This window comes from Pseudofrankia coriaricola (assembly GCF_001854805.1).
Classification (GTDB): Bacteria; Actinomycetota; Actinomycetes; order Frankiales; family Frankiaceae; genus Pseudofrankia.
Map to the genome: position 1 here is coordinate 115344 of NZ_MBLO01000259.1, position 57671 is coordinate 173014.

At 71.0% G+C, this 57671-nt stretch carries 49 protein-coding genes (2 of these 49 cut by a window edge); 24 read left to right on the forward strand and 25 right to left on the reverse strand.

Annotation, left to right across the window (positions count from 1 at the left end):
* The 5 genes from BCD48_RS38605 to BCD48_RS38620 form a co-directional block, all read left to right on the forward strand.
* A protein-coding gene (locus tag BCD48_RS38605; RefSeq protein ID WP_071053335.1) for a DUF362 domain-containing protein crosses the window boundary here: on the forward strand, nt 1-1251 show its 3' portion. Its footprint begins 252 nt before the window's first position; only the last 1251 of its 1503 coding nucleotides appear in the window; its start codon lies beyond the left edge, outside the window; it ends in the stop codon at nt 1249-1251.
* Between the two features lie 47 nt (nt 1252-1298).
* Nucleotides 1299-2654 carry a phenylacetate--CoA ligase family protein gene (locus tag BCD48_RS38610; protein WP_198543578.1) on the forward strand — a complete coding sequence of 452 codons (1356 nt, stop codon included), beginning with the start codon at nt 1299-1301 and terminating at the stop codon, nt 2652-2654.
* A gap of 44 nt (nt 2655-2698) precedes the next feature.
* Nucleotides 2699-3715, forward strand: coding sequence for a glycosyltransferase (locus BCD48_RS38615; RefSeq protein ID WP_071053337.1), 1017 nt, complete (start codon nt 2699-2701; stop codon nt 3713-3715).
* Between the two features lie 120 nt (nt 3716-3835).
* Nucleotides 3836-4006, forward strand: coding sequence for a hypothetical protein (locus tag BCD48_RS51745; protein ID WP_157910616.1), 171 nt, complete (start codon nt 3836-3838; stop codon nt 4004-4006).
* A complete protein-coding gene (locus BCD48_RS38620) occupies nt 4003-5142 on the forward strand; it encodes a glycosyltransferase (RefSeq protein ID WP_071053338.1) in 1140 nt (379 codons plus the stop codon). The genes BCD48_RS51745 and BCD48_RS38620 overlap by 4 nt, the downstream gene beginning before the upstream one ends.
* On the opposite strand, the gene BCD48_RS38625 is transcribed toward BCD48_RS38620, so the two are convergent.
* Nucleotides 5132-7234 (reverse strand): asparagine synthase-related protein, encoded by a 2103-nt coding sequence (locus BCD48_RS38625; RefSeq protein ID WP_083419843.1) that lies wholly within the window; start codon nt 7232-7234, stop codon nt 5132-5134. The genes BCD48_RS38620 and BCD48_RS38625 overlap by 11 nt on opposite strands.
* Before the next feature lie 313 nt (nt 7235-7547).
* Between BCD48_RS38625 and BCD48_RS38630 the strand changes: the two genes are divergently transcribed.
* Complete coding sequence (locus BCD48_RS38630) at nt 7548-8567, forward strand: glycosyltransferase family protein (protein WP_083419844.1); 1020 nt, start codon at nt 7548-7550, stop codon at nt 8565-8567.
* 124 nt (nt 8568-8691) lie between these two features.
* Here the strand turns inward: BCD48_RS38630 and BCD48_RS38635 are convergent, their stop codons facing one another.
* The 4 genes from BCD48_RS38635 to BCD48_RS38650 all read right to left on the reverse strand — a co-directional run bounded on the left by BCD48_RS38635 (nt 8692) and on the right by BCD48_RS38650 (nt 13686).
* Nucleotides 8692-10143: a DUF8712 domain-containing protein gene (locus tag BCD48_RS38635; RefSeq protein ID WP_131804193.1), complete on the reverse strand. Its 1452-nt coding sequence runs from the start codon at nt 10141-10143 to the stop codon at nt 8692-8694.
* A gap of 122 nt (nt 10144-10265) precedes the next feature.
* Nucleotides 10266-11360 carry a CgeB family protein gene (locus BCD48_RS38640; RefSeq protein WP_083419845.1) on the reverse strand — a complete coding sequence of 365 codons (1095 nt, stop codon included), beginning with the start codon at nt 11358-11360 and terminating at the stop codon, nt 10266-10268.
* Entirely contained in the window at nt 11357-12733 is a 1377-nt protein-coding gene (locus BCD48_RS38645; RefSeq protein ID WP_071053341.1) for an oligosaccharide flippase family protein, read from the reverse strand. The genes BCD48_RS38640 and BCD48_RS38645 overlap by 4 nt, the downstream gene beginning before the upstream one ends.
* Complete coding sequence (locus tag BCD48_RS38650; RefSeq protein ID WP_083419846.1) at nt 12730-13686, reverse strand: FkbM family methyltransferase; 957 nt, start codon at nt 13684-13686, stop codon at nt 12730-12732. Before BCD48_RS38650 ends, BCD48_RS38645 begins: the two co-directional genes overlap by 4 nt.
* 329 nt (nt 13687-14015) lie before the next feature.
* Here BCD48_RS38650 and BCD48_RS38655 point away from each other — a divergent pair, with 329 nt between their 5' ends.
* From BCD48_RS38655 to BCD48_RS38665, 3 genes are all read left to right on the forward strand, one after another.
* Nucleotides 14016-15299 (forward strand): glycosyltransferase family 4 protein, encoded by a 1284-nt coding sequence (locus BCD48_RS38655; protein ID WP_071053343.1) that lies wholly within the window; start codon nt 14016-14018, stop codon nt 15297-15299.
* Between the two features lie 270 nt (nt 15300-15569).
* Entirely contained in the window at nt 15570-16640 is a 1071-nt protein-coding gene (locus BCD48_RS38660) for a UDP-glucuronic acid decarboxylase family protein (RefSeq protein WP_083419847.1), read from the forward strand.
* A gap of 43 nt (nt 16641-16683) precedes the next feature.
* Entirely contained in the window at nt 16684-18177 is a 1494-nt protein-coding gene (locus BCD48_RS38665; protein WP_083419848.1) for a UDP-glucose dehydrogenase family protein, read from the forward strand.
* Between the two features lie 228 nt (nt 18178-18405).
* On the opposite strand, the gene BCD48_RS38670 is transcribed toward BCD48_RS38665, so the two are convergent.
* The 3 genes from BCD48_RS38670 to BCD48_RS38680 form a co-directional block, all read right to left on the reverse strand.
* The gene (locus tag BCD48_RS38670; RefSeq protein ID WP_071053344.1) at nt 18406-20190 is read right to left on the reverse strand and encodes a polysaccharide deacetylase family protein; all 1785 of its coding nucleotides are present in this window, start codon (nt 20188-20190) and stop codon (nt 18406-18408) included.
* Between the two features lie 1114 nt (nt 20191-21304).
* On the reverse strand, nt 21305-22252 hold the full coding sequence (locus BCD48_RS38675; RefSeq protein ID WP_241842324.1) for a TylF/MycF family methyltransferase: 948 nt from the start codon (nt 22250-22252) through the stop codon (nt 21305-21307).
* A 174-nt stretch (nt 22253-22426) separates the two neighbouring features.
* Nucleotides 22427-23224, reverse strand: a complete 798-nt coding sequence (locus BCD48_RS38680) for an FkbM family methyltransferase (protein WP_071053345.1) — start codon at nt 23222-23224, stop codon at nt 22427-22429.
* 495 nt (nt 23225-23719) lie between these two features.
* On the opposite strand from BCD48_RS38680, the gene BCD48_RS38685 reads away from it, so the two are divergent.
* Genes BCD48_RS38685 through BCD48_RS38695 form a run of 3 tightly spaced genes read left to right on the forward strand, consistent with a single transcriptional unit; the run spans nt 23720 to nt 25100 of the window.
* Nucleotides 23720-24184, forward strand: coding sequence for a VOC family protein (locus tag BCD48_RS38685; RefSeq protein ID WP_071053346.1), 465 nt, complete (start codon nt 23720-23722; stop codon nt 24182-24184).
* Nucleotides 24181-24555 (forward strand): ArsR/SmtB family transcription factor, encoded by a 375-nt coding sequence (locus tag BCD48_RS38690; RefSeq protein ID WP_071053347.1) that lies wholly within the window; start codon nt 24181-24183, stop codon nt 24553-24555. The genes BCD48_RS38685 and BCD48_RS38690 overlap by 4 nt, the downstream gene beginning before the upstream one ends.
* Complete coding sequence (locus BCD48_RS38695; RefSeq protein WP_071053348.1) at nt 24552-25100, forward strand: SRPBCC domain-containing protein; 549 nt, start codon at nt 24552-24554, stop codon at nt 25098-25100. The genes BCD48_RS38690 and BCD48_RS38695 overlap by 4 nt, the downstream gene beginning before the upstream one ends.
* Nucleotides 25101-25359: 259 nt before the next feature.
* Here the strand turns inward: BCD48_RS38695 and BCD48_RS38700 are convergent, their stop codons facing one another.
* From BCD48_RS38700 to BCD48_RS38720, 5 genes are all read right to left on the reverse strand, one after another.
* The gene (locus tag BCD48_RS38700) at nt 25360-26772 is read right to left on the reverse strand and encodes an OsmC family protein (protein ID WP_241842325.1); all 1413 of its coding nucleotides are present in this window, start codon (nt 26770-26772) and stop codon (nt 25360-25362) included.
* Nucleotides 26773-26857: 85 nt separating this feature from the next.
* A complete protein-coding gene (locus BCD48_RS38705) occupies nt 26858-27481 on the reverse strand; it encodes an HdeD family acid-resistance protein (RefSeq protein WP_071053349.1) in 624 nt (207 codons plus the stop codon).
* A 147-nt stretch (nt 27482-27628) separates the two neighbouring features.
* Nucleotides 27629-29263 (reverse strand): ABC transporter permease, encoded by a 1635-nt coding sequence (locus tag BCD48_RS38710; RefSeq protein WP_071053350.1) that lies wholly within the window; start codon nt 29261-29263, stop codon nt 27629-27631.
* Nucleotides 29260-30300: an ABC transporter ATP-binding protein gene (locus tag BCD48_RS38715; protein ID WP_083419851.1), complete on the reverse strand. Its 1041-nt coding sequence runs from the start codon at nt 30298-30300 to the stop codon at nt 29260-29262. Before BCD48_RS38715 ends, BCD48_RS38710 begins: the two co-directional genes overlap by 4 nt.
* Nucleotides 30297-30989 carry a TetR/AcrR family transcriptional regulator gene (locus BCD48_RS38720; RefSeq protein WP_071053351.1) on the reverse strand — a complete coding sequence of 231 codons (693 nt, stop codon included), beginning with the start codon at nt 30987-30989 and terminating at the stop codon, nt 30297-30299. The genes BCD48_RS38715 and BCD48_RS38720 overlap by 4 nt, the downstream gene beginning before the upstream one ends.
* A gap of 363 nt (nt 30990-31352) precedes the next feature.
* Here BCD48_RS38720 and BCD48_RS38725 point away from each other — a divergent pair, with 363 nt between their 5' ends.
* Together BCD48_RS38725 and BCD48_RS38730 are read left to right on the forward strand one after the other, a co-directional pair.
* Nucleotides 31353-32021 (forward strand): alpha/beta fold hydrolase, encoded by a 669-nt coding sequence (locus BCD48_RS38725; protein ID WP_071053352.1) that lies wholly within the window; start codon nt 31353-31355, stop codon nt 32019-32021.
* Between the two features lie 516 nt (nt 32022-32537).
* Nucleotides 32538-34196, forward strand: coding sequence for a serine/threonine-protein kinase (locus BCD48_RS38730; RefSeq protein ID WP_071053353.1), 1659 nt, complete (start codon nt 32538-32540; stop codon nt 34194-34196).
* A gap of 134 nt (nt 34197-34330) precedes the next feature.
* Here BCD48_RS38730 and BCD48_RS38735 read toward each other — a convergent pair whose 3' ends face one another.
* Nucleotides 34331-35110 carry a hypothetical protein gene (locus tag BCD48_RS38735; protein WP_083419886.1) on the reverse strand — a complete coding sequence of 260 codons (780 nt, stop codon included), beginning with the start codon at nt 35108-35110 and terminating at the stop codon, nt 34331-34333.
* A gap of 380 nt (nt 35111-35490) precedes the next feature.
* Here BCD48_RS38735 and BCD48_RS38740 point away from each other — a divergent pair, with 380 nt between their 5' ends.
* The 5 genes from BCD48_RS38740 to BCD48_RS38760 all read left to right on the forward strand — a co-directional run bounded on the left by BCD48_RS38740 (nt 35491) and on the right by BCD48_RS38760 (nt 40612).
* The gene (locus tag BCD48_RS38740; RefSeq protein ID WP_157910617.1) at nt 35491-36156 is read left to right on the forward strand and encodes a TnsA-like heteromeric transposase endonuclease subunit; all 666 of its coding nucleotides are present in this window, start codon (nt 35491-35493) and stop codon (nt 36154-36156) included.
* Between the two features lie 979 nt (nt 36157-37135).
* A complete protein-coding gene (locus BCD48_RS54495) occupies nt 37136-37732 on the forward strand; it encodes a hypothetical protein (protein WP_071053355.1) in 597 nt (198 codons plus the stop codon).
* Nucleotides 37733-37734: 2 nt separating this feature from the next.
* Nucleotides 37735-38379, forward strand: a complete 645-nt coding sequence (locus BCD48_RS38750) for a TniQ family protein (RefSeq protein ID WP_071053356.1) — start codon at nt 37735-37737, stop codon at nt 38377-38379.
* Between the two features lie 66 nt (nt 38380-38445).
* Nucleotides 38446-40059, forward strand: coding sequence for an IS1634 family transposase (locus BCD48_RS38755; protein ID WP_071053446.1), 1614 nt, complete (start codon nt 38446-38448; stop codon nt 40057-40059).
* A gap of 46 nt (nt 40060-40105) precedes the next feature.
* Nucleotides 40106-40612 (forward strand): hypothetical protein, encoded by a 507-nt coding sequence (locus BCD48_RS38760; RefSeq protein WP_131804194.1) that lies wholly within the window; start codon nt 40106-40108, stop codon nt 40610-40612.
* A gap of 342 nt (nt 40613-40954) precedes the next feature.
* Here the strand turns inward: BCD48_RS38760 and BCD48_RS38765 are convergent, their stop codons facing one another.
* The 6 genes from BCD48_RS38765 to BCD48_RS38790 all read right to left on the reverse strand — a co-directional run bounded on the left by BCD48_RS38765 (nt 40955) and on the right by BCD48_RS38790 (nt 47646).
* Nucleotides 40955-42328, reverse strand: a complete 1374-nt coding sequence (locus BCD48_RS38765; RefSeq protein ID WP_131804195.1) for a hypothetical protein — start codon at nt 42326-42328, stop codon at nt 40955-40957.
* Nucleotides 42329-42339: 11 nt separating this feature from the next.
* Nucleotides 42340-42990, reverse strand: a complete 651-nt coding sequence (locus BCD48_RS38770; protein WP_071053359.1) for a SigE family RNA polymerase sigma factor — start codon at nt 42988-42990, stop codon at nt 42340-42342.
* Nucleotides 42991-43070: 80 nt separating this feature from the next.
* Complete coding sequence (locus BCD48_RS38775) at nt 43071-43724, reverse strand: hypothetical protein (RefSeq protein WP_071053360.1); 654 nt, start codon at nt 43722-43724, stop codon at nt 43071-43073.
* A 552-nt stretch (nt 43725-44276) separates the two neighbouring features.
* A complete protein-coding gene (locus BCD48_RS38780) occupies nt 44277-44666 on the reverse strand; it encodes a YybH family protein (protein ID WP_157910618.1) in 390 nt (129 codons plus the stop codon).
* 229 nt (nt 44667-44895) lie between these two features.
* Nucleotides 44896-45894, reverse strand: coding sequence for an ROK family protein (locus BCD48_RS38785; protein ID WP_071053362.1), 999 nt, complete (start codon nt 45892-45894; stop codon nt 44896-44898).
* A gap of 573 nt (nt 45895-46467) precedes the next feature.
* Nucleotides 46468-47646, reverse strand: coding sequence for a lipase family protein (locus BCD48_RS38790; RefSeq protein ID WP_071053363.1), 1179 nt, complete (start codon nt 47644-47646; stop codon nt 46468-46470).
* Between the two features lie 473 nt (nt 47647-48119).
* Between BCD48_RS38790 and BCD48_RS38795 the strand changes: the two genes are divergently transcribed.
* Complete coding sequence (locus BCD48_RS38795; protein ID WP_083419854.1) at nt 48120-48929, forward strand: DedA family protein; 810 nt, start codon at nt 48120-48122, stop codon at nt 48927-48929.
* A gap of 177 nt (nt 48930-49106) precedes the next feature.
* Here BCD48_RS38795 and BCD48_RS38800 read toward each other — a convergent pair whose 3' ends face one another.
* Nucleotides 49107-49445 carry a P-II family nitrogen regulator gene (locus tag BCD48_RS38800; RefSeq protein WP_071053364.1) on the reverse strand — a complete coding sequence of 113 codons (339 nt, stop codon included), beginning with the start codon at nt 49443-49445 and terminating at the stop codon, nt 49107-49109.
* A 110-nt stretch (nt 49446-49555) separates the two neighbouring features.
* Here BCD48_RS38800 and BCD48_RS38805 point away from each other — a divergent pair, with 110 nt between their 5' ends.
* Both BCD48_RS38805 and BCD48_RS52720 read left to right on the forward strand, forming a co-directional pair.
* On the forward strand, nt 49556-50098 hold the full coding sequence (locus BCD48_RS38805; protein ID WP_071053365.1) for a YbhB/YbcL family Raf kinase inhibitor-like protein: 543 nt from the start codon (nt 49556-49558) through the stop codon (nt 50096-50098).
* Between the two features lie 240 nt (nt 50099-50338).
* Entirely contained in the window at nt 50339-50470 is a 132-nt protein-coding gene (locus tag BCD48_RS52720) for a DLW-39 family protein (RefSeq protein WP_241842326.1), read from the forward strand.
* Between the two features lie 305 nt (nt 50471-50775).
* Here BCD48_RS52720 and BCD48_RS38810 read toward each other — a convergent pair whose 3' ends face one another.
* The 4 genes from BCD48_RS38810 to BCD48_RS38825 all read right to left on the reverse strand — a co-directional run bounded on the left by BCD48_RS38810 (nt 50776) and on the right by BCD48_RS38825 (nt 55214).
* Nucleotides 50776-51621: an ABC transporter permease gene (locus BCD48_RS38810; RefSeq protein ID WP_071053366.1), complete on the reverse strand. Its 846-nt coding sequence runs from the start codon at nt 51619-51621 to the stop codon at nt 50776-50778.
* Nucleotides 51622-51689: 68 nt separating this feature from the next.
* Nucleotides 51690-52622 carry an ABC transporter permease gene (locus BCD48_RS38815; RefSeq protein WP_083419856.1) on the reverse strand — a complete coding sequence of 311 codons (933 nt, stop codon included), beginning with the start codon at nt 52620-52622 and terminating at the stop codon, nt 51690-51692.
* Nucleotides 52619-53869 (reverse strand): ABC transporter substrate-binding protein, encoded by a 1251-nt coding sequence (locus BCD48_RS38820; protein ID WP_071053367.1) that lies wholly within the window; start codon nt 53867-53869, stop codon nt 52619-52621. Before BCD48_RS38820 ends, BCD48_RS38815 begins: the two co-directional genes overlap by 4 nt.
* Before the next feature lie 67 nt (nt 53870-53936).
* A complete protein-coding gene (locus tag BCD48_RS38825) occupies nt 53937-55214 on the reverse strand; it encodes an ABC transporter ATP-binding protein (RefSeq protein ID WP_083419857.1) in 1278 nt (425 codons plus the stop codon).
* Between the two features lie 887 nt (nt 55215-56101).
* On the opposite strand from BCD48_RS38825, the gene BCD48_RS38830 reads away from it, so the two are divergent.
* On the forward strand, nt 56102-56899 hold the full coding sequence (locus BCD48_RS38830) for a maleylpyruvate isomerase N-terminal domain-containing protein (RefSeq protein ID WP_241842327.1): 798 nt from the start codon (nt 56102-56104) through the stop codon (nt 56897-56899).
* A 533-nt stretch (nt 56900-57432) separates the two neighbouring features.
* Nucleotides 57433-57671 carry the start of a ParA family protein gene (locus BCD48_RS38835; protein WP_071053450.1) on the forward strand. It continues 889 nt past the right edge of the window, so only the first 239 of its 1128 coding nucleotides appear in the window; the start codon lies at nt 57433-57435; its stop codon lies off the right edge, out of view.

The following is a 57671-nucleotide window of genomic DNA, read 5'->3' on the forward strand; positions in this document are numbered from 1 at the left end:
GTGGTGCTCAAGCCGAACCTCGTCCGGGAACGCCACCCCCGGGACCCGGACGGCTGGCGCTGGGTGCTCACCCACGGGTCGGTCATCCGAGCCGCGGCGGACTTCGCCTTCGCCGCGGTCGGGCCGTCGGGCCGGGTGGTTGTCGCCGACGCTCCGCAGACGGACTCCTCGTTCGCGGCGATCGTGCGGGTGCTCGGGCTCGACCGTCTCTGCGCGTTCTACGCGGGCCAGGGTCTGACCCTGGGACTCGTTGACCTCCGCCAGGAGGAGTGGACAACCGTCGATGACGTTGTCGTCGACCGCCGCCGGCTGGCCGGTGACCCCGGTGGCGCCATCGCCTACGACCTCGGCGACGCCAGCGAGTTCGTCGGCCATAGCGGCTCCGGGCGGTACTACGGGGCCGACTACGACAGCCGGGTGGTCAACGCTCATCACAGTGGCGGGCGGCATGAGTACCTGCTGTCGGGGACCGTCATGAACGCCGACCTGGTGGTGAACCTGCCGAAGCTGAAGAGTCACAAGAAGGCGGGCGTCACGCTGGGTCTAAAGAACCTCGTCGGCATCAACGCGGACAAGAACTGGCTGCCGCACCACACCGAAGGGTCGCCGCGCGACGGTGGGGACGAGCACCCCAGTCCTGGCGCGCTGCACCGGCTGGAACGGACCGCGGTGGCGGGGCTGCGACGCGCGGCGACCATGTCGCCTCGGCTGGGTGGCGAGCTGATGCGACTGGCCCGCCACGGCGGCACCCACGTCTTCGGCGACGGTGACTCCGTGATCCGCAGCGGCAACTGGTGGGGCAACGACACCGTCTGGCGAATGTGCCTGGATCTGAACAAGATCCTGGCTTACGGACGCCCCGACGGCACGCTGGCCGCCAGGCCAGAACCCGGCCGCCGGCATGTCGTCCTCGTCGATGGCGTGCTGGCCGGGCAACGCGGCGGTCCGATGAACCCCGACCCGCTGCCCGCGCGGCTGCTGACGTTCGGCGCGACACCGGCCGCGGTCGATGCGGCAACCGCCTACCTGTTCGGTTTCGACCCCGACCGCATACCGGTCATCCACCAGGCATTCCGTTGCGCGCGGCTGCCGCTCGCACACGGATCCTGGCGCGACATCGAGCTCCGCGGTGATGACGACGCCTGGCACGGGCGGCTCGGCGCGATCGCCCCTGACGCCGTGCTGCGCGCCGAGCCACACTTCGCCTGGCGGGGCCAGATCGAGCTCACCAGGCCGGCGGTCCCCCGATGAGGCACGCCGGGCTTTTTCGGACCCGAGGCGCCGCGGCGGCGTTCGCCATGGCGGCCCAGAGCCCCCTCGTCGTCGCCCACCTGCGCGGGCTCGCGGAGCTCGCGACCCTCGAACCAGCGGACGTCGCGGCCTGGCAGGCGGCCCGGCTGGACCGATTCCGGCGCCGGTGGCTGTCCGCCGTGCCGCACTACCGCCGCAGCCCGGAGTACCTGCGGGGAGAGCTCAGCGAGCTACCGGTCCTGACCAAGGAGACGGTGCGCCAGGCGGCGGATTCGTTCACCCATCCGTTCGTGCCGGCCAGGAAGGTGACCACCGGCGGCACCGGCGGGCGTCCCCTTGATCTGCGTATCTCCCACCCCTCGTTCTTCACGGAATGGGCGCACATCGCGCACGTCTGGGCACGGGCCGGGGTACGGCTGACCGACCCGAAGATCACTTTTCGAGGCGGGAGCCTTGGCGAGGGCTTCGCGGGGCGGCCCATCCTGTTCCAGCGGACCTACAACCAGCTGCTGGTCTCGCCGTTCCACCTGTCCGACCGCACCTTCGACGAGCTGGCGCTGATGATGCGCGACTTCCGCCCGGTGGCGATCTGGGGGTACCCGTCCGCCATCACGCCGTTCGCCCGGTGGGTGGCGCGCACCGGGCCACATGCCGGCCTGGGCGGGGTCCGCGGCGTGCTGCTGGCAAGCGAGGGCGCGTTCGACTGGCAGCTGCGGCTGTTCGAGGAGGTCTTCGAGGCACCGGTGATCCGCTGGTACGGGCAGAGCGAGAAGGTGGTCTTCGCCGGCGAGTGCGCCCAGCACCGGTCCGTGTACCACGTCATGCCGACCTACGGGATCGCCGAGGTCGTCGAAGGACGGATCATCGGCACCGGCCTGACCAACGCCGCGATGCCGCTGGTCCGATACGACACCGAGGACGCCGCCGCACCGCTCGAACCGACCGTCAACCGGTGTGCCTGCGGCTCGCCGTTCCCCGCCCTGCGGGACATCCGCGGCCGGTGGGACCAGTCCTTGGTCTACGGAGTGGACGACGAGCCGATCTCCACCGCGGCCCTCAACTTTCACGACAACGCGTTCGCCAGATTCGACCGTATCCAGTTCCGCCAGGAGCACCGTGGCAAGGTCGAGCTGCGGGTGACGGCGACGCGGCGCCCGGCTCCGCATGATCTCGAACTCGCCCGACAGCTCCTGCAGGACCGGGTGGGTGACCGCCTTGCGGTGTCCGTGTCGGTCGTCGAGACCGCCGACCTCGTGACCCAGCGAGGCAAGGCCCTGGTCGTCGATCAGCGCTATCGACCGACGGAGACCACGGCAAACACTCCCACTCGAAGAGGAAAGCCGTCGTTGTCGACCAGTGGTATGGGCCGGCGGCCTGGGTTTCGCCAATCCACAGAGCGATGAAGCGACGCTAGATCGGAGAGCGGTATGTTGGCCACAAGGAGCGAATGGTGAACCCGCGACCCATTCGCGACAAAGTCCGCGACAAAGTCATCGTCGACTGCGCCGGAGCCCGCATGGGCGGAGCCCTGCGCCTTCTCGGCGAGCTGGACGACTATCTCGCTCGCCGCCCGTCCCCTGGTGTCCGCGTCGTCGGGCGCGGGCACCAGCTTTCGCCAGCCTGGCTGGCCCGACGGGAACGTATCGGACGTCACCAGCGAGCGATCGCTCTGAACAATGTCAGCTTCGTCGTGACTCGCGGCGAACGGTGGGCGCTTCTCCGCAGCGCGCTGCACTTCCTCTCGGCCGACGAAGAGAGACAGTTTCATTTCCCCCGCAGGTTCGCACACTCGATCCCAGTAGTCCGAGCATGCGCCCAGCGCGCCGACGTTCTGGTCGTGCCCAGCACAGAGATGGCCGACCGAGTCACCTCGATCTATCCACATCTCTCGTCCCGGATCGTAGTTCGCATGCATCCGCTCTCACCGCCGTCCCCAAGGCCGCCCGAGGCACGAGACCGGTGTCAGATACTCTGCCCGGTGTTCTTCTCCTCCTCCTACAAACCCATGGGGCATTTGCTACGGCTGGTCGACCAGGCGGCTAGCGCGATCTCCACGGACCTGGCCGAGAGTATTGAGATCATCATTACCGCGAGCAAGCGGGAGGCTGAAGCAGAGGACCTGCTCGGCTCGAAGCACCTGCGGTTCGTCGGCCGGCTTACCCCTCAGCAGCTCGCGCACTTCCAACACGGGTGCCGAGCCATCATTTACCCGACCCGGACAGAATCCTTCGGCTATCCGCTGGCGGAGGCACGGCTCGCGCGCGTTCCTGTCATCGCACTCGACAGCCAGCGCGCCCGAGAGGTCGCCGGGCCCGCGCTGGTCCCTTACCAACGCGACGACTCCACCTTGATTGCCGAGGCAATGCATGATGCCCTGCGCACGGTACCGAGCGGGGAGCGGCACAATCCCTTTGACCCAGATGACTACTTCGACTGGCTCCTGAATAAAACGGATATCGGATGACGACATTCGTCGGCCGACGCCAACAAGGAAGACAAAGTGGACCCCAGTCCCCACCCGGGACCAGGAGCGGTCTATCGACCAGGTTCAGGATCAAACCGAACCTGGTGGGAGGGAAATCCAATGACCTACCACTGGCACGGGACAGATCCAGCGGAGCCGCACAGCGCCGAGCCGCACAGCGGGGAATGGTTCGATGAGGTCGACCGCCGTTTCGCCACCGCTGCCGGGCGGCGCGGCTCCTTCCTGCTCGTCACCGCCCAGGTGCCGCTAGGCACGGGCGCCCGCCGGTGATCCGGCTTGGCGTCCTCGCGACGCACGTCATCCAGTACCAGGCGCCGCTTTACCGCGAGCTCGCCCGCCGCAACCGCGTGGACCTCGAGGTCGCGTTCCTCACCGACGCTGGCGCACGGGTCTACCTGGACCCCGGATTCGGCCGCGAGCTGCGGTGGGACGTCGACCTGCTGTCCGGCTACCCCAACCGGGTGCTCGGGGTCGGCGCCTCACCGGCGCGGCACCCGGCCGGCCTGACCCGGCTCGCGGCCTGGGTGCGGGCCCAGGACGCGCTCGTGGTACACGGCTACGACTCGCCGTGGATGCTCGCCGCCATCGCGCTGGCGCGCGGCATCGGGCGGCCATACCTGCTGCGCTGCGAATCCTGGCGGCGCGGCGGTCAGCCCCGCTGGCGCGTCGTGCGCGACCCGCTGGCCCGCGCGGTGGTGAGCCGCTGCGCGGCCGGCCTCGCCATCGGCGCGCACAACGACGCGTTCTACGCGGCCTTCGGTGCGCCGCGGGCGGTGTTCGCCCCGTACTCCGTCGACAACGACCACTTCCGAACCGGCGCGGACGCCGCCCGCCCCCGCCGCGCGGAGCGGCTGGCCGAGCTCGGCCTGCCTGCCGACCGCCCGGTCGTGCTCTACTCGGCCAAGCTCATCCCGCGCAAGCGGCCGCTCGATCTGGTCGAGGCGGTGCGCCGGCTGGACGGACGGGTGGCCCTGCTCGTGGTCGGTGACGGCCCGCTGCTCGAGCAGACCCGGCGGCGGTGCGCCGGCCTCGCGGCGGCCTGTGTCGGCTTCGTGAACCAGGCCGAGCTGCCGTCGTACTACGGGCTCGCCGACGTCCTCGCGCTGCCGAGCGAGCACGAGACCTGGGGGCTGGTGGTGAACGAGGCGATGGCCGCCGGAGCGCTGCCGGTGGTGAGCGAGGCGGTGGGCGCCGCCCCGGACCTGGTCGAAGGGCTCGGCCATGTCTTCCCGATCGGCGATGTCGACCGGCTCGCCGACTGCCTGGCGGCGGCGGCCGACACGGTCGAGGACCCGGAGGCCGGTCCGAGGCTGCGGATGAGGGTGCGCGAACGGGTGGACCGGTACTCGCTCGCCGCGACGGCGGACGGCTACGAGCGCGCGGTCGAGCTGGCTGTCAGCCGCTGACGCCGGTGACCTCGCTCGCTGGGCCACGATGCCCCGGGGCGCCGGCCCCGCCGTCACTCGTGGAACCGGCGGGGCCGGCCGGCACCGGATCGCCGGCGGCCTCCGCCGGTCCCGCGGCCGCCGGCTCCGCCTGGGCCGTCGCCCCCGCGGGCTTCCCCGAATCCGCGGCCACACCCTCCCGCTGGGCCGCACGGCCCGGGCCGGCCTGGACGGGTATCCGGAGCGCGTCGGCCGGCCGGACCGGCTGTGCCGCGACCGACTCCAGCCAGCCGTTCAGCGCGGCCAGCGCCCACACATGCGACCAGCGCGCCGCCGCCCGGTCCGCGGCGTCGAGCACGTCATGGCCGGCCACCGAGTCGACGTACGCCCACACCGGCGCGCCCGGGTCGCGGACGGCCTCGACCAGCCCGCGTAGCGGGCCCGAGCACGTCCACGCCGCCATCGGCACGGAGAACCCCTGCTTGGGCTGGCTGGCGACGTCCGTGAGCACCGGGTCGGCGATCGCGGCGGCGAAGGCCGCCTTGCCGACCGGGCGGCGGTGCGCCGCCGCTGTCGCCGCGGTCAGGAAGGGCAGATCGACAAACGGCACCCGCACCTCGACGGAATGCGCCATCGAGAAGGCGTCGGTGTCCGGCAGCAGCGTGGCGCCGAGGTAGAGATCGAGCTCCGCCCGGGTGAGGGCCCAGGAGGACCGCAGCCCCACCAGCTCCTCGGGGCAGCGCAGGTAGCCGAGCCGGTCGGGCGGCGCCCCGGTCGCCGCGACCACCCGCGGCAGCGGCCAGACCGCGCGGGTGAGCAGGTCCAGCTCCCACGCCGAGCGCGGGCCGTCGGCCGCGAGCAGCGCGCGGCCCTTCGAGGAGTCCGACACCCGGCGGGCCGCGGCGTCCGCGAGTGCGTCCACCGCCGGCCGCAGCGGCGGGCGGCGTAGCCGGTCGAGGGCGCGCAGCGGCGCGAGCGCCCGCAGCAGCCGGAAGTGCCGGTACCCGCCCAGCGCCTCATCTCCGCCGAGGCCGGACAACGCGACCTTGAACCCGGCGTCCCGCACGGCCCGGCACACCACCCAGCTGTTCAGCCCATCGATGGTCGGACGCTGCATGTGCCGGAAGAAGCCGTCGAGGTCGGCGTCGGCCAGCCGGGGCTCGACGACACGGTGCCGGTGCCCGTAGGCGGCGGCCGTCGCCGCCGCGCGCGGCGCCTCGTCGACGCCCGGCATGCCCGGCTCGGCCGCGACGGTGAGGCAGGTCACCGTCGTGCCGAGCTCGCGCACCGCCCAGGCAAGCGCGGTGGAGTCCGTCCCGGCGGACAGCAGCAGCGAGGTCGGGACGTCCGCTCCGAGGTGCGCGGCGACCGTCTCGAGCAGCGCCTCACGCAGCCGGGGTCCGCGCAGGCGCGGCGCGGGGGGCGCGGCGCCGAGAGCGTCGTCGTCCGCGCTGTCGGCGCCGATCTCGCCGCGGGTACACCCGCCATGTTCGTCGAAGGCGATCCACCAGCCGGCCGGAACGGCCTCGATGCCCTCGAACGGGCAGTCGTCGCCGCCGAGGGCGCCCAGATGCAGGAACCGGGCGACCGCCTCCGCGCGGACCGGTGGGATCGGGCCGAGGCCGACCAGCGGACGCAGCTCCGAGGCGAACGCGACCGTGCCGTCCGGGCAACGGCGCACGTACAGCGGCTTGATACCCAGTCGGTCCCGGCCCAGCAGAAGCCGCCGGCGGCGCAGGTCGACGGCCGCGAAGCCGAACATCCCGCGTAGCCGGCCGAGCGCGCCGACGCCGTGCCGCTCGAGCAGGGCCGGGATGACCCGCCCGTCGCTGCCGGGCACGCCGTCGACGCCGAGCCAGCGGGCCAGCTCGAGATGGTTGTAGATCTCCCCGTTGAAGACGGCGGCGACACCGCCGCCCGGGGAGGTGATTGGTTGATTACCTTCGGTAGTCGGCGTCACGATGGCCAGCCGGGCTATGCCGAGCGTCGCCGGGCCCACCCGGCGCACCGTGCTGTGGTCGGGACCTCGGTGACTCTGCCGGCCGACGAGCCAGCGGACCCGGCCCTCGGCCCGGCCCTCGTCGGGATCAAGCACTCCGGCGATTCCACACATGGATACTCAGCGTATTCGAACGATCTCAGATTGCAAGGAGGTGTATCGCGTACCAGCGGTCCGCCAACTCAGGCACGTCGGATCGACCGCGCAACGCACCCGACCGCGCCGGCCGACAGCCCCGCGCCGCGGCGACAACGACCGCGACGCCCGCGACGCCCGCGACGCCCGCGCCTGGAGACATTGCGGATACCAGGCAACACGCCTGCCAGCAAGTCTCGGGTCGACAGCCGGATGGCTCTAGGCTGATTACCGAACGTATCTAAACGGCGACACATTCGCCGTGTCTCCCGCCTGGAGGGTCGAGCGTGCGATGAGCCTGCGGACAAACGCCCCGCGCACCGCTGACGGCCGCGAGAAAGCCGGTGGCGCGGACGACGCTACGGACCCGCCACCGGTCAGCGACGCGTTCGGCACCCCGGATTCGGCGGCCGTCGGACCACGGACGACCGCCGTCATCGTGCACTGGGGGCCGACCGAGCCCACCGTGGAACTCGCCCGCCGGCTCGAGGCCATGCCAGCGGTGACCGAGGTGGTCGTCGTCGCCAACGACGGAGCCCGCCGGCCCGACGACGTGCCGCCGGCCACCGCCTGGCTCGTCCCCGGCGCCAATCTCGGCTTCGCCGGCGGCTTCCGGTTCGGCGCCGACGCCCGGCCGGACACCGACGTCTACCTGCTGCTCAACAACGACGTGCGGCTGCCCGAGCGCACGGTCGTGGCCTGCCTCGACCTCATCTCGCGCCCCGGGGTCGGCATCGTCGGGCCGACCCTGCTCAACGCGGACGGGATCCACCCCGGTGCGGACCGGCTGACCCCGCTGTTCGCGGTACCGCGCCGACGGCGCCGGGGGCGCCCCGAGCCGGCGGACGTCGCGTTCGTCACCGGCGCGATCCTGTTCGTGCGGGCCGAATGTCACCGCCAGGTGCCGATGGACACCCGCTACTTCCTCGTCTACGAGGAGACCGACCTGGCGCGCCGCGCCGCCGCCGCCGGCTGGCGGGTCATGATCAGCCCCTACCAGGCCTGGCACACCGGCGGCGGAACCATCCCCAGCACCAGCTACGTCTACTACTCGACGCGCAACCGGCTCTGGTTCGCGCGGATCCACGGCCGTCCCTGGCAGGCCGGCGCGGCCGCTGTCTGGCTGGCACTCGTCAGGCTGCCCCGTTCCGCTGGCGCCAACCTGCTCCGCGGACGTGGGCTGGCCTCCTGGCGGTACGCCTGGCACGGCCTGCGTGACGGCATCGGGCCGCTGCCGTCGGCCGACTCCCCCTTGCCGGACGAGCCACGGCCCGCGCGCTGGGAACGCCGAGCGGACCGCGCCCGGCCGTGAAAGATCCGGACTAGAGGGCCAAAGGGCGTGCGAAAATGATCTTCCTTCGCACGCCCGGCCGGGGTTCCTGCCGGATCGCGAAGCGATCTGGGAGGTCCGGTTGTCCCCAGGATCACTCGCTGGTTTATGCCACCACCGGACGCCGACGGTAGACGAACCGGCAGGCGAGGACCACCACGCCGACCTTGATGGGCAGCAACACCACCAGGTCCGACACGCTCGTCTCCGTGGTCAGCAACAGGGTGAACAGGGACGCGAACAGGGCGGTCAGCCGTAGGTCGCGCCCGGGGTGCAGGGTCTCGTCCACGAATCGGCAGACCGCGCCCAAGAGAGCCGACCCGACGAGCATCACGAGGAGCCCGCCGTAACGGAACAGGTCGGCCTGCGGCGAAATCCCGGCCGAGGTGTACAGGCCAGGAGGGGTTTCGTAGTACTCCTGGCTGAAGGTGTAGCCGGCGGTCCGGACCGGCTTGCCCGGCCACAGCGCGCGCGGCACCCAACCCAGCACTGTGCCGCTGACCAACTCGAAGGTACCCCGGTACGGAACCACTTCCGGGGTCTTCTGGACGACGACGGCGAGGCTGTCAACAGACCGGACGCGGTCGGCGAGATAGTCGGCGGAGTCGGTGAGGGTGTTGTGCGACTGCTCATCGTCGCGACCGCCGCCTTCGATCGTCTGAGTCAAGATCTGAGGGGCGGCGGCTATCGCCGCCGACGGCGAGAGGTTCTGGTCCGCGTGTGGCCGGACGGTCTGCCGATACGTGGCGTTGTACGGCACGACGACGAACATCAGAACGGCTGCGGCGCCGAGCAGCCAGCGCAGGGGCAACCGGCCGCGAACAATGGCGAAGCTCATGCACACGGCGAGCAAGGTGAACACGAACTGTCCCTTCACCCCGCTGAGCAGCCCGAAGCCGATCTCGGTCCCCAACAGGACCAGAAAGAGCGTCCGCTGGCGCGCGCCGCCGGATCGCGCCAGCTCGACCGCCGCGATGACGAGTGCCGGGAGACCGAGGCTGGCGGCATATTCCAGGATCTGCGCATATCTTGACGAGTTGCTGACGAGTTGGGACGGGTCGGCCAGATAGCCGAACCGCCCGATGGCAATCTGGGTAAGGCGGGCCGCGACGGCCACACCGGCGAGCGCCCACACGGCGACCGGGCGGTATCTTCCGCCACCTTTGCCGTCACGCTCCGATGTCGCGAGGGCGGCCAGCGAATGCCCGGCGCGAAATGCGAGCCCGCCGGGACCAACCAGGTATCCGATCGTCCAGAGCGGCACCCCCAACCCGAGGAGTGCCAGAGCGTACGCCACACTCGACGGGCCGATGACGGCCAGTACGCCGGCCTGCGGGGTTCGCCATGTAATCGATGTGAGTCCCAACGTCACCGCGGACAGCAGTAGGTACCACGGCCCCAGCCGGAACTGGTACAGACCGTACCCTCGGCCGTAGCGGCTACCGATCAACGCGACGGCGGCCAGGTATTCGACCGTGAGAGCAATCGACCGCAGCACCACCCGTTCAGGGACAGCCATGTAGGTAGCGGCGTCCACTCCCCACAGGACGATCGCCACCGCGGCCACCGCGGCCCACGCTGGCGAACCCGCGCGGCGCGCCGCGTCCAGGGGCCCGGGAGAACCCTTCCATGCTTCGGGCCTGGTCGGAGACGGCGAGACTGTGTGGATGCTTGTGGCGGTCACAGGACGGCCTCGAGCAGCGCGGTGAGCCGATGCCCGTACGTGTGTTCGGAATGGCTGCGCAGAGACCCGGCATCGCCGACCGCGCGGGCCGCAGCCGGGTCGTCCGAACACCATTTGATCCGCGCCAACAGCTCGTCGAAGGTGCTGAAAACAAGAACCTCGCTTCCCTCGTCGAACAACGCGGGCAGCGTCTCCCGGCGCTCGCACAGGACGGCGCCCCCACACGCCGTCGCCTCGAACAGCCGACAGTTCACGCTCTGCATCTCCGCCGGGTGCAGCGCGTTGACGACGGCGCGCGCCCCGCGGAACACCGCGGCCTTCTCCTCGCCGACCACGTAGCGCCCGGCGTGGCGGCCAGCCAGTCGAGGTTCACGAAGCCAGCGGGGTATCGGCGGCCCGTAGACCCGCACGTCGACGCCGCGGTCGAGAAGCTGCCCGATCAGGCGGGCACGAGCGCCGTATACATTTCCGACGAACACGAAATATGGCGAGTCCGGCGCCGTGGCCGGTGGCTGGTGGCGGGCCGGGTTGCAGGCCTCCGGCAGATAGTGCGCCGGCAGTTCCAGGACGTCGGACAGCCGGCGGGCGACGAGCGGGTCCTTGAGGAAAAGAGCGTCGTAGTCACCAAGCAGCATCCGCTGCCGGTCGAGGTTGGCCACGGCATCCGGGAACCACAGGCAGACCCGGATCCCGCGGCGGCGCAGCTCGCGGACTGTCGTCGGCAGAAGGTTGAGGTCGACGGACAGCACCAGGCCGACTCCCGCGCGCTCGGCGGCCGCGACCAGCCTGCGCTGGTAGGCGAGGTCGAGGTGGTCGTAGGCCCGACGCGCAAGAGCGAGGACGGCCGAGACACGCCGGTCGGCCGGCCGAGGGACAGCCGGGCCGAGCGCCACGGGGTCGGCCCCGACGCCCGGCAGGCAGTCGAGGATGTTGTCCGCGAAGCTGTCCTCGAAGACCGGCCCGATCACGCCCACCCGGACCGCGCCACCGACCGGGGCCGGGGCTGGCGCGGGTGAGGGCTTGGACGTGGACGTGGACGTCCAAGCGGCGAAAGGGCTGGCGGATCGCACCACGAGGCTTTCGTCGTTCATGCCGCGTTACCTCTTCCGGATTCGGAGGGAACGCCGAGCCAGTCCCGGCGTCCGCGCCCGGCGGCCCGGCGCAGCCTCGCCGGCACGGACCTGGCTGTGATGCCGACGGCGCGCAGCACCGCATGCAGCAGGAAGGCGAAGGCGACGCCGTAGGCGATGCTGGACGCGACGGCGGCTCCGGCGACCCCCATCAGCGGAACCAGCGTGGCGAGCAGCGCCACCGTCACCACTGTCCCGATCCACTCACAGCGAGCCACCGTGAGCGCCCGCCCGAGCCCGCGCAGCACGTCGTCGATCGCCCGGTTGCAGCCGAGCACAGCCGCGCCCGGAGCGAGCAGCCAGAACAGTCCCACGCTCGGCGCGTAGTCCGGCCCCAGCAGCCCGTGCACAGCCAACGGCGCGATGGCGCTGACCGCGCCCATGCACAGCACGCCCGTGGCGAGACTGGCGCCCACGGCGGTCAGCGCCACCCGCCTGGCGGACCCGGCGGTCGTGCCGTCCGTGCCGGCCACCGCCGCGGCGGCCGCGAGGCGGGGCATCGCGACGTTGCCGAACGCGGAGCACACCGGCTGCGACAACATGCTCAGCGAAACCGCGACGGCGTAGTGACCCACCTCGGCGGGCTCGACGAGCAGCGCCAGCAGGAGCACGTCCAGATGCGCGTTGAGCAGGTACGGGACAGCGGAGAGCATCGTCGCGCCGCCGTAGCCGGCCAGTTTCCGGCCAGTGGAGCGGCGCAGCCGGCCCCGTCCGGGAAGAGCCAGCCGGCACAGCACCACGGCCGCGATGGCCTGCAGGGCCGTCGAGCCGACGAGGCAGAACACCGCGCGCTCGACAGTGAGCAGGTTGGTGACCGCCAGCGTCACCACCGCGGTGGTGTAGACGGCCGGCTGGAGCGCACGGACCACGTTCCAGCTGCCGATCCGGGTGGCCTGCAGTGCGAACAGCCAGGTGGAGGCACCGAACACCAGCGGCTGGGCGGCAAAGGCGACCCGGAACGCCGTCACCGCCTCCGGGTCGTCGAGCACCAGGGGCGCGGCCGCGATGCCGGCTGCGCCAACGAGGATCCCAAGCATCACGAGCATTGCCCCGCCAGTGCGGATGGAATCGCGGGCGCTGGAACGGTCCCGCGCGACCAGGTAGCAGATAGCGGTGGTCAGCCCGCACTCGCCGATGGTCGCGGCGGCCAGCATGTAGGAGGTGACGACGGCGAATGTGCCCCGCCCGGACGGGCCGAGGTAACGGGCGAGCAACAGTCCGCCGACCGCTGCCACTCCGCTGACGGCGACACTCGTCGCCGCGGTCGCTCCGACGGAGCGCAGGTATTCACCGCGCCAGCGGGATGACCGCCGGCGATGCTTGGCCCGGATCACGTGGTCTGGTTCCGCGGGAACGGGGTGCGTTCGAGAGCCGCGACGACGCGGTCGAACCGGTCCCACCGGGGCGCCAGCGCCAGCACGTTCGGCGTGAACGCGCCACGCGTGGCGATCCCTTCGGGCGTCAGGTTGAAGATCACATAACCGGCGTCGGTGAGCCGGGCGACCAGCTCCGCCTGACCGCCCTGGCGGGTCAGGAGGCCTGGCAGCATCTCCAGCAGCAGCGCCGGCGACCGGGCGGCGAGCAGGCTCGCGGCGCCACGCAGGACGTCGATCTCGAAGCCCTCGACGTCGATCTTGACGAGGTCGGGGGGCCGGTGCCGCTCGACGTACGCGTCGAGGGTGGTGAGGCGCGCGATGTGGTCGGCGGTGCCGGCGTCCGCGACGGGATGGGCGAGGCCGGAGGCGTCGCGGTAGGTCCGCATGCCGGTCTCGCCGGCCGTCGCCCCGACGGCGCAGGACTCGAGCCGCACCTGCGGCAGCTCGTTGCGCCGGACCATCGACCGCAGGACCGCCATCGTGTCCGGCACCGGTTCGAAGGCGTGTACCTGCCCTGACAGGCCGACGAGTCCGGCGGCCCACAGTGTGTACACCCCGATGTTCGCGCCGACGTCGTAGCAGCAGTCCCCGGGGCCGAGCACGGCGGCGAACACCGGGGCCAACGCCGGCGGACGGTAACGCAGTGTGGACAACGCGCGCGCCGACCCGTCCCGGCAGCTGTCGACATCGAAGAGCATGCCATTGACGAACCGGCCACGAAGCGGGCCCGTGTACTCGTCGGCCGGCCCCTTCACCCACCCGACGACGCGGTCGCGACCACGCACCTCGGGAAGGTTGGCCGCCAGTCGGCCGGCGAGGCGCCAGCGCAACGGGCCCTGCCCATGTCCTCGGCCGAGCCGCCGCCACGTCGGATCGGTCCGCAGGTCCGTCGCTGCTGCGCCCTTTTCCATGCCACTGGTTGTATCACTTCAACTACATAGAGCGACGTACGTTGCGGTCAGTATCGGCCGCCGCTCGGTGGCGAATGTCAGCGCCGGCCGCTGCTCCGCCCGCGCCGTCCACGCCGACAACCAGGAGCGCCTGGCCGGCCTGCAGATCGGGACGCAGTCGGACGGCCGACCGGCGCCAGGGGACGCCAGAAGATCCACATGACGAGCCTTGGGCGGGATCTGCCAGCTGCGCCCGCTCCACCCGATTCCGCCAGGCGATGTCGGCACGCCGGGAGCAAGGCTCCACCACTCCAATACTCTGACACTTAGAGTAGTCGTTCGTGCTCTCTATGTATCGCCCCGCTGTCGGGGCCGAGGCTGGGGCCGACCGCCCACGGGTCCTGCTGCTGGCCCCGTCCGGCGGGCTCGGCGGCGGCATCGAACGCTACCTCGGCACTGTCGAGGAGCGGCTGCGCGTCGGCGGCGCCGACGTGCACCGGTTGGACCTGCGCGGCCCAGCGAGACCGCCCGGCCTGCGGGCCCGGTTGCGCTTCGTGGTCACGGCATTGCGCACCGCCGTGCGGGTGGGCCCATTCGACGCGGTCGTCACCGGGCACCCGAACCTCATCCCGGTGGCCGCGGCGGCCGTGCCCCTCGCCAGGGCACGCCACGGCCCGGTGTTCTTCTACGGAATCGACATCTGGGGGTTGCGCCGGCGGAACCGGGCGATCCTCACCCGCCATCCGGTCCTGCACCCGATAACCATCAGCTCCTACAGCGCCGGCACGCTCGCCGACGTCGGCGTGGCGCCGGTGCTGCGGCCGGGCATCGCGACCTCGTGGCGGGAGACGCTGCTCGCGGCGGGCAGTCGGCGGCCCGTGCCCGGCCCGGTCCCCACCCTGCTCGGTGTCTTCCGGCTCAACGACGCCGACTGGGAGGGCAAGGGGCTGCGCGAGCTGCTCGCCGCGCTGCACATGGTCCGCGAGCGCATCGGTCCCGTCCGGCTCGTGGTGGCGGGCAAGGGCCCGGCGCTCGACGAGGTGCACCGGGTGGTCGACCGGCACGAGGACGTCGAGCTGGTCGAGTCGCCGGACGACGTGGCGCTGGCCGGACTCTACGCGGCGGCGGACCTGTTCGTGCTGTCCACGCGGACCCGTCCGCCTCGCAGCGGCGAGGGGTACGGCATCGTGCTGGTCGAGGCCCAGCTCGCCGGCTGCCCGGTCGTCGGGCCGGTGTCCGGGGGCTCGCGCGACGCGTACCTGGACGGCGTCACCGGCGCCACCCCCACCGACGAGTCCCCGGAGGCGCTGGCCGCGGTGCTGGCGGACCTGCTCTCGGATCCGGCCCGGCTCGCGCGGATGCGGCGACAGGCCGCCGAGTGGGCTCAGCTGGCCACCCAGCCCGAGGAACACATCCGCGCCGTGTTCTCCGCCGTCCTCGGCACCCCGCTCCCGACGCCGCGTCCGCCGCGACCGGACATCGCCCCCCGCTCCGGCCAGGCCGATCCCCCGGCTCCCCTCGCGGTCCTGGCTGCCGGCCCTCCCCGGTCGGCCACCCCGGCGCCGACGACACCGGCCGAGCCGTCCGCGCCTCAGCCGGCGCGGCGCGGCGGCAGCGACATCCTCGAGCAATGACAGCCGAGGGCAGCAACGCCGAGAAGATCCTCCGTGAATGCCCTCGAGTGCCACGGCCGGACGGGTCTCGCGCTTCGCCTCCCCGATATGGCCCAAGCTTCGCGCATTGCCATTGAGACCCGACATCCACCGAGCCAGGATCAGTGACAGCCCGCGAGGCTGCCACTACCTTCGGCAATGCGACCTCCTGTTCGGAGCGACCTCCTGTTCGGAGAAGCGAGCCTCTTGGCGCCTGCCTGGTGCCGCGGGTACGGAAGGGAATGTCTCCTCATGCGCGTTGTGGTCGCCGGCGGGGCCGGCTTCCTGGGCAGCCATCTGTGCGAACGGCTGTTGACGGATGGCGCCGAAGTGATCTGTCTGGACAACTTTGCCACGGGCCGTCCGGACAACGTAAGTAATCTCCGTACGCATCCACGGTTCGAGCTCGGCTGCCACGATGTGACGAATTTCGTACACGTCGCCGGGCCGGTGGACGCGGTGCTGCACCTGGCCTCGCCGGCCTCTCCGCTGCACTACCGCGACCTGCCGCTGGAGACGCTGATGGCGGGCGCGCTCGGAACGCGCAACCTGCTCGGGCTCGCGCGCGCCAAAAAGGCACGCTTCCTGCTCGCGTCCACCTCCGAGGTGTATGGCGACCCACTGGTTCATCCGCAGACCGAGTCGTACTGGGGAAACGTCAACCCGGTCGGGCCGCGCAGCATGTACGACGAGGCAAAAAGGTACGCCGAGGCACTCACCACCGCCTACCGGATCACCCACGAAACCAACACCGGAATAGTCCGGATCTTCAACACGTACGGCCCCAGGATGCGCATCGACGACGGCCGCGCGATTCCCGCGTTCGTCGCGCAGGCGCTACGCGGGCAGCCAGTCACGGTGGCCGGCGACGGTTCGCAGACAAGGTCGCTGTGCTACGTCGACGACCTCGTCGACGGCGTCCTGAGGATGCTACGCACTGACCTGCCCGGCCCCGTCAACCTCGGGAACCCACGGGAGATGACGATCCTCGAGCTGGCCCAGCTCGTCGTCGAGCTGTGCGGCACGAACGTGCCGATCACTTTCGTTCCGCGTCCTGTCGACGACCCGATGGTGCGACGCCCCGACATCACGTTGGCCCGCTCCCAGCTCGGCTGGGAACCCCGGGTCGACCTTCGCGACGGACTGGCTGTAGCCATCGCCTGGTTCGCCGATGCGCTGAACCTTCCCGCCCAGGCGATGGCTGGGCGGCCCCGCCGCAGCCAGCTCGTGGACGAGGCGATACCGGCGCCGAGGCGACCCGGACAGGACACCGTCGGGCTGGTGGGTCTTCGGGCGGACGGCGCGGCGGGGAGTACCACGTGACCGCTCGGACGACGTGCGCGTACGTTTCCGGAGCGGACGACGTATGACATACATCGGTGCCGGCCTCGGCTCCGGCTCTCGGGTGCCCGCATCGACGGACCGGCCAAGGCTGACCATTATCGGGACGGGCTACCTCGGCGCGACGCACGCCGCGTGCATGGCGGAGCTTGGCTTCGATGTGCTCGCGGTGGACATCGACCAGGCGAAGATCGGCCTTCTGGCCGAAGGTGAGGCGCCGTTCTTCGAGCCGGGGCTCGACGACCTGCTGCGCACGAACCTGAAGGCCGGCCGCCTGCGTTTCACCACATCCTTCGAACAGGTCGCCGACTTCGGCGACGTCCACTTCCTGTGCGTCGGCACCCCGCAGCTGCCCGGCGCCCAGGGCGCTGACCTGAGCTACCTGCATGGCGCCGTCGATGCCCTCATGCCTCACCTACGCCGTCCCTGCCTGGTTGTCGGCAAGTCGACGGTGCCGGTCGGAACCGCGGCCGCCCTGGCCGCGCGGCTGGCCCGCGAGGCGCCGGCCGGCATCGAGCTCGCCTGGAACCCGGAGTTCCTCCGCGAGGGATTCGCCATCGCTGACACCCTGCGGCCCGACCGGCTCGTCTTCGGGGTCGCGACAGCGGCGGCGGAGGCGACTCTGCGCGCCGTATACACGCCGATCATCGACCAGCACGAGACACCGGTGATCGTCGGTGACTTCGCCACGGCGGAGCTGGTCAAGGTCGCGGCCAACTCGTTCCTCGCGACCAAGATCTCGTTCATCAACGCCATGGCCGAGGTGTGCGAGGCCGCGGGCGCCGACGTCACCACACTGGCCACGGCCCTGTCGTTCGACGCGCGGATCGGGGGTGCGTTCCTGCGGCCCGGGGTCGGGTTCGGCGGTGGCTGCCTGCCCAAGGACATCCGAGCGTTCCTGGCCCGCGCGGAGGAGCTCGGCGTCGGCGCCAGCCTCGCCTTCCTGCGCCAGGTGGACGAGGTCAACATGCGGTGCCGCGACAGGGTCGTCCAGCTCACCCGAACGGCGCTGGGCGGACGGCTGACGGGCCGGCGGATCGCGGTCCTCGGTGCCTCGTTCAAACCGAACTCCGACGACGTCCGCGACTCGCCGGCGCTCGGGGTCGCCGCGGTGCTCGCCGACGAGGGCGCCGCCGTCACCGTCTACGACCCGATGGCGCTCGACAACGCGCGCCGAGCGCACCCACACCTGCGATACGCCACGTCAGCCGTCAGGGCGATGGCCGGCGCGGAGATCACCCTCCTGCTCACCGAATGGGCCGAGTTCGCCAACCTCGAGCCGGCGGCACTCGCCGAGGTGGTCGCCGGCCAGATCATCGTCGACGGACGACACGCCCTCGACCCCGAGCGCTGGCGCCAGGCCGGCTGGAACTACCTGGCGCCCGGCCGGCCCGGCACACCCGCCATCCCGGCCGCACCCGCCGCGGTGCCGACGCCGCGGCGGACCAGCGAGACGATCACCCCTCAGGTGACGTGCTGGCCACCTCGGGCCAGTCGTACGGCGCGGTACCCAGGTTGAAATGGCGGGTTGAAATGGCGGTGCCCGCAACACGCCGCCGCCCACCACGGCACCGGCCGCCGCACGGGACAGCGCCCCAGCGGGCACCCGCGCCCCAGCTCACGGAGACCTGGACCTCTCCGTGAGCCACGGGCGGCGCGCCCGCGTCTTTGTCAGCGACACGTGCTCCGGACGTCCCCGGGCGCCGATCGCCCGGTCAAATCCCGGACACACCGGAGCCCTGGAGTATCAGGCGGGTTCCACGATCATCCACGCGATGGTTGACGCGTCGGCCGAGGACGCCGACGCGATCGTGAAGCTTGTTCCCGGGGTTCTCGCGGAAACCGCTATCGGTTGAGGGGTGCTGACTCCGGACAGGTTCTGTGGAGCCAGGAAGATCCGGCTATTAGCGGTGACAGCGGTTGTGGAAACTGTAGCCGAACCGCTGGACAGCGCGGCGGCACCGAGGCGTGCATTTGTCCCCTCCTTGACCAGGAGTCCGTTTCCGGCATTGCCTACGATCAGATTTCCACTCGTCTTGAGGGCCGCGTTGGTGGCAAGAATTCCGGACGCATCCCGTTCGAGTGTCACGTCCTCGGCCGCGCCAAAATCGATTCCATCCTTGCCGGCACCCAAGCGCAGACGCAACGTGCCGTCTTGACTTCGGATTCTGGTCGCAAACCCCTTGATGTTCACGTAGGAACCGCCGGTCCCCGAGTCGACGGTCATCTCCCCGCCGTCGCCGGCCACGCCCAGATTGAGCCACTGGCTTGCGCTGACGGACCCTTCGACTGTCGATTCGAGGCGTACGAAGTTCACCGCCTGCGACTGAGTCCCGTAGAGTGACAGACCGTTATAACAACGCACCTCCCCCGCCGATACGATGCCTGGTGACTGAGGTCGGCCGAGCGTAGCCGTCATACTCGTGGCACTGGCCGTCGCAGAAGCCGACATGGTGGCTTGAGTGGGGGACAGGATAGACGCGATCGTCGTGCTGGTCGGGATACCGGTGCCGCTGATCGAAAGTCCCACATCATCGGCACGGAACCCCACGCTTCCCGACGAGACGGTCGTCGAACCATTGGTTGTTGTGAAGTCGGAAAACACCCGACGGCGGCCCGCATTAGTTACCCCGAGCGCAAGGAGGTCTCTTCTGAACTCAAACGGCGTTCCACTCGTCGCATCCACAAACGGCGCATTTGTCGATTCGTCCAGATCCAGGAAGTAGTAGCCGCCGAAGATGTCGTCGCGATCGACGATCAGCTTGTTGGTGTGGATGGTCGGATGGAACGCGTTTCCTTGGGCGTCGATCATTGCGCGTGCCGACAGCCATCTGGTCCGCTCGCTCATCGCCCGGCAGAACGTCCCCTGGCCACACCCGGCGCTATTTGCGTAGGAAATCAGGTTCGACACCTTGGTCAGCTGCGACGAGTCAATTGAGCCATGCATGAAGAGGACGACGATGCTGCGGTTCGCCACGGCCTCGTCGATGTAAGTCTCGATAGTCGACTCGGATGGGGAAAGAATATCTATCCCCGGGACGTCGAACGGGTCCGGCGCATTGCGGCTGACCACACCCCGGCTGCACCGGAAGTACTCGTGCCGTCGACTGACGACTTCTCGTACCCGGTCGTCCGTTTGCCCATAGGGATAGGAGCCCGTCCTGACCGAGACGCCGAAGTCCGTTTGAATCTTGCCGATGGCGGCACCAAGTAAGGTGTCCAGCGCCGCCGGACCGTTGATCGTGTAGTAGTTCAGAAGATCTTCATGGTCCTTGCCGTGCGAGCCGATCTCGTGACCGGCCGCAATGATTGCTTCCACCTGGGCCGTGGTGATGTACGCGTCCCCGTAGACCGGGGATGTACCAGATTTGTCCACCCAGTCGACTGACAGAAACAGGGTCCCCGCGATCCCGTTCGCCGCGAGCAGGGAAAAATACCCCGCCTGGGTGTCGTAGCCATCGTCGCCGGCCCACACCACGAATGGCCCAGGCTCATTACTTGTAACGCTGACCGGAGTGAGGTTGAACTGCACGTGCGCCTCCCTGATACCGGGCGAGACTGTCGCTCGCCATGAGGATGGGGCCGCGCGCCGTCATGGCCTGCGGTGAGATTTCTCGGTCCCGGTTTTCCAAAATTCCTTTGGTTGACGGGACGAGGATGGCCTGGACGGCGGTGCTGACACGGCGCGGCAGCCGGGGCAGAGGTTGAGAATGCTTCGGTTCCAGGGCTCGGCGGAGCCAGCCGCTTTGCCCATGGGGGCGGATGGCGGCGTGGGCGCGGCCAGCGGCTTTGTGGTTGTCGGGGAGCTGACCCTGCCCGCGGGGTCTCGTGGAGGATGACGAGGCGGTCGCCCTCACCGCCGACGCAGCCGAGGTCGGCGTGGAGATGGAGTTCGGAGCCGCCGGCGACGTGGAGGATGTCGCGCATGCGGGACGACGGTCAGCTCGTGCACCGAGCCGGGCAGTCCTGCGGAGATCCAGATCATCCGGCGTGGTTCCCCTGTGTCTGCGGAGCTGACTGGCTGGGGCAGAGCCGGGTCCGTGCTGGCTGTAGGTGGGTATACCCGTCGCCGCGCGCCTGATGGGGCCGAGGTTTTCCTGGCCTTGCTGTCCTGGCCGCGGGGTCATGACGCTCCGAGGTCAACCATGGCCGGAGGGCCACCGCCGGCAGGCGGCCGTGGAGCGGTCCCTGAGATCGAAGGGGCCGCCCCGCGTCCTGCGCGGCGTTGCCAGCCCGGTACCTGACCTCGGGGTGACGACTGCCCAAAACCAGCCATACGTCGCTTTCAGCGCCACCCCCGCGTGTACGCCCGCCTTGGCGACGTCCACCGCCACTACCTGCGATCGTTCGCGATACAGACAGAGCGGGTAGCTCGGCGGAGGCGGCGTCGTGGGGCCGAGGCCGCGGGCTGCTCGCCCACACCAGAAGCGCTGGCCCCAGCCCGGACCGAGGTCACCTACGGCGCCGCCTCCACCTACATCGACGGCGAGCAGATCCAGCTGTGCCGCGGCAGGTCAGCGCACTCGTTCGCGCCCTGCCGTGCTGGCGCCACATCGGTACGGTCCGCGGCTCGCTCACCGCCGCAGTCTCGTTCGCACCACTGTATGCAATAGGAAATTTGCCCAGAGTGATAGAAGCGCGGCGACTCAGGCCGTCCGACGCCAGTAAACCCCCGATGGGTCGATCCTCAGGATCTCTTCGGTGACCCCGTGATCGCGCCGGAAGTCGTCGACGGCCCGCCGGCACCCCTCGATGACGCCGTAGTCGTCGATGATGCAGAAGCCCCCGACGGACAGCTTCGGGTACAGCGCGGTCAGGGCCTCCATCGTGCTCTCGTACATGTCCCCGTCAAGGCGCAGCACGGCGAGCCGCTCGATCGGCGCGGCCGGCAGGGTGTCCCGGAACCACCCCTTCAGGAAGCGAACCTGCTCATCGAGAAGCCCGTACCGGCGAAAGTTCTCGCGGACCTCGGCCAGCGAGACGGCGAGCACCGTCACCTGGTGGTGCAGGTCACCGGCGTCCGCCGGGTAGCGTTCCGCGTCGGGCCGCGGCAGGCCCGCGAACGAGTCGGCGACCCACACCGTGCGAGCGGTGTCGCCGTACGCGGCGAGCACCCCGCGCATCAGGATGCAACTGCCACCGCGCCACACGCCGGTTTCGATCAGGTCGCCAGGGACACCGTCGCGGATCACCTGCTCGACGCAGTACCGCAGGTTCTCCAGGCGGCGATCACCCACCATGGTGTGCGCCAACCTCGGCCAGTCCAGACCCTCGGCGCGCGCCCGCAGGCTCGACTTCTTGACGACCTCCAGGCCGTACCTGGCCGACAGCCTGTCGGTGACCGCCCGCACGGCCGGACGCGGCGCCCAGAGCGTCCCGTCTTGGGCATCCCACAGCGCGAAGGTAAGGGTGGCATGCAGGAGGCTGAGGTAACGCGCGCGCAAGTCCTCGGCGGCTCGCGGCAAAGGGATCCCGCCGTCAGGGTGCTCGGGCGTGTCGGGGGCCGACGCCGGCTCGAGCGCCGCCTCCCCAGCGGCGGCACGGTCGCTCGTGCCCGTCTCGGAGGTGGCACCGGCCGTCCTCGGACTCATCATGATCATCCTCCCGTTACGTTGTCAAAGTCGTCGAATGAGATGCAGGATCGACGAGGCCCGCCGACGGGTCGGGACGCTCGGGCGGCCCACCAGTCGCTGGCCGGCGGTCCGGACAGCGGCCGGCGCTTTCGTCGAAACCTGGCCCCTCACCCCGAACAACTCCGTCGCGGGACGTCAGGACGCCTCGTTGACGCCGACCCCGACGCGCGCCGGATCCGGCTCCCGCCCGTGCCGGGTCCGGCTCACGACGGCCGGCGACACTGTGGCCACATCCGGCGACGACGCGCTCGACCGCCCCGGTGCGCCATCCTCCAGCCAGTCGGCCGGCACCGCGATGACGTTCTGAATCCGCGGCGGCGAGCCCGTCCAGGTCAGGGGCACCAACCGGCTCTCGTCGGGGAGATAGCGGGCAGCGACATAGCCAATCTCGGCGAATGACTCACCGAGTCGGACAGGATCGTTCCACTCGACGACGAGCGCCGGCCGGCAGCGCTGGAACAGGCCGCGTGCGCCAGCCAGCACGGCCGGCTCCAGACCCTCGACATCGATCTTGATAATGCCGACCGGCTCGTCGGACAGTTCGCTGTCGAGCCGCACGATCGGCACACGTTCGATCGGCCGCCCCGTGGACGTGCCATCGACGACATGGTTGACGGTGTCGAGTCCGACGGTGAGTTCGACCATGCCGTTCGTGTCGCCCACAGCCGCGCGCCGGGCGTCGACCTCCAGCCAGGGATTCAGCCGTAGGTTCTCGGTCAGCCGCAGGTACGTGGCCGACGACGGCTCGAATGCCACCACCCGGACCCCCGGACGGCCGGCAGCGAGCAGTGTGTAGGTGCCGACGTTGGCGCCCACGTCCACGAACACGTCGCCCGGCCGAAGCGTGTCGCGGACAAACCGCATCGACTCCCATTCCGGCAGTCGGCAGTAAAGCATCATGGACGCCGCCGTGGCGTGCGGATGGCAGCGCATCCGTACTCCGCCAGGCAACTTGACCGTAACCGGCCGCCGCGCCGTGCGCTGCCACACCTGCCAGCCGACCCAGCGCCCTAGCGCGCGTACCCGAGCGTCCCGCACCTCGGGATGCGCCCAAATGAACCGACCCGTTGTCCGAGCGTTTCCGGCGGCGGCCAGGAGGCCGTCCAGGCGGGAACGCGTCCATGTGCGTGAGACATCGACCACTCACTTAAAGTATCAGGACGGTTACTAAGAGCACTGGAAGTTGGCGACGACACCCGCTCGCCACTCGCAGAACAGTCGTCATCCAAGGCTCGATGCTCATGGAATCCACTCGGATCCGTAGTTTCCGGCCGATCCCTCCAGACCGCGGGCCCACCCCGGCGTCTCCGACGACCAGGTGATCAGGAAGACGGCGACGGATCGACACTGGCGGCCGGCGGCGGGCCGCCCGGACACCCATCAGAGCAGATGGTTGACAATGTTGCCAGATATGGAAATAATTTCCTCATGGATGACAACGTGTTCACGTCGAGCCTGCACTACCGGGATCCGAAGGCGGCGCTGGCCTGGCTGGCCGAGGCGTTCGGGTTCGAGGTGACGATGGCGATCGACGGGCCGCCGGAAGCGCCGGAGATGTGCCACTACGAGATGAGCTGCGCCGGACGCGGAAGGATCATGATTGGCGCGGAGTGGACCGCGCTCGCCCGCAGCCCGGCGAGCGTCGGCGGAGCCAACACCCAGCGGGTGCACCTCCAGCTGCCGGGCGGGCTCGACGAGCACTGCGAGCGGGCCAGGGCCGCCGGCGCGGTGATCCAGGCCGAGCCCACCGACCAGTTCTACGGCGACCGGACCTATCGGGCCGTCGACCCCGAGGGGCACTGCTGGACGTTCTCTGCTCACGTCCGTGATGTCACGCGCGAGGAGGCCGAGGCCGCGCTGGGGCAGCCGATCACGGCCACCGGCTGGGCATGAGCGAACCCGCGCCCGCGAGGCTGGACGAGACGCTCGCCGCGCTGGCCGACCCGGTCCGGCGCCGCGCCGTGGAGCTGCTCGCCGAGCGGCCGCGCCGGGCCGGCGAGCTGGCCAAGGAGCTCGGCACCGCGCCATCGGCGATGAGCAAGCACCTGCGGGTGCTGCGCCAGTCCGGCCTGGTGACCGAGACCAGCCCCGAGTTCGACACCCGGGTGCGGATCTACGCGCTCTCCTCGGCGCCCATGCTGGAGCTCCGGCGCTGGCTCGCCGTCGCCGAGCAGGCCTGGGCCGAGCAGCTCGGCTCCTTCGCCGCCCACATCGAGCGCGACACGAACGGCACGAACGACGAGGCTGAGGAGTCGCGGGCGTGACCGAAGGATCGCGCGTCCTCGTCGCGCTGCGGGTGCCAGCCCCGGCGGCGCGGGCATTCACCGTGTTCACGGCGCAGATCGCCGACTGGTGGCGACCCAACGGCCTCTTCTCGTTCAGCGCTCGAACGGGAACCCTGGCCTTCGAGCCAGGCCCCGGCGGCCGGTTGGTCGAGACCTACGACGACGGTGACTCGTTCGTGGTCGGCCACATCCGCGTCTGGGACCCGCCCAGTCGGCTGGTGCTCAGCTGGCGCCACGCCAGCTTCGCCCCCGATCAGGAAACCGAGCTGCATGTCCGGTTCGACGAGATCCACGACGACCCCGCCGGCCCACCCGTCCAGACCCGCGTCACCGTCGAGCACTTCGGCTGGGACCGGATACCGCCCGAGCACGCGGCCCGCCACGGCTTCCCGCTCGCGGTCTTCCAGCTCCGCTTCGCCGAATGGTGGCGGTCCCAGCTGCGGACCCTCACCCTCGTCGACCTCGAGCCCGCCTGCTCGGACGGCGCCGGGCCACCGGGTGAGGACACAGCATCGCCGCGATGACCGGGAAGTCGGCAGGATGCCACCGCCGCGGCATGCATGACCGCTAGGCCAGGCGGTCGGCGATGGCGATGTGGGCGCCTGTGGCGGAGGCGCGGCGGGGGCTGGGGAGGGCAAGACGGGTCGCGATGTCGAGGAGCGACTCGTCGCTCCAGCCCGTCCCGCCCGCGCGGCTTCCGCCGCCGTCACTGTCACCACCGCCGTCACTGTCACCACCGCCGTCACCGTCACCACACGCACCTCCGCCTCGGCCAACCCAACGTCAGACGGCCGGCGGCTGCTCCTGGGACGCCTGGGTGGTGGGCGCCGAGCCGTTCCGGGAGCCGAGGCGCCGGACCGCGACGCGGCGCAGGGTCCAGGTGATGACGCCGGCGTCCGGTGGCGCCGACGTCAGCGCCGCCAGGTCGGTGGCGAGCCGGTCGAGCTCGGCCTCGCGGTCACGGAACAGCGGGTCCGTCCGCCAGACGGCGAGGTTCATGCCGAACATCGCCGCCGCGGCGGCGACCGGCGGGCTCAGCCGCTCGGTGGCGTTGTACTCGACCTCGAAATCCGGCGTCGGTTGGTGGGCGGCCAGGTCGTGCAGCGCGGTGTTGAGCAGCCGGCCGGCGTGCAGTGTCGTGCCGCGGGCGGCGAGCAGGCGCCTGGCGTGGTCGAGGTAGGCGGCGAGGACGGGCTGGTCGGTGTCGATGGACTCGATCTCGTCGAGCAGCAGCACGCCGTGCGGCGCGAGCTGGGTGACCCAGCCGCCGATGGCCGTGGTCACGTCGGCGAGGTGCGCCAGCAGGAGCCGTGCGTAGACGACGTCGGCGCCGCGGGCCTGTGTGGGGAACGGGACACGCCGGATGTCGTGACGAGCGAACTCGATCTCGCCCGCTTCATCAAGGCCGGCGCCCGCGGCGCTCTCGTCGCCCGCCTGCTTCTCAGCGCGGGGGGAGCCGTGCGCGGCGGCGAGGAACGCCCCCGACGCGTCCAGCCCGACCGTGCGCCGCGCGCCGGTGGCCGCCGCGAGCAGGCGGGTCGTGTGGCCGGGCCCACAGCCGAGATCGACAGCGAGCGCCGGCTCCGAGCCCTGAGACACCCGCGCGGCGACGAACGCCCGCGACCCCGGATCGAAGATCTCGGAGACCAGGGCGAGCCGGCGTACCGCCGCCTCGGTGTCCCGGAAGGCATACGGAGTGAGGATCTCGAACGTTGGCTCGACGGTGACCGGGCAGGCGAGCGACGCGGCGATGTAGCACTGCTGGTGCGCCAGCTGGACGAGCCGGCGCAGCCGGTCCTCGGCCGCTTCCGTGACGGCCGTGATCCGCGGGCGCAGCGTGATCTCGGTGATCCGGCCACCGCCTTTGCCGTCCTCGGTCATGACGGCGTGGCCGCTGTCCTGGTAGTCCCGCACGTCGATCCGGGCACGGGCGGCGACCGCGAGAAACGACAGTAGCTGGCAGGACGCCGCCGACAGGACCAGAAGCTGCTCGGGATTCAGCAGTGCCGGGTCGCCGCGGAACGCCGGGTCCGCGGACAGTCGTACGGCCGGCGCGACGGTACTCGCGTGCCCCACGTGCGCCCGCGAGTACCGCTCGTACCCGGCCCCGGTGGACCCCGACCACGAGCAGGTGACCGAGTAGGTGTGCGTCGGCGGATGTGGCTGGGTGGCGTGGGTCTGCGCGGCAGCGACCATGCCCGCCATCCTCATCCAGGCACCGGCGCCTCGTTAAGAGGAATTTCGCGGGTAGTGCCCGGACAGCCGATCCGTCCGCGTTGTCTCAGCGAGGGCTCGACGTCGGACGGTCCGCCCCCCGCGGCGCTTCCGCGTGCCGGCCGAGACCGGTCCAGCCCGCGGTGCCCGCGGCCGGGCGCCCGCCGGCCATCGCCTCGCGGCGCAGCGTGCCACCCGTCACCAGCAGGTTCACGCCGTAGACCAGCAGGAACAGCCCGAACAGCAGCGCCAGACTCAGCGCGCCGGCGTACGGGTGCGTGAACACGACGATCCCGAACAGGATGCTGGCGACGCCGAGGAGCCCCAGGCTGAGGCGGAGACCGCCAGGACGCTCAGACGCGACGGCCGACCCGATCTCGATCACTCCGGTGACTACCGCCCAAGCCGCGACCCAGATGGCCAGCACGAACACGGTGATGCTCGGCCAGGCGAGCGCCACGATTCCAGCCGCGATGTCCAGCAGCCCGAGCAGCACGTGGCCGGCGACCGAACCGCCCCGGTCGCTGGCGTACGCGCGGTAGAACTGGCCGATTGCGTCGCAGAACACGTAGATCGCGAACAGCGCCACGAGTGTGGCGATGGTGATGCTGGGCCAGGCGATGGCGAAGATCCCCAAAATCACCGCGACCGTGCCGCGTACCAGCAATGACGTGGATTCCGACCGGACCATGTCCGCTCACCCCCTGAGTGCGCCTGATCTCTCTGCGTGTACATGCCCAGTTGAGATCGGACGACGCCCGCGACGGCCGACTGGCCGGCGCCCGGCCAGCCGGGACCACGTGACCATGGCGGGCTCCCCACGCGGCCCGAGGCCGGTTCAGGCGACGGGGATGTCGCGGCGACGCAGGCCGGCCAGGCCGGCGGCGCCGAGGGCCACGGCCAGGACGCACAGGACGGCCAGCGGCACAGCGGTGACGGAGCCACCGGGAGGGCGGGTCGCGTGGGTGAAGGGAGAGACGTCGAGGAGCCAGTGACTGAGATTCAGGCCGGAGCCGACGAGGCCGATGAGCAGGCAGGCGGCAAGTGCCGCCCAGCTGACCGGCCACAGGCGCGGGACCAGGCCGAACAGGGCGAGCGCGAGCGCGGCCAGCACCGCGACGGCGGGCAGTTGCACCCCCGCCGAGCTGACCCCCCTGGCCGTCTCGTGGCCAATGTCGCCGGAGCTGGCCCCGTACACGAGTCCCGTGACGGCCCCGGCGACCAGCATCGCGAGGGCCGGGCCGAGAACCGCGAAGACAAGATGGCTCGTGGCCCAGCGCAGCCGGCCGACGGCCGTGGTCAGGACAGGCTCCGCGCGGCCGCTCGCCTCCTCGGCGCGCAGGCGCAGCACCGCCTGGATGGCGTAGCCGGCGGCGATCATCCCGAGGAGGGACATGATCGAGGCCAGGTAGGAGCTGACGAGCTCAGCCCGGCCGCCGAGGCGGGTGAACACGTCCCGCAGGCCCGGGTTGTCGCCGACCAGGTCCGTCACGCCGCTCGCGACGCCACCGAAGACGACACCGAGCAGCGCGAACCCGGCGACCCAGCCGGCGAGCAGCCCCCGATGCAGCCGCCAGGCCAGCGCCAGGGGCGAGCCGAACGCCGGCCGCGCCGTCGCCGGGCCGAGCCGGTCGGGCAGCAGGCCCGCGCCGAGGTCGCGCCGCGCCGACAGCGCCGTTGCCACCGCGACGAGACCGGCGACGATGCCCGCGATGACCGCGAACACCCACCAGTGCCGCGCGCCGGACGGCCCGGCGAACGGGTGGACGCGTTGGAGCAGCCCGATCGGCGAGACCCACGACAGCCATTCCAGCGCGCCCCCGGCACCGCCGGGGGTGGCGGAGCCGCCGCGATCACCGAGGATCCGGGCGGCGTAGGAGGCCGCGAGCACGGCGACGCCGATCCCGCGCGCGGCGCCGGCGCTGGTCGTCAGCTGCGCGGCCACCGCCCCGACGCCCGCGAAGATCCAGCCGGCGGCCGCCCATTCCAGGCCCACGGCGACCGACCCGGCCACGGGCAGGCCGCGCAGGCTCAGCGCGACCGCGGTCAACAGGGCGGTACCCAGGTTCGCCGCGAACACGACCGCGAGCGCCGCGGCCAGGCCCGCCTGCCGGCCGACGACCGTCGAACCGACCAGCTCGCGCCGGCCGGCCTCCTCCTCGGTCCTGGTGTGCCGGATGACGGCGAGCAGGCTGATCAGGCCGATGACGACCGGGATGAAGCCGCCGCGCCAGGTGACCAACTCGCCAAGGCTGGAGCCCGAAAGCCTGCCGTAGAGCGCCGTGAACGCGCCGTTGTGCGCGCTGGTCGCGGCGAAGCGCGCCCGGTCCGCGGGCGTCGGGTACAGGTCGGCGAACGTCACGGCGAAGCTGACCGGGAGGATCCCGACGACGTAGACCCAGATCGGCAGCAGCACCCGGTCACGCCGCAGCACCAGCCGCGCCAGGGCGCCGGTCCCCCGCAGGCTGGTCATCGCCGCGCCTCCGCCCGCCCGTCGCCGGTGGGGGCCGCCTCGGCGTCCGCGCCGACGCCGCCGTCGGCGTGGCCCGCGCCGACGGCGGCGGCGGCGGGCACGCCACCGGATGCGGCCGTGCCTTCCCGGCCGCCGGTCCGGTCGTAGTGGCGCAGGAACAGCTCCTCAAGCGTGGGTGGCTTGCTCACCAGGCCGCGGACCCCGGCCGAGGCCAGCCGCGACAGAGCGGGGTTGAGCGCGTCGGCGTCCGCCTCGAAGCTGACCCGGTAGCCGTCGGTCACCAGATCGTGGACGCCGGGCAGGCTGGCGAGACCGGCGGCGGTCGCCGCCGTGTCGGCCGTGGCCGCGAGGTCCGCCGCCACGACGGTCCGGGTGAGGTGGCGCATGTCGGCGAGGGTGCCGGCCTCGACCGTCCGCCCGTCGCGGATGATCGTGAGCCTTTCGCACAGCGCCTCGACCTCGTCGAGGAGGTGGCTGGACAGCAGCACCGTGCGCCCGCCCCGGCGCCGCTCCTCCTGGATGTACTGGCGGAACTGGTCCTCCATCAGCGGGTCGAGGCCGCTCGTCGGCTCGTCGAGCAGCAGCAGCTCGACGTTGGACGCGAACGCGGCGACAAGCGCGACCTTCTGCCGGTTGCCCTTCGAGTAGGACCGGCCCTTCTTGCGCGGGTCCAGGTCGAACCGCTCCAGCAGCTCGGCCCGCCGGCGCCCGTCCAGGCCGCCGCGCAGCCGGCCGAGCAGGTCGATCGCCTCACCACCGGACAGGTTCGGCCACAGCGTCACGTCGCCGGGTACGTACGCGAGCCGGCGGTGCAGCTCGGTCACGTCCCGCCAGGCGTCCTCGCCCAGCACGGTCGCCTTCCCCGCGTCGGCCCGCATCAGCCCGAGCAGGATGCGCAGCGTCGTGCTCTTGCCTGCGCCGTTGGGCCCCAGGAAGCCGTGCACCTCCCCGGTGTGCACGGCCAGGTCCAGCCTGTCGAGGGCGCGGGTGGCCCCGAACGTCTTGACCAGCCCTTCCGCGCGGATTGCCTCGCTCATGGTCGGGGGCCCTTCGTCACTGTGCCCGCCGCCGCCGGCGCCGAGGGCGCGGACGAGAACGGCGCGCGAGCCTGTAGCTGGTCATATGCGGCCCGTGCCTGGGCGGCCTGGTCGTCGGTGAGCAGCGGGTGCGTGTAGATGTCGAGGATCGCCCTGCCGAGCCGGATATGCCCGCTCGCGTCGAGGACGTCGGCACCGAGCGCGCGCGAGACCTGGTCATGCAGCATGAGCAGCCCGGTCTGCATGGCGACCAGCGCTGCGGCGAACGCCCGCGGGTCGTCCGGCCTGGTCGGAAGCCGCCCGTCCTGGGCCCACTGCTCGGCGAGGTCGACCATGCGGTCGAACAGCGCGGCGGCCGACGGCGAGCCGTCGACCAGCGACCGCGCCAGGTAGCGCTGCATCAGCAGTATCGACGGGTAGACGGCCGCCATGAACGTGGAGTCGGCCAGTCCCCCCGCGAGGATGGCCTCCTCCTTGATGGCCATCGCGTGGTCGAGCGCGTGCACGTCACACGCGTCGCGCAGCGCCTCCTTCGACCCGAAATGGTGGCGCACCAGGCCCGACGACACGCCGGCCGCCGAGGCGACCCCCCGGATCGTCGTCGCCTCGAAGCCCTGCTCGGCGAACAGCCGCAGCGCCGCGTCCCGGATCCGCGCCTTGGCGGTCAGGTCCTCGTTCGCTCGCTCCATCCTCGTCACCTTCTCCTCTCCTCAACCTCCACTATACGGAGAGGCAGTCGACTACACATCCGTATAGTCAAATCCAAGATCGGACGGCACATGCCTCAGTTCAACCAGGTTTGGAGGAAACGTGACCATCCAGCCACGGGGCACGTAGGCGCAGCACCCAAGCAACCAGCTCCGCGCCCCTGATCCAGACCAGCCCCGCCGCATCCCCTCAAACCCCGGGACCACGCTGGGAGCAGGGTCCCTGCCGGATCGGCGGAGCCGATCTGGCAGGTCGTGATCTGGGAGGTCCGGGTCGCGCCAGCGACCTTCGAGCCGATCGCCACAGTTCGGGCGGATACGCGGGGATCGCGTTAGCGTGCCGGAGTGGCTGATTCAGCGCCGATCGTCCTGATACATGGCTTTGCGTCTTCGAGCGAGCACGGCTGGCGTCCGGCTGGCTGGATCGACCTGCTGCGGGAGACGGGGCGGGAGGTCATCGCCGTCGACCTGCCCGGGCATGGCACGGCCCCTCACTCGACCGACCCGGCGGACTACGCCGACGTCGCCGCGACTGTCGCCGGCGTGTTCGCCGACCGCGGCCCGGTCGACGCCGTCGGCTTCTCCGCCGGCGCCCGCCTGCTGCTCGAGTGCGCCACGCGCGGGCTCGCCTCGTTCGAGCGGCTGGTGCTGATGGGTATCGGCCCGGCGATTCTCGAGATCCGCGAGGCCGTCCCGTTCGCGATCGACAACGCCGACCCGGCCGACGTCCGGGCCCGGCTCTTCCGCGGCCTCGCCCGCAGCGCGGGCAACGACCTCGACGCCCTGGCCGCGTTCGCCCGCCGCCCCGTGGAGCCGATCACGGCCGTGGAGCTGGCCGCCGTCACCTGTGAGGTGCTCGTCGTCACCGGCGAGCGCGACAGCGTCGGCTCGCCCGAGGCCCTGGCCGCCCTGCTGCCCAACGCCACCGGCGTGACCATCGACGGCGCCGACCACTTCTCCCTGCAGTCCAACATGCGTGCCATGGACACCGTCCTGAGCTTCCTCGGCGTCTGAGGCGCTCCCGTTGCCGGACGTTCCGCGCCCGCAACCGGGCAGCGCCCGGGGTTCCTGCCGGATTGGCGGAGCTTGCGGAGCCAATCTGGGAGGTCCGCGGACGCTGAGCCTGACCTCCCAGATCGCTTACCTCCCAGCAGACCTCCCAGATCGCTCCGCGATCCGGCAGGGACCCCGGCTTCGCGATCCGGCAGGAACCCTGTCGCCGATCCGGCAGGGACCCTGCTCCCAGCGTGGTTCCGGGCCCTGGCATATGGCGGTGGTCCGGCCGGATCCGGGCTCACGACGTGGCTCGGTTGGCGCTGCGCTGATGCGCGGTCACCAGCTGTAGATGAGTTACGCGCGTTGCTCACCAGCATGATGTTGCATTTGCCGGGTGGCCGCACGTCGAAAGTGTGATGGCCCAGGCGGAGGGGGTGCGAAGGACACCCAGGCCGTCACGGAAGATATTGGGCGTCGCCGCGACTGCGACGGCTGACGAATGACGGATCGCGGAGGCGAGGAGGACGACGCCGCGTGAGACCGCTCCGTGCGGACGACCCCCGCGCCGTCGGCGGCTACCAGCTGCTCGGCGTCCTCGGCGGCGGGGGCATGGGCCGCGTCTACCTGGCCCGCGGCCACGGCGGCCGGACCGTGGCGGTCAAGGTGATCCGCCCCGAGTACGCCGACGACCCATCGTTTCGCGCCCGGTTCCGGCGGGAGGTCGACGCGGCGCGGCGGGTCGGTGGCCCATGGACCGCCCCGCTGCTCGATGCCGACCCGGACGCCGAGCATCCCTACCTCGTCACCGCCTACATCCCCGGGCCGTCGCTGATGCAGGCGGTGGCCGAGCACGGCCCGCTGCCGGCGCCGACCGTGCGCACGCTCGGCGCCGGCCTCGCCGAGGCGCTGGTCGCCATCCACGGCGCCGGTCTGGTCCACCGCGATCTCAAGCCGTCGAACGTGCTGCTCAGCCTGGACGGGCCGCGGGTCATCGACTTCGGGATCTCCCGGGCGATCGACGCCTCGGTGCTCACCCGGACCGGCTCGCCGATCGGCTCGCCCGCGTTCATGTCGCCCGAGCAGGTGGGCGGGGCGGAGGCCGGCCCCGCGAGCGACGTGTTCTCCCTGGGTTCCGTGCTGGCGTTCGCCGCGACCGGCACTGGCCCGTTTGACGGCTCCATCGTCGCCGCTGTGCTGCACAGCGTGGTCACCCGGGAGCCGAACCTCGCCGCCATGCCCCCCGATCTGCGTGACCTCGCGCGCGCCTGCCTGAACAAGGACCCGGCCGCGCGGCCCACCCCACCCGCCGTACTCGCCGCGATCGCCTCAGGCCGCGACGCGGCCTCGCTCGTCGCGGCGGGTTGGCTGCCGGCCGATCTCATCACCGGCATCAGCCGGCAGGCCATCGCCCTTCTCGACCTGGACACACCCGCCGGGCCACTCACCGGCCAGTCGGGTCCTCAGGGCAGCTACCCGTCGTGGGGGTCCGCGACGGCCGCGACGTCGACGCCCCGACCCGAGGCCGTGTCGATCCCGCCCGTTCCGCCGACACCGCCCGCCGCCGGCAACCCACGCCGCGGCCAACTCGTCGTGGCCGCGGCCGCGGGCTTCCTGAGCCTCGCGATCGCCGCCCTGCTGATCGTCCTGCTGGTGCTGCCCAGCTCTGGCAGCGACGACGGATCGCGGGGTTTGGAGACGACCAGTGCCAGCGGTTCTCCGGCCGTCACCAGCCGGCCGGCCACCTCGGACGCCGCCGGCGAATCCACCCGACCTGACGAGACCGACGCCCCTAAGCAGGGTGTCCTGCCCGCGGGCTACGTGGGGACATGGGAAGGACGAGTGACCTCCCAGGAGGGCCTCGTCTCCAACGTGGTGATCACGTTGCGGGCGGGCGAGAGCGGACAGACCCTCGGCCACGCGGAATCCACTCTGATCCAGTTCCTCAGCGTGGACGTGGGCTCGCTTCGATGCACGGGAGACTTGCGGTTCGCCGGAATCGGCGGCCCCTACGGCGACGAGGTGATCGTCGTGGACATCCCCGACTCTGGTGAGAACCCGATCGTTTTAGGTATGCACATGTGTACCCAGGGTGACACTGTTCGCCTGCGGCTGGAGCCTGATGGCGGGCTGACCTACACCTCCGGCTCCGCCGCCGCCGGCCAGCCGACCGGCGTCCTGCTCCGCAGGCCGTAGTCGCCTCGGCGCGGCGATCTCGGCCCGCGCCCACGGGTACCCGGCCATCGTGACGAACCGGCCGTCGTCACGGAAATGATGTTTCGACGCCGTCGTCGCCACAGTCCGATGGCCCGGCCACTGGCCGGGTTCGCTCAGCGGTCGCGAAGGCGGTAACGGCTCCAGGGCAGAGGGTCGCTGGGACCGCGCCTCGGCCCAGGCACGGCCGGCGGCTCCGCCGAGGCCGCGGCGGGCCGGGCCGGGGCGGCCGCCGGCTCGGCGCCGGTGGCGCGGACGCCGCCGGCGGATGCCTCGCTGAGGCCAGAAGCTCCGGCCGCGGTGCCGCCGGCGGCGGAAGGACGGCCGGTCTGGTAGCCGAGGGCGATCTCCGCGCGGGCCAGCCAGTCCAGGTCGAGAGCGGGGGTGACCCGCGCGAGCAGGGTGTCGAGGCGCTCGACGAGCGCGTCCGCCTCGGGGCCGCGGCGCTGGCGGCGGGCGGCCAGCGCCCAGCGGCTGGCCGCGTCCTCCAGATCGCTCAGCGGACTGGTGTCGTGCAGGCCGCGCCGGACGATGCCGGCGAGCTCGCCGGAGAGCCGGCTGGAGCCGGACCGCTCGGCCAGGGCGACCAGGTCGGAGGCGACGGCCAGCGCCCGCCCCCACGCGAACAGGCCTGCATGCCGGCGGGGAAGCGCGGCCAGCTGGCTGACCCAGCTGGTCGTCACGCCGAGCGCGCGGGCCAGTTCGCCGAGGCCTCGGCGGGAGCCGTCCTCCGGGAGCAGCTGGTGGACCGTCATCGCCTGCAGTCCCGCCCGGTTGTCGGCCAGCTCGCGCAGCGCCCGCCAACGGACCACCGGCGGCGCCGCGGCCCACAGCCGCGTCATCGCGGTCAGCAGCTCGTCCACCTGCTGATCGACCTGATCATCATGTCGGCTCATCCGCGGCAGCACCCCTCACCTCGTTTATCGCCACTTAACACTCGTCAAGTGACAATAAACGCTAACACACTGCAACTTGATCACTACTCGCCTGCGCCTTGTAGGTTCCCCCGTTGATCTTCCACTTCCCAGATCGCTTTTCCACTCGCCGGCAATTGGAAGTGATCTAGGTAGGCGTCCGGGTCCTAGCGCGGACCGCCTGGTCCGAGGGCCGCGACGGGTCAGAGGGCACACGAGATCACAGTTGCACCCTAGATGGGCACTTTCTGTCGCTTTACGGTTGCCGTGAGGAGCGTGGGGGGTGTTGCGGGATGGCGCGGTCGGCGGCTGCGTTGGGGTCCGCCCGACTCAGGGTTCGCAGAGCTGACGGCGTTGTCGAGGTGGAGCTCGACCGGCCTGTGCACGTCGAGTTCGACGGGGTGCTGCCATGGCGGACATTCCGTTGGCACCGGGGCCAGGCGCACTACTCGGGCTTGTACTGGTCGGCGGTGACCTGCGGTCACGTGGGCTACGAGTCGCGGCTGGAGCTGGCCTGGCTGCTGTTGGCAGATCGGGATCGCTTGCTACGGCAGGTAGCGTCGCAGCCGTTTCAGATGGTCGCGCGGGTCGACGGCGAGGTGCGCCGTCATGTGCCGGACTTCGTGGCGGTGCGCGCTGATGGGCTGGTGACGGTGGTGGACGTCAAGCCGCGGCGGCGCCTGGCGGACGAGAAGGTGGCATTCACCTTCGGGTGGGCTGGTCGGGTCACGGCGGCACAAGGTTGGTCGTTCGAGGTGTTCAGCGAGCCCGACCCGGTGGTGCTGGCGAACGTCCGGTTCCTGGCGGGCTACCGGCGGAGCACGCAGTTCGACCAGGGGTTGCTGGACGCGGTGGTCACCGCAGTCGGCTCGCCCGTGTCGTTCGCCGAGGCGGTGCGGTCGGCGGGCGCGGTGGTGGGGAGCGGTCCCGCTGGTCGTGCCTATGTGCTCGCTGCGCTGTGGTCGGGGCGCCTCTGCGCGGATCTTCGGTTGCCGTTGGCGTCCGCGACGGTGGTGACGGCGGCGTGAGTTCGGCGCGGGCGAGTGTCGGGCTTGGCAGCAAGGTTGTCCGGGACGGCGAGCTGTGTGAGGTCATCGAGCTGCAGGGCGACGCGGTCGTTGTCGAGGACCGCAAGGGCCAGGTCTCGCGGCTTCGGCTTGCCGACCTGCTGCGGCCGGGCGGCCCGGCTGTCCCGCGCCTGGTGGGAGCGGCGGCGCCTGGCAGCGAGGAGCCGCCCCAGGTGTTGTTGGACCGGGTGGGCGAGGAGGCGGCCGCGCGGGCACGAGAACGGGCTAATCATGTCCGTGAGGTGCTCACGGGCTACCGGTCGGGATCCGCGGAGCTCGCGGCGCCTGGAGAGCCGCGCGGCGCGTTCGCGCCGAGCGTCCCGCTGATGAGGCGGTACGAGGCCAAGGCCGAGGAGCTTGGGGTGACGGCCCGGACGGTTCGCGGCTGGGTGATCGCTTACCGGGCGGGCGGGGAGGCGGGGCTGGTCGATGCCGCGGCTGGGCGCCGCCGTCCGGTGCTGGAACAGGTCGACACCCGGTGGGTGGACGCCTGTCGGGCCGTGCTCGATGACCAGGTCGACGACTCGAACGTGACGAAGTCGCTGACGTTGCGGCGGGTGGCGGCGCGGCTGGAACGGGAGTTCGGCGCCGGGGTCGTCCCGGCGCCCCGGGGCGGCGCGGCCTACCGGGCGCTCAACGAGATCGCCCGGGGTCGGGGAAGCTTCGGGGCGAGCGCGAAGGCACGCCGTTCGATCGCGAACCGGCCGGCGGTCTCCTACGGCCGGCTGCGGGCGTCCCGGCCGGGTGAGTACGTGCTCCTCGACACCACCCGCCTCGACGTGTTCGCGATGGAGCCGGTGACGCTGCGCTGGGTCCAGGTGGAGCTGACGATCGCAATGGATCTCTATACTCGCTGCGTCACGGGGATGCGGTGCAGCCCGGTGTCGACGAAGAGCGTGGATGTCGCGTCGGTGCTGTTCGAGATGATCCAACCAAGCGCTTGTCGCGGGCCGCGCTCGACGCGCTGTCCCCGGACGCGAAGGCGGAGCACGACCGGGCCAGGCGGGTCTGGCACGCGAACATCGGCCCGCTGCGCACCCCGCAGATGGCCGCGCTGCACGACGACCTGTGGGACATCGTCGAGACGAACCAGCAGGACGGGGACAAGGCCAAGGGCGCTGCCGCGATCGACGGCTACCCGGGGCTGGGCAAGACGACCGCCACGCTGGTCTTCGCCCGCGAGTTCCACCGCCGCCAGATCACCGAGGAAGGACGGTCCACCCCCGGCGGGCACGAGCACCTGCCGGTCTGCTGGATCGGCCTCGGCGCGAACACCACCATCAAGGGCCTCAACCAGACGATCCTCGACTTCGCCCGCACCACCGGCCACATCGGCTCCCTGATGACCCTGATCAGCCGCGGCGCCGGCCGGGCGATCCGCCACGGCCAGGAACGGCTCACCCGCGACCTGCTCGACCGGGTGAAGGCCGACGAAGGAGCCGAGCAGTCCCGCGCCCCGCTGCAGGCAGCGCTCGACGCCGGCCGGCTGACCCCGCATCACCGCGCCCTACGCACCACCGCGTCCGCCGACGCATAACGATGCCGGCCCGCACGCTGCCACTGCGGCTCGACCCGCTGCCCGACGAGGCACTCGGCTCCTGGCTGGAGACCTACGCGCACCGGCTGCAGGCCACCCTCGGGGACCTCGCCATCGCGCTCGGGCTACCGACGACCGACCGAGAGCACCCCTCACGGATGCTTGCACATGCGCCGGACTGGACTGTCAGCCTGCACACCAGCGAAGCAGCATCCATCGCCGCTGCCTGCGGGATCTCCCCCGCAGCCCTCCACAGCCTGACCCTGACCCGTTTCGACGGCCGTGCGGTGCATGTCGACACCGAACGACGCCGTGTCCGCTACCGGCTCTGGGCCCGGACCGAAGGCTCACGCTTCTGCCCCAGCTGCCTACACGAGAGCGACGGACGGTGGCCACTGAACTGGCGCCTGAGCTGGTCCTTTGCCTGCCCAATCCACCAATGCCTGCTCGTCGACACCTGCCCTCGCTGCGACCGCCCGGCCCGCACGGCCGGCGTCGCGCTCGGCTTCGTTCCCCACCCAGGACACTGCGCGCGCAGCATCGGCGGCGCCCGAGGCCGGGAAGCGGCACGCTGCGGCGCCGACCTCACCGCCGCCCCCGCCCTAGCCCTGTCCTTCGCACGTGCGTGTGATGGGCCAGCTACGTGATCTTTTGATCGTTCTGTGTCGGGCCTGCCGCGCCGCGGAGTGGTGGGCCTGGCACGGTTCCTGGCTGTGACGGCCGCGGCGGACTACGGGCCGCCGAGCGTCGAGAAGATGCTCGGCGCGCTGCCGGTCATCCGTGACTTCCTGCGCCGGCTCGATGTCGCCGGCACCGTCGACCGGCTCTGCCCGGTCCGCGACATCGCCCGGCTCACCCATGGCCAGGTCATCGAGGTCCTGATCGCCAACCGGCTGACCTGCCCGACCGCGATGGTCCGCGTCGCCGACTGGGCGGCGGCCTGGGCGGTCGAGGAGGTCTTCGACGTCCCGGCGGACGCGCTGGGCGACGACCGGATCGCCCGGGCCCTCGACGCGCTCGCGGAGCAGGCCGACCAGGTCGTCGGCTCGATCGGCGCGGCCGCGGTCGCCGGCTTCGGCCTGGATGTGTCCCAGGTGCACTGGGACATGACGTCGATCTCCCTGTACGGCGCCTACCCCGAGACGGATCCCGACTACGCCACGCCGCGGTACGGCCATCCCAAGGACCGTCGGCCCGACCTCAAACAGATCCAGACCGGGCTCGGGGTCCTCGCCGACGGCGGGGTCCCGCTGGTCGCGAGGGCCTACGACGGTGGCGCGGCCGAGGTCTGTCAGGTCGTCGGTGCGCTGCGCGCCCTGCGGACGGCCGCCGGCCCGCGCCCGTTCCTGCTGGTCGGCGACACGAAGCTGGTCTCCTACACCAACCTGTCCGCGCTCGTCGCCACCGACGGCGCACGGTTCATCGCCCCGGCGCCCAGGAACGTCGTGCCCGCGACCGTGCTCGCCGCCCTCGACGTGACCACCGCGGCCCCGGTCGACTACGTCGCCGTCCGCGACCGGGAGAAGTTCGCCCACCAGCGGGCCTTCTACCGGGCCTGTGAGGGCCGGACCACGGTGCGCGGGCCGCGGAAGAAGGATCCGCCGCTGGTCGTGCGCACCGTCCACGTCTGGTCGTCGGCCAGAGCCCAGGCCGCCGTGTCCGCCCGCCGGCTCAAGCTGGCCAGGGCCACCGACGAGCTCGACCGGCTCGTGCGCACCGCCGGCACCCGCTACCACCCCGACGAGCAGGCGGTACGGGCCCGTGCCGAGCAGGTCTGCCGGTCCCGCCGGGTCACCGGCCTGGTCCACTACGAGATCGACGCCGATGAGGCCAGTGGGAAGACCACCTTCACCTGGGCGTTCGACGAGACGGCCCTGGCCGCCGAGGCAGCCAGCGACGGCTGGTACGCGCTGCTGACGAACCTGACCGTCGCCGAGGCGGACGCGGCCGAGGTGCTGCGCCGCTACAAGGGGCAGGAGAAGGTCGAGCGCCGCTACAGCGACTACAAGGGGCCGCTCGCCGTCGCGCCGCTGTTCCTGCGGTCCAACCAGCGGATCGACGGGCTGATCCACGTGATCTGCCTGGCGTTGCTGGTCTTCAGCCTGATCGAACGTGAGGTCCGCCGGGCGATCGCTCCGGCCGAGAAGCTGCCGGGTCTCTACGCCGGCCGGCCCGCCAGGCCCACCGGCCGGCTCGTCTTCGAAGCCCTCGCCGCGCTGCGCCTGGTTCCCGCCATCGGCGGCCAGCCCGCCTACATCCCCTGGCCGGGGACGTTGCAACGCCACCTGCTCGACCTCCTCGGAGTCGACCCCACCCAGCCTCCATGATCGAAAAACGTGATCACCGGGGCGGGTAGGGGCACCAGAATCCGATGTGCGAAACACAGGCCTAGCGTTGGACGACGGCCACCCCGTGCTCGAAGCCCAGCAGATTCTCTGGCACGTGCTCGACCGCCCCACCGCGAACTTTGGGATCTACAAGGCCGTCCCGGAGCCCGTCACGACCATGCTCACCGACCTCGCCTTCCTCGGCCGCAGAGTGCTCCACGACGCGAGCATCGACGACCTGGCCAGCCGGCTGCCCGCCGACGTGCTCGCCCAGTACGTCCGCGACCGTGACGGCAGGTCACCCCGTCAGCCCATTCACCCACCCGACCGGGCGTCCCTCGTCGCCGTCACCGTCACCGCCGCTCTGCACGCCCTGCGGATCGCCGACACACGCACAGCCGGCCACGACCTGCGCTGGCTGTTCAAAGACCCGCAATCACCACCAGCGACGGAGTTGAGCATCCCGCTGAAAAGAGCGCTACGCCCCCCAGAACCCCCTCGCCGTCGGGGCCTCCGCTGGCCGCCCCGGTGGAGGGATCAACCAGCCGTCTAACAGCCGCGTCGCCGTCCTCAGCGCGACCGCCGCGGACCGAGAGGGACACCCCTGCGTCGGGCCAGGGGCCCGCGTCCACGGGACCTAACCATCCTGCCGCGCCTCGGGACGCGACGTCCCGTTCATAGCAGGCCCGACCTCTCGCGAGCCCTGGGCGATCAGAAGGTGTATATAGGTTCCCGGCTCTCGCCGCCGTTTCCCAGCTTGCTCCGCCACTCGACCGGCATTGGCGGAGGGGGTCTTGACCGGCTCTGCGAAGCCGCCGCGGCGCCTGCCCGCCGGGCCCGCCGGGTGGCCGCGCCGCCTTCAGCGGGCGGAGGACCCCGGCGAGCCCGGTTCAGGTCACGCGTGCGGGCAGCTCAGCATTTCCATCCCCAGCAGGTTGAGGGAACCGCACCAAGACCTTCGCTGGAGTTTCCAGCCGTCAGCCGTACGGATCGCCCCGACGGTGATGGGGAATCGGACGACGCCGTCCGGCCCGCGCTGGCCAGCCATCACCGCGACCGTCGGGTCGATGAACGTCATCGTCACCCGGGCCATGACGAAGTCGGATCCGCTCTGGCTGAGGCTGTCGACCGTGACCTCCATGGTGTCGCTCAACTGTGGGAAGTGGGCGCGCAGGTTGGCATGGATGGCTGTCAGCGCCGGGCCGTCTTCCACGGCCGCGGCCCAGCGCTCGTCGGGCACGCCGTGGGCGAAGGCGTCGTGGAGGACCGACTCCACCGCCGCGGCGATCCCGGCGTCCTCGAGGGGCCGCAGGGACTCGGTCGGTAGCGGAGCGATGCTCGGCATCGGGCCGAGGACCAGCCCGGCGCCGATCTGCCGCAGCACCTCGAGGTCCACCGGAGCGGCACCGTCGGCCTCGACGCCGAGCACGGCGCCGCTGGCCGTGGGCCAGGTGAGCAGGCCCCCGTAGCGGTGGTCCGGTTCCGGGCCCTGGGGATGTGCGGCGTCGTGCCCGAGGGCGAGGTCGTTGCGGACGAAGGCGGCGTCCCGGTCGCCCACCGTCACCGCCGACACCTCGGTGACGCCGGCGGCCTCCCCGGCGGAGCCGTCACTGTCAAAGAAGCCCCCCAGCTCCTCCTGGATCCGAGGGATGGTCGCCCCGATCGTGTGGTCGTCCGGCGGATAGGCCGCGATCACCCAGACGGTGGACAGCCCGGCCGTCGCAGTCGTCGACGCCGTGGACGGCGCGACGAACCTGCTGACGAACGCGTTGGCGCCGAGCATGTGCACGTAGCTGGCCAGGAGCGGTGCTTCGGCCTCGAACGGGATCACGTCGGTCAGGTCCGCGTCGTGCGTCATCGCCGCCGGCAGCCAGGTCGTGGTCACGCCGCCGAAGGCGTACGGAACGTCCCGCGACGCGGGCCCTGCCGCGGCCACGGCGGACCCCGGGTCGTTCCCGCCGGCACGCAGGCTCACCGGGATGCCGACTCCCGCCACGATCACCAGCACGAGCGCGGCGACCGCGGCGACGCGAGCGCGTGACCGATGACGGCGGGCCTGTGCGCACACAAGGTCGGGGAACGCGGTGCCGACACCGCGCCGCGGCCTCCCGGCGCCCAGGGCGCGCAGGTGCGCCACCAGGTCCTGGTCAGCGCCGTCCACGATGTCGCGCGTGGGCTGCGTCCCCGCCGCAGCCCCGACCCGCGCGGTGAAATTGCCCCTTTGGACCGGTCCACCTGGGTCGGTGCGCCCGTTTGCTCCTGTACTCACAGCATCTCCCCTCACCGGGTGGGTCGCGTCGAACGCGGAGCGGAAGCCCCTGGGGACGAAGCGGTGCCGCCATCCCCTGTCTCGTTGGTCAGGACGTCGAGGCCTCCCCCGCCGCGGTGGCGTCCTCGTGGGGCGTGGACGGCGCCGAGCGCCGCCAGGTGCTCGCTGTCGCGCAGCCGGGCAAGGCCCCGCGAGGCCTGGCTGCGCACCGAACCGACGGAGCAGCCGAGCGCGGCGGCGACCTCCGCCTCGGGCAGATCATCGACGTAGCGCAACACCAGCACGGCCCGCTGCCGAGGCGGCAGGGACAGCAGCGCGCGGACCAGGCCGTCGCGCAGGGACAACCGGTCAGCATGGTCGACGCCCACGGCGGCGACATCGACAGTCCACTCGCCATCGACGACCAGCGGCACCTCCGCGACCCGCGACCGCAGCCACCGCCACCGGTTCGTCGCGGCATTGACCAACGCCCGGCGTACATACGCCTCCGGCCGGCCCTCGGCTATCCGCGGCCACTGCCGGTAGGTGCGCTCGAACGCCCCCTGCAGCAAGTCCTCCCCCGCACCCCAGTCCCCGCCGACGAGCAGAACCGCACTCAGCAGCAACCGGTCGGCAGCCCCGGCCACGAACGTCTTAAAGGCCAGCTCCTCATCAGCACGCACCCTCGCCTCCACTGTGTCCAGCTCGCCCGTGTCTGGCCCGTCCCAGTACAAACACGCCCGACCCCAGCCACGATGAGTACTCAGCCGAAACCCACGCTGAAAAGACGTCGCCGACGCGGGCCGCCGCGATTGACGCGACGCCACCCGTCCATCCCGCCGAGGAGTCGGTCTTGGAAATCCAGGGTCCGGACGACGGACGAGCCGCTGTCGGCGCAGGCCCGAACCGAATACGTCACCCGACTTGCCCCCAATTGGGATCTGTCCGACTGACGCACCCTGTCCCGTCCCCGCCAACCTGGTCTGGCCACGAGGCACTGACCAGGCAAGAGACCAGATGCGGTGGACAACGCCGCTGCTCGTCCCAGTGCGGCCGCGAGCTCGGTGAGTACCGAGGTCCGGAAGGTCTCCAGGTCGCGGTCGCCGAGCAGGAACCGGACGTCGAGGTCGGTGCAGGCGACGAGCAGGTGGCGTTCGGCCTTCTTACGGCCTGGCTGGGGTAGCCAGGGGCCGACGCGCAGCGGGTCTCGTCCATCACCACGACCATCGCCATCCTTCGACGCGGGCATCGACGAGTTCGAGCCGTTCCGCGACAGCAGGCGCTCCACCCGGCCGAGCCGGTCCGCCAACACCGCGTTCGCCGCCGTCAACTCCGTGATCCTGGCGTCCCGCGCCGCGTTGTCCTCCGTCAGCCGGGCGATCCGCCCTGCCTGCAGCCACACCAGCACGACCAGCACGTCACGCGCCAGACCTCACCAACCCCGACACCAGCCGCTACGCGACCATAACCCCACAGACCGCCACCAAAACTGACAAATCAGCACTCTCCGCAAGGGCGCTGCATGTACCTGGTCAGGCATCAGCTGATCGACCTTCCGGCCGGATCGGACCAGCTTCGGAGGGGACGACCGGTCGACCTGGCCAGCTTCGACTGGGACGAGACCAGGGCGCCGGGACGGGACACACCCGGCGACTCCCCGCGCAGAACTGCCATCGAAACCCGGTAAGTCAGCACTACGCCTAATGACACCCCGCCTGGGAAACCCCTGGCAGCACGCCACCGATTGGAAGATCAACGGGGGAACCTACACCTGCGCCTGCAGGTTCCCTCGTTGATCGTCGTTTTCCCGGCGGGTTGTCAGACGGGTAGACACCGGTACTTTCGCACCATGAAGGTGCTCCTTCGACTGGAACGGATCGGGCTCTCGACGAGCCCGTCCTCCCAGCCCAGGAGCGCTTTCCTATTTCAGACACACCCACCAGACGGTCATGGCGTGAAAGCTTGAGGCCTAGCTTCCGGGCGTCAGCGACTCGTGATAGTGCACCCCGTGCCATCCGGTGGCGTCGCGGCGGAACACCACGGACACCCGGCCGGCAACCACGTGCAATGGCCCGCTGACGAAGTGGGCTCGAAAGCGGAACCCAAAATGGACGGCGACAACATCGTCACTCAAGCGCTGGTGACGGACAGCGAATACGTCCATGATCTCGACGTCGCGAAACAACCGCACGACGCGGGCGTAGTACGCGTCAAGGTCGACCTTGGAGGTGATCGGATCCGCCAGCTCGGCCGGGCTGTACACGATGTCCTGGTCGGCCCACAGGGAACCCAACAACCCCGCGTCGAGCCGTAGGAAGCCATCTTGGTAGCGGCTGATGAGGTCATCGATCTCGTTCACGCACGGCACACTAGGACCTCAACCGCGCTTGAGGTCAACCGAACCTGTGCAGCCACCGACGCAGCTGCGAGGTTTGGTTTCCGGACAGGCGTCGGGCCAGGGCCCGCGTCCACGGGGACCTGGCCCTCCTTCCGCGCCTTGGGAGGCGGCAGCAGCGCATGGTGCTGCTGTCTGGCGTCAGGAGTTGTGCGTCTGCGGTAGGCGGCGACGCCGAGGTCAGCCGCCGAGGTCAGCGGACGCTGGGCAGGGTCGGGGACGGGTAGCCGGCGGGGGGCTCGGCCGCCCAGGCGGCGGCGCCGACGGCGCCGGCGAAGCCGTCGATGGCGGTGACGACCCGCGGGTTCTCCACGAGAACGGTGTAGCGGGACATGATGTCGTCGAAGTGCGGGCGGAAGGCCGACAGGCCGGCCGACACCCCGCCACCGAACACGATGACCTCGGGCGCCAGCGCGTTCGCGAGGCAGGCCAACGCGATGCCGAGGGCCCGCCCGGCGCGGGCGACCAGGCGTGCGCAGGCCGGATCGACGGGGGCGAGCTGGACCACGTGCCCGGGCGTGACCAGCTCGGGCCGGCCCTCGACGGCCGCGGCGAGCACCGGCGCGGAGCCGGTCCGGACGAGGTCTCCGCCCATCTCGGCCAGTGCCCGGCCACCCGCGATGGTCTCCAGGCAGCCGATCGCGCCACAGCCGCACTTGCGGCCGTCATCGGGCTCGATCGGCATGTGCCCGATCTCGCCACCGCGGCGCTGGTAGCCGAGCCGCAGCTGGCCGTCGGAGGCGATCGCGCCGCCGATCCCGGTCCCGAGCGTCACGAAGATCGCGTCGGCCGCGGTGGCGGCGGCGCCGTGCCGCAGCTGGCCATAGGCGAACGCCCGCGCGTCGTTGGCGAGGTTGACCGGCCGCCCGATGGCGTTCGCGAGCTCCGGGCCGATCGCCCGGGCGGGCCAGTCGCCCGGGATGTTCGGGACGACGAGCAGCTTGCCGGCGACCGGGTCCAGCGCGCCCGCCACCGCGATGCCGATCGCCCGCGCCGCCGGGACCTGGGCGGCGAGGCCGGCGAGCGCGCACAGCACGTCGTCGACGCCGGTCCGCGGCGTGGGCACCTGGCCCTTGTCGATCACCGTGCCGTCGACCAGGGTCACCCACTTGATCGACGTGCCGCCGAGGTCGAGGCCAAGAACCGGATCCGTGCCCGCGCTGCCCGCGCGTGGTACGCCGTCCTGAGTCACCGCGCCATTCTCCGTCCCTGCCAGCGAGGCCGAACCGCCTTCGGCCTAGTTGTCGCCCAGTTGCCGCGAGTCGCGTCACATACCGGCCAGTCATGCCCGACTTTGGTGCCCCAGTGGCGGCGCGCCGACCGCCTGGACGCCCGTCCGGCACCAGGCTGGTCGAGCGCCTCCGGCCGCGCGAGACGTCGCCGTCGTGGCGCGGCCCCGCATCAGGTAGGCCGAGAGCCTCCGCCGTCAAGGCTGCGTTATCGTCGCGCAGCCGCCGCCGGGTCGGCCCGGCGACCCCGCCTCCGCCTCCGCCCGCGACCGCGTGGCTGTCTCACGGCCGGGAGGACAGGGCCCGCTCGCCGCGCGCCAGGGCTGGACCGCACCGCGGGCCGGGCCGTGGGCCGGGCAGCCCTCGAGACCGCGCCCGCTGCTCGCCGGCCGATGAGGAGAGCCGACGAGGAGAACTGTGGGCAGGCGCATCGGGCCGCCCGCCGGAGGACCGCGGCGGCTGTCGTCAGCCTCGAAACTGATGTTCGATGAGCTGGCTCGCTGGACCGAGGTGCTCGCCCCGTTACGGCCTGGGCGCTAGAGGCCCGCGCAGATGTTGGGGACCGGCGGCGGGTCGGTGGCGAACCGGCCCGCGATCCAGCTGTACATCTCCGGATAGGACGCGCCGACGACCGTGCTGTGGTCCGCGATCGCGTAGCGGTGGTAGGCGACCTCCGTGCCGGTGGCGCACAGGTCGCGCACCACACCGTCCGTGACGGGCTGATGGATCACATCGTCGATGTCGCCCTGCAGTACCAGCACAGGGGCCATCCGCGCGATGACCGCGGTCCGCTGCGCGGCGAACACCGAGGCGTAGGGCTCGGTGGTCAGCGGATCGTGGACGAACACCGTCGCGCTGCTCTGCCCGGAGCTCGCGATGAGCAGATCCAGCGCGCACTTCTCCCGGGCGATCGACAACAGCCGTCGTCCCTGCGCGGTGAGGTCGTCAGAAAGCCGCACGCCGGGATCGATCACCGAGACGCCAATCGCCGCCAGCAGCACGTAGGCGACTCCGTTGGGCTCGGCGAGCATGCTGCGCAGCGAGTTCGGCACGTCAGCCAGGGGCGCGGTCGTCACCACCCCGCGGATTAAGAGTTCCGGCGCGTAGCGGGCGGCCAGCGCTCCGGCGGCCAACGCGGCCTGGCCGCCCTGCGAGTAACCCCAGATGACCACACTTTCACCGGCATGCGCGGCCGGAAGCGACCGGGCGGCACGGGCGACGTCGAGCAGCGCCTGGCCCTCCGGGCGGGCGACATAGATCGCGTGCTCGCCGGGAGTGCCGAGCCCGATGTAGTCGGCGGCGGCGAGCACGTACCCCTGCGTCACCAGCCCGAGCGCCCCGCCGATGGATGACAGCGGCGGGTTGGACCTGGACGGCGCGCACGCGTCATTCACCCCCGTGGTGCCATGCCCGAAGGCGACCACCGGCCGACCGTCGGCCGGGACAGGGCCGCCCTGCCCGGCCGACGGAGTGACGACCAGCCCGGAGGCCACCACGTCGGCGCCGTTCTGGTCCCGCGTGTGGTAGACGACCCGCCAGGCCGCCATGCCATCCGACGCGGTCAGCGGCGTCGCCGAGATCAGCTCGCCCGGCGCGCCCGGCCTGACATCCGCGGGTAACTCGGTGTCCGCCTGGGTCGGCTCGGCCGTCGCGGGCGCGGCGCCGCCACCATCCCCGCCGGAGCCACAACCGGTCAGCGGCGCGGTCGCGCACACAACGGCCAGAGCCGCCGCGACGACAACCAGCCCTCGCCGTGCCCGCCGTCTGCCCGGTCCACCCGGAGATGCCTGCGTCCGCACATGTCGAGGTTATTCACCCTCTGTGTCGGCGAACGTTTCACGTGAACCAACTTCGCCCGCTATGGCCGGAGGCACCACCGTCGCCAACCGTCAACCGCCGACCGCTTCGCCGCTCCACGCCCAACGCGGCACCGGATCCGGTTCCTGCTCCGGTCGCGCGGCCACCGGCCGCCCGGCCGCGGTATGGCATGAGACACACGCTCCGGCCAAGGCCTCCGGACCACAGACTCCGGCCAGCTCAGCCGGGTACTGCCAGCCGCTCGCCCGGCGGGCGGAGACGCTCGTTACCCTGATCTGGACCCACGGACTGGGCCATCGACGAGCGGGCATGCCGTTCCCGCGGGCGGCTGGCCATCCTCGCGACCGCGTCCGCTCCGGAGGCCCGCACTGTGACCACCTCGATCGCGGCGAACACGCTTGCCCTCCCCGCCTTCCTGAATGCGGACACCCTGGCCAAGGCCGGCATCGCGGTCATTCTGATCATCGTCTTCGCCGAGTCGGGACTGCTCGTCGGCTTCTTCCTGCCCGGCGACTCGGTGCTGTTCACCTTCGGCATGCTGATCGCGCGGGGCGAGATCTCCACCCCGATCTGGCTCGCCTGCCTGTTGATCGGCGTGGCGGCCGCGGCCGGCGACCAGGTCGGCTATCTGTTCGGGCGCAAGGTCGGCCCCGCGCTGTTCCGCCGGCCGAACTCCCGGGTGTTCAAGCAGGAGCACATCGAGAAGGCACACGCCTTCTTCGAGCAGCACGGCGCCCGGTCGATCGTGCTGGCCCGCTTCGTACCGGTGATCCGCACCTTCACGCCGATCATCGCCGGCGTGAGCCGGATGAGCTACCGCACATTCGTCATGTACAACCTGATCGGCGCCGTGATCTGGGGCTGCGGTGTGACGGCCCTCGGATACTTCCTCGGCCAGATCGGCGTCATCCGGAACAACATCGAGGCGATTCTCGTCCTCATCGTGCTGATCTCGGTGGTCCCGATCGGCTACGAGCTCCTGCGCGCCCGCCGCGCGGCCAGGCGCCGCTCTCACGACACCGTCCCCGCGATGGACGACACGCTGGACGACGAGGTACTTCCAGTCAGCCACGAGACGACCCAGGTCCTCGTCCGTCCGCGCCCCGGCCTGTCCGTCCAGCCGCCGGTCCCGCGCCCCACCCCTCGCCGCCCCGACGGCGGCGGCCGCCACCGTCGCTGACGGGTCCCGGCCACACACGAAAAATCTCGATCGCCTACTCGTCGATACGGGGGGATTCGACGAGCAGGACGACCGAGACGAACGCTAGCTTACGCCACCTCAGGCCGGCACGACACAACAGACGACATCTGAATACTCATCTTCTGGAACTGAGGTCTGGAACTGGGCTCCCGAAGATCAGAGCGCATCGGGGCCTCGCTCGCCGGTACGCACGCGGGCCAGCCCGTCGACCGTAGTGACCCAGATCTTGCCCGCGCCGCTCGCGGTGCTCGAGGCCGAGCGCAGGATGACGTTGACTACGTCCTCCGCGTCAGCATCCTCGGTGACGATCTCCAACCGGACGTTACTGACGGTTTCGTCATGGAACCTCTGCCCCCTATACGAACTGGTACGCCAAACTTCCATGCCGTAACCGGTTACCTGGCTAGTCGTCATGCCATGGATACCGAACGTGGTCAGCGCGGCGCGCACGTCGGCTACCCGGTGCGGGCGGAGGATTGCGGTGACAAGCTTCACGACCAGGCCCCACTCATGCGCTCGGACTGCGGGTTTTCGTTCCGCCAAAGCGTAGAGCCGACGCATGCCGGGCTGCGCTGCCCACCCTTGCTCATCTGGAGGAACGCCGTATGTCGCTGGCCGACCGCGCACTGGCGCCAGACCCTCTCGACCTGCTGCCGCCTGCTCCCAGCTTTGCCGTGACGAGCACCGACCTGACCGACGGCGAGCCGCTGTCCCTGGCCCAGGTGCACGGCAGCGCCGGTGGGGAGGACGTCTCTCCGCAGTTGTCCTGGTCCGGATTCCCGGCCGAAACGGCCAGCTTCGTCATCAGCTGCTATGACCCGGACGCGCCGACGGGATCCGGCTTCTGGCACTGGACCCTCGTCGACATCCCGGCGTCGGTCACCGAGCTGGCGACCGGGGCCGCCTCGGGCGACCTCTCCGGCCTGCCGGCGGGCGCCTATCACGTGGCGTGCGACTGGGGGACGAAGAGCTACGGCGGCGCGGCACCCCCGGCGGGCGACCGCCCGCACCGGTACGTGTTCGTCGTGCACGCGGTCGACGTCCCGAAGCTGGAGATCAACGACGCGGTCTCGCCCGCGGTCGTCGGATTCAACCTGGCGTTCCACACGCTTGCCCGGGGCGTCCTGCGGGCGACCTACCAGCGCTGAGCGGCCCAGGGCAACGCCGAGCGCCCCTCCGGGGCGCTCGGTCCACCCAGGCACGATCCTGCCCGCTCAACCCACGAACCCAGCCACCTCGTCGACTCGGGACCAGGCCAGGCTCGTCGTATGCCCCGACCTGGAATCACGTAAGAGGGCGCCCTGCGCCCGATCGCGGGCGCAGGGCGCCCGAGATACCGTGACGAGGCGGGGCCGGGAGCCCAGCAACCAGGACAAGGAGAGCGTCCGATGATGCGCAAGCTTGCGTTGATCGCCGCGGTGGCCAGTGCCGCCGCGCTGGCCACCCGCTGGCGCCGGGACAAGGGCGAGCAGATCGATCTGTGGCGGGAGGCGACCTCCGCCAGCACCAGCCAGGACTAGGGCGGTCCCGCGCCCGGACGCTCCGCGCCCCAGACCTCCCAGATCGCTTCGCGATCCGGCAGGGACCCCGGCCGGGCGCCGCCCGGGGTCCCTGCCGGATCGACGGAGCCTGCGGAGTCGATCTGGGAGGTCCGCGGGCGCTGGACGCCCTCCCCGCGTGGTTCCGGGCTGACGCATATGACGGTGGCCCGGCTGATCCCGCTCGACGAGGTGGCTGGGTTGGCACTGCGCTGATGCGTTGTCACGATCTGTGGTGGCGTTACGTGCCTTGCTCGCCAGCCCAATGTCACACCCACCGCGCGGGGTCAGGCCGGGGCGCCGGCGGTGTCGTCGGCCGGCCGCCGGGTGCGCCGGCCTCGGCCAATGGTCGCGCCGAGTACGGCGAGCAGCACGCCACCCATGAAGATGATCGTGGCCATGACGTTCACCTGCGGCGGGACGCCGACCCGTGTCGCCCCGAAGACCCACAGCGGGAAGGTGAGCGTTCCGCCTGCGTTGAACTGCGTCATGATGTACTCGTCGATCGACAGCGAGAAGGCGAGCAGCGCGCCCGACATCACGCCCGGGAAGATGATGGGCAGGGTGACCAGCCGGAACGTCGCGAACGGGCCGGCACCCAGGTCACGCGCCGCTTCCTCGAGGCTCAGGTCGTAGCTGGCCAGCCGTGTACTGACCACCACCGCGACATAGGCGATGTTGAACATCGCGTGCGCGATGAGGATCGTCAGGTAGCCGCGCGGGATACCAAGCGTGATGAACAGCGACAGCAGCGACGCGCCGAGTACCACCTCGGGCGCGGCGATGTTCGCGAACAGCAACAGGTTCACGGCGCCCTTGCCGCGGAACGCGTGCTTGCCGATCGCCATGCCGATCATCGTCCCGAGCACGGTCGCGATGAGGGTCGACAGCAGCGCGATCGTGAGCGAGTTCTCGAGCGCGGTGGTCAGGTCGGGAATGGCCCCGATGCGTTTCCACCAGGTGAGGGTGAACCCCTGCCAGTTGTTGTTCTGCTTGCTGTGCGTGTCGTTGAAACTGAAGACGATCATCGAGATGATCGGCGCGACCAGCCACAGCAGGATCAGCCAGGTATAGACCCGCAGCAGGTGCTCGCCGAGCCGGCCGCGCGGGCGCCTGGCCTTGCCCTTGGGCATGGCCCCGGACGCCGCCGAGGCCGAGGCCGGACGCGATGTCGAGGACGGAACCGGAGTCGGAGCCGCGCTCATCGGGTGCCCATCTCGAAGACGTCGCGGGTGCCCAGCACACGCGCGTAGATGAAGATCCCGACGAGCAGGATCACCATCAGGATGAACGAGATCGCGGAGGCCAGCGGATAGTCCGCGTTCGTCAGGAACGTCGTCTGGATGATGTTGCCGATCATCGTGTCACTGGTGCCGCCGAGGATCGAGGCGTTGACATAGTCCGAGGTCGCGGGCACGAAGGTGAGCAGCACGCCGGCGAACACGCCCGGCATCGACAGCGGCAGCACCACCCGGCCGAACACCGCCGCCCTGCCGGCGTAGAGGTCGTCGGCGGCCTCGAGCAGCTTCGGGTCCATCCGCTCGAGCGCGACATAGATCGGCAGCAGCATGAAAGGGAACGAGTTGTAGGTCAGGCCCCCGATGACCGCCGTCGAGGTGGCGAGCACCCGGAAGTCGTCCGGCAGCAGGCCGATGTCCTTCAGGTTGCCCAGCAGCACGCCGTCGTCGGCCAGCAGGAACTTCCACGAGACGGTCCGGATCACGAACGAGACGAAGAACGGCAGCAGCACCAGGAACAGGTAGGTCGAGCGGCGCCGCCCGCCGTGGAATGCGATCCAGTACGCCATCGGGTAGGCGAGCACGACGCACAGGACGGTGCAGATCCCGCCGTAGGCGAAGGACCGGATGAACTGGTCGGAGTACTGCCTGATCGCGTCGGGGTAGACCGCGAAATGGAAGGTCTGCACGAAGCCGTCCACGACGTTCCCGGTTTGCAGCGAGACCGAGAGCATCACCAGCATCGGGACGACGAAGAAGATGGCGAGCCACAGCCCGCCCGGCAGCGCCAGCAGGTACGGGGTGAAGGGCGAGCGCCACCGCGCGCCCCGTCGCCCGCGCCGGGGACCAGTCGCCCCTGGGGCAGGGGCGACTGTGGCCGCGGGCTCGGCGCTCACGACTGGTAGACCGGCTGGAAGATCTTGTTCCACTCGGTTTCCTCGTCGGTGGTGAGGACGCGGAAACGGTGGGTCTTCGCGAGGTCCGACTCGCTCGGGAAGATCAGCGGCGAGTCGGCGAGCGCCGGGGACACGTCCTGCTTGGCGGTCGGCACCGGGGTGATGTAGTTGATGTACTCAGCCAGCATCGCGGCGATCTCCGGCTTGTACACGTAGTCCATGTAGGTGATCGCGTCGACCGGGTGCTGGGCGGTGATCGGGATGCACATGTTGTCGGTCCAGAGGATCCCGCCCTCCTTCGGAACGATGAACCGCAGGTTCTTGCCGCTCGCGACCTGCTGGTACACGTCACCGGACCACGCCATGGAGATCCACAGGTCACCGGACGCCAGCGCGTCGATGTAGTCCTGCGTGTAGTACTTGCGGACGATGCCGTCGGTGCGCTGCTTGTTCAGCTTCTCGGCGGCCTTCTTCCAGTCGTCCGGGGTGGACTTCTCCGGGTTCACCCCCATGCCGACGAGCGCCAGGTTCGGCAGGTCGAGGTTGTCGCCGAACATGCCGACGTGGCCGGCGAACTTCGGGTCGAACAGGTCCTCGTAGCTGGTGATCTCCCGGCCGGTCTTGGCCGGGTCGTACGCGATGCCGGTGAGCCCGGACTGCCAGGCGACCGTGTACTTGTTGCCCGGGTCGTACGACGGGTTCTTCACGCTGGCGTCCGCGTTCGCCGCGAACGTGGGCAGCTTCGTCTGGTCGAGCGGCGCGAGGTAGCCGAGCTGGATGAACTTGTCCAGGAAGATGCCGTTGGTGATGACGATCAGGTCGGCGCCGATCGACTTCCCGGCGGCCAGGCTCGGCCGGACCTTGCCGAAGTACGACTCGTTGTCCTGGATGTCCTCGCGGTAGTTGACCTTGATTCCCGTGTCGGCCTTGAACTTGTCCAGCGACGGGTTGGACTTCCCGTCCTCCGACACGTCGATGTAGAGCGGCCAGTTCGAGAAGTCGAGCGTGTTGGTCTTGGTCTTGCCCGCCCAGAAGTCGCTGGGCACGACGCTGGCCGAGTCGTCCTTCTTCTCGCCCTTGACCCCGCAGGCGGCCAGCAGCGCGGCCGCGCCGGCGAGGCCGCCCAGCCGGAAGACGTCGCGACGGCCCAGCCTGGGCTGGGTCAGCCCGCGCAGGAGCGCCGGATTGACGGCGGGGGCGGGCGCCTGGTGCGCGCCGGGATGGTCCGAGCTGCCGTGAGTCGTCACAGTGGGGGTCCTCCGCGAGATGCAGTGGTACTAGCGTTGTTCGCTGTGCTTGGGCGGCCCAGGCGGTTCAGCCGGCGGTGGCCACCGGCTCAGTCGGTGCCTCGGCCGCGGCGGGATCGGCGCCACTGGGCGCGAGCGCGTAGGAGTGGTCCTCTCGCCAGGACAGCCACACCTCGTCGCCGCGACCCGCGAGGTCGTTCGCGTCCGCGCTGTTCTGCCAGAAGACCGTGATCTCGTCGCCGCCGGCGGTGAACACCGTGTACGTGGTGTTGGTGCCCAGGTAGACGACCTCGGTGACCCGGCCGCGCAACACGCAGACGTCACCCTCGGGCCGGGCGGCGGTCATATTGATCTTCTCTGGCCGCACGGTCAGCTCGACAACCGAGCCGGTGACCACCCCGCCCAGCCCCGAGTGCACCGGCACGATCACCCGTTCGTCCGCGCCGGCGTCCAGGATCGCGATCGGACCGGTCCCGTCGGTGGTCACCGTGCGCACGGATCTGCGCAGCACGTTGGACGTGCCGATAAAGCCGGCGACGAACCGGGTGCGCGGCCGCTCGTAGAGCTCGCGCGGCGAGGCGAGCTGCTCGATCTGGCCCTTGTTCATGACGGCGATGCGGTCCGACATGGTCAGCGCCTCGCTCTGGTCGTGCGTCACGTAGACGAACGTGATCCCGACCTCGCGCTGGATCCGCTTCAGCTCGATCTGCATGGTCTGGCGCAGCTTGAGGTCGAGCGCGCCCAGCGGCTCGTCGAGTAGCAGCGCCCGCGGCCGGTTGACCAGCGCACGGGCGAGCGCGACCCGCTGCTGCTGGCCGCCCGACAGCTCCCGGGGCCGGCGGTCGGCGAGTGCGCCGAGCTCGACCAGGTCGAGGATCTCGCCGACCCGCCGGCGCACCTGGCCGCGGGCGACGCCCTTGCGCTTGAGGCCGAACGCGACGTTGCCGGCGACGTCGAGGTGCGGGAAGAGCGCGTAGCTCTGAAAGACCAGGTTGACGTCGCGCTTGTTCGGCGGGACGGACGTCACGTCCTGGCCGTGCAGCAGGATCTGGCCGCGGCTGGGCTCCTCGAAGCCGCCGATCATGCGCAGCGTGGTCGTCTTGCCACAGCCGGACGGGCCGAGCAGGGAGAAGAACTCGCCCTCGGCGATCCGCAGGTCGATGGTCTCGACGGCGGTCACCGCGCCGCGGCGCGACATGTACTCCTTCGCGACGCCGACCAGCTCGATCGCGGGCGGTGCATCACCCGTTCCACCGGTGGGCACCGTCGTGGACACCTGGGCGGACACCGACCTCGCATCGCCCACCGCGTCCGCGGCGGACGCCGGCCCCTCGTCCGCGGTCACCGCCAAGCTCGCACCCGCCTTTCTCACTTTCTGTGACAGATCTGCGGCAACCTGTAGAAGTTGCGCACTGGCGCCGAGCCAGACTGACAGCGGAACGAGGCCTCGACAAGGGATCCGACGTAAAGGTTCGATTTCCCGGCCGAATCAGAGCCCACCGGCGCCTCGGACCAGGGATTCCACTCTCGTTCGTTCGTCACGCGACGGCCCTGCCGGAGGCGTCGCGGACCCGCCACCTGCGTGGACCGGGCCGGGGGGCACGAGGCACGGCCTCGGGACACCTTCGTGGCACTGCTCGCGTAGGGAAAGTGTCTGTACACGAACGGATACCAGCCGGCGTAGTCCTGACGTGGCACTGCCCCTTTGGTGGTCAGCGTACGGGCGGAGCGTGTCCAGCGAAGCTCCCGCGGGCGTCGGTGAGGCCAGGCCCACGCGTTGTGAGGGTGCTCCCCGATGCCCACCGGTGGTCAGCGCCTTCGGAGATGGTCCGCACGGTCAACAGTGCGCCACCCTGCCGGCGGCACCGACCACCGGTGGGCATCGTGAGGAGACGGCCGCGGGCGTGACACGAGCCATGGCCGCGGCGAGCGATGGCCGGCCCGCGACTGCCGCCGGCAGGCCATCGCGCGGCGGTTTCCACCGGGGGTCGCCGTTCTCGGGTGACGATCCCCGTCTCGCGGCCAGGAACGAGTCCTTGCCAACACTGCCCCTCTGATGGTCAGCGTTGGCAAGGGCACGTTGGAACGAGGTGGACGGTGTCCCTGTGGATGGGCAGCGTCCGTCCGTGGACGCGTGACCTCGCCGGTGTGGCTCTGGGGGTCTGGCGAGCGCCCAAGCCCGGCGACGACCGCCGGTTGGACGGACGGCGCGCGGTGGCCCATCGTGGGCTGGTGGCCACCGAGACTCGGCCCGGCACCCGGGAGCCAGGCATCCCGCCGTCCGCGCGGGAAACGCACGCCACGCCCGTCGGCTCCGGCTATGTCCCGTCGCCCATCCCCCACGACCTGCTCGCGGGGGCGTCCACCGGTCATCGGCGGCTGCTCGCCCTCGCCTCGGCCGCCGAGGACCAGGTCATCGCCCGCCCGTCGCTGCTTTCCGGCTGGACCGTGGGGCATGTGCTGAGCCACCTGGCCCAGGGCGCGGACACCCACACCAGGTTGTTCGAGGCCGCCGCGGCCGGCCTCGGCCTGGATCTCGACCCGGACGTGGACCTGGACGTGGCCGCCGGCCGGCCGGCGGCGGTGATCCGTGATGACCTGGCGCGGGCCATCGCGGCGCTCGAGCGCGCCTGGGACCGCACGCACGTCGACGTCTGGCGGACCGGGATCGTGCACCACGGAAGGGCACCGACGAGCCTGACCGACCTGGTCTTCGCGCGCTGGCGTGAGGTCGAGGTACACCTCGTCGACCTCGGGCTCATCGACAAGGGCGGCCCTGGCTGGGCCGACCTGCCGGCCGCCTACGTCGACGCCGAGTGGGCGTGGAGCGCGGCCCGTCTGTCGGAACGGTTGCCACCCGAGGTCACCGTGCTGCTGGCACCGGGCGACCGGCCGTCACGCGCGTTCGGCCGCGGCCCGCGGATGGTCACCGTGCGGGCCTCGACCCCGGAGACGTTGCGCTGGCTTCTCGGCCGGCTGCCCACGGCGGCCACCCCGACGGACTGGCCACCTCTCGCCCCCTCGAGCTGAGCGTCCCGGGAGCGCCTCCTTTACTCGCGTACTCGCGCCACGACGTCCACCCAGGGACGGTGCCCACGCATGGGCACCGCACCGTGTCGTGTCGGCATCCCCACCGCTTCCGACGCCGGTCCGTTCCTTTCCTTCTGTCGGTCCTTCTGTCGGCCGGGCCTCCTTCGGCCGGGCCGGACGGGGAGGAAGGGCGGGGCCCAGGCCCAGCAGAGCCCGACCGTGGTCACCGTGGTCACCACGGATCCCCTGCATGGTCACCGTGCCGAACCAGGGCCCGATACGGGCAGCCGATGACCCTGGCAATGCGCCGGGTCGGGGTGGTAGGGAGACAATGGTCGGGTGCGCGCGCAACATGCCGGTTTGACCGGCTTTTCTGGCCGTCGGGGCCCCCGCATGCGCACGGATGTTCAGCTGCGCGGCTCCGCCGGTCCCGGGCGAAGGTGGCGCGAGAACGGCGAAGCCCCGCGCCGCCGGCGGACATGTGGCGGCTTCGGGCTGACACGGGCCGGGTGGGCGGCTCGAGGGGGCCGGCGTTGATCACAATGGCGCTGTTCAACAACAAGGGTGGCGTTGGCAAGACGACGCTGACCTTCCATCTCGCGCACATGCTGGCGCGCCAGGGGCACCGTGTGCTCGCCGTTGACCTCGATCCCCAGGCGAACCTGACCGCGCAGTTCCTCGACGAGGACGAACTCGCGACGTTGTGGCAGGAACAGGCCGCCGCCGTGTCGCCGGCGAACGCCAGGCTGGGCTCGACGGGGTCTTCGGCTCC

Bases quoted from the DNA above. Each gene is read 5' to 3' on its own strand.
- BCD48_RS38610 (WP_198543578.1), top strand. From the start codon at position 1,299: ATGGCGGCCCAGAGCCCCCTCGTCGTCGCCCACCTGCGCGGGCTCGCG.
- BCD48_RS38615 (WP_071053337.1), top strand. From the start codon at position 2,699: ATGGTGAACCCGCGACCCATTCGCGACAAAGTCCGCGACAAAGTCATC.
- BCD48_RS51745 (WP_157910616.1), top strand. From the start codon at position 3,836: ATGACCTACCACTGGCACGGGACAGATCCAGCGGAGCCGCACAGCGCC.
- BCD48_RS38625 (WP_083419843.1), bottom strand. From the start codon at position 7,234: ATGTGTGGAATCGCCGGAGTGCTTGATCCCGACGAGGGCCGGGCCGAG.
- BCD48_RS38630 (WP_083419844.1), top strand. From the start codon at position 7,548: ATGAGCCTGCGGACAAACGCCCCGCGCACCGCTGACGGCCGCGAGAAA.
- BCD48_RS38640 (WP_083419845.1), bottom strand. From the start codon at position 11,360: ATGAACGACGAAAGCCTCGTGGTGCGATCCGCCAGCCCTTTCGCCGCT.
- BCD48_RS38650 (WP_083419846.1), bottom strand. From the start codon at position 13,686: ATGGAAAAGGGCGCAGCAGCGACGGACCTGCGGACCGATCCGACGTGG.
- BCD48_RS38655 (WP_071053343.1), top strand. From the start codon at position 14,016: ATGTATCGCCCCGCTGTCGGGGCCGAGGCTGGGGCCGACCGCCCACGG.
- BCD48_RS38660 (WP_083419847.1), top strand. From the start codon at position 15,570: ATGCGCGTTGTGGTCGCCGGCGGGGCCGGCTTCCTGGGCAGCCATCTG.
- BCD48_RS38665 (WP_083419848.1), top strand. From the start codon at position 16,684: ATGACATACATCGGTGCCGGCCTCGGCTCCGGCTCTCGGGTGCCCGCA.
- BCD48_RS38675 (WP_241842324.1), bottom strand. From the start codon at position 22,252: ATGATGAGTCCGAGGACGGCCGGTGCCACCTCCGAGACGGGCACGAGC.
- BCD48_RS38680 (WP_071053345.1), bottom strand. From the start codon at position 23,224: ATGCGCTGCCATCCGCACGCCACGGCGGCGTCCATGATGCTTTACTGC.
- BCD48_RS38685 (WP_071053346.1), top strand. From the start codon at position 23,720: ATGGATGACAACGTGTTCACGTCGAGCCTGCACTACCGGGATCCGAAG.
- BCD48_RS38690 (WP_071053347.1), top strand. From the start codon at position 24,181: ATGAGCGAACCCGCGCCCGCGAGGCTGGACGAGACGCTCGCCGCGCTG.
- BCD48_RS38700 (WP_241842325.1), bottom strand. From the start codon at position 26,772: ATGGTCGCTGCCGCGCAGACCCACGCCACCCAGCCACATCCGCCGACG.
- BCD48_RS38705 (WP_071053349.1), bottom strand. From the start codon at position 27,481: ATGGTCCGGTCGGAATCCACGTCATTGCTGGTACGCGGCACGGTCGCG.
- BCD48_RS38710 (WP_071053350.1), bottom strand. From the start codon at position 29,263: ATGACCAGCCTGCGGGGGACCGGCGCCCTGGCGCGGCTGGTGCTGCGG.
- BCD48_RS38715 (WP_083419851.1), bottom strand. From the start codon at position 30,300: ATGAGCGAGGCAATCCGCGCGGAAGGGCTGGTCAAGACGTTCGGGGCC.
- BCD48_RS38720 (WP_071053351.1), bottom strand. From the start codon at position 30,989: ATGGAGCGAGCGAACGAGGACCTGACCGCCAAGGCGCGGATCCGGGAC.
- BCD48_RS38735 (WP_083419886.1), bottom strand. From the start codon at position 35,110: ATGAGCCGACATGATGATCAGGTCGATCAGCAGGTGGACGAGCTGCTG.
- BCD48_RS38750 (WP_071053356.1), top strand. From the start codon at position 37,735: ATGCCGGCCCGCACGCTGCCACTGCGGCTCGACCCGCTGCCCGACGAG.
- BCD48_RS38805 (WP_071053365.1), top strand. From the start codon at position 49,556: ATGTCGCTGGCCGACCGCGCACTGGCGCCAGACCCTCTCGACCTGCTG.
- BCD48_RS52720 (WP_241842326.1), top strand. From the start codon at position 50,339: ATGATGCGCAAGCTTGCGTTGATCGCCGCGGTGGCCAGTGCCGCCGCG.
- BCD48_RS38810 (WP_071053366.1), bottom strand. From the start codon at position 51,621: ATGCCCAAGGGCAAGGCCAGGCGCCCGCGCGGCCGGCTCGGCGAGCAC.